52 protein-coding genes and 1 tRNA gene (2 of these 53 running past the window's edge) are annotated in these 57,671 nt (G+C 31.6%); 19 read left to right on the top strand and 34 right to left on the bottom strand.

Going from position 1 to position 57,671, the window contains the following annotated elements:
• The 3 genes from bioD to B3I31_RS02380 all read right to left on the bottom strand — a co-directional run.
• Positions 1-43 carry the 5' end (the start) of an ATP-dependent dethiobiotin synthetase BioD gene (gene bioD, locus B3I31_RS02370; RefSeq protein WP_291059946.1) on the bottom strand. The gene continues 377 nt to the left of window position 1, outside the view, so the window shows 43 of its 420 coding nt (coding positions 1-43); its start codon is at positions 41-43; its stop codon lies off the left edge, out of view.
• An 87-nt stretch (positions 44-130) separates the two neighbouring features.
• A complete protein-coding gene (locus B3I31_RS02375) occupies positions 131-1,144 on the bottom strand; it encodes an aminotransferase class I/II-fold pyridoxal phosphate-dependent enzyme (protein WP_312349535.1) in 1,014 nt (337 codons plus the stop codon).
• On the bottom strand, positions 1,128-1,745 hold the full coding sequence (locus B3I31_RS02380; RefSeq protein WP_286494872.1) for a hypothetical protein: 618 nt from the start codon (positions 1,743-1,745) through the stop codon (positions 1,128-1,130). Before B3I31_RS02380 ends, B3I31_RS02375 begins: the two co-directional genes overlap by 17 nt.
• A gap of 246 nt (positions 1,746-1,991) precedes the next feature.
• Between B3I31_RS02380 and B3I31_RS02385 the strand changes: the two genes are divergently transcribed.
• Positions 1,992-3,440: an FAD-dependent oxidoreductase gene (locus B3I31_RS02385; RefSeq protein WP_409410628.1), complete on the top strand. Its 1,449-nt coding sequence runs from the start codon at positions 1,992-1,994 to the stop codon at positions 3,438-3,440.
• A gap of 91 nt (positions 3,441-3,531) precedes the next feature.
• Here the strand turns inward: B3I31_RS02385 and B3I31_RS02390 are convergent, their stop codons facing one another.
• The 9 genes from B3I31_RS02390 to B3I31_RS02430 form a co-directional block, all read right to left on the bottom strand.
• Positions 3,532-6,639, bottom strand: coding sequence for an efflux RND transporter permease subunit (locus B3I31_RS02390; protein ID WP_291051693.1), 3,108 nt, complete (start codon positions 6,637-6,639; stop codon positions 3,532-3,534).
• Positions 6,640-6,642: 3 nt separating this feature from the next.
• Complete coding sequence (locus B3I31_RS02395) at positions 6,643-7,737, bottom strand: efflux RND transporter periplasmic adaptor subunit (protein ID WP_280035625.1); 1,095 nt, start codon at positions 7,735-7,737, stop codon at positions 6,643-6,645.
• 1 nt (position 7,738) lies between these two features.
• Positions 7,739-8,989: a TolC family protein gene (locus B3I31_RS02400; protein ID WP_291087445.1), complete on the bottom strand. Its 1,251-nt coding sequence runs from the start codon at positions 8,987-8,989 to the stop codon at positions 7,739-7,741.
• 72 nt (positions 8,990-9,061) lie between these two features.
• On the bottom strand, positions 9,062-10,399 hold the full coding sequence (locus tag B3I31_RS02405) for a sensor histidine kinase (RefSeq protein WP_291087448.1): 1,338 nt from the start codon (positions 10,397-10,399) through the stop codon (positions 9,062-9,064).
• A 3-nt stretch (positions 10,400-10,402) separates the two neighbouring features.
• Positions 10,403-11,080, bottom strand: coding sequence for a response regulator transcription factor (locus tag B3I31_RS02410; RefSeq protein WP_291087450.1), 678 nt, complete (start codon positions 11,078-11,080; stop codon positions 10,403-10,405).
• A gap of 148 nt (positions 11,081-11,228) precedes the next feature.
• The gene (locus B3I31_RS02415; RefSeq protein ID WP_125349493.1) at positions 11,229-12,365 is read right to left on the bottom strand and encodes an efflux RND transporter periplasmic adaptor subunit; all 1,137 of its coding nucleotides are present in this window, start codon (positions 12,363-12,365) and stop codon (positions 11,229-11,231) included.
• A gap of 1 nt (position 12,366) precedes the next feature.
• Entirely contained in the window at positions 12,367-16,695 is a 4,329-nt protein-coding gene (locus B3I31_RS02420) for a CusA/CzcA family heavy metal efflux RND transporter (RefSeq protein WP_291059950.1), read from the bottom strand.
• Between the two features lie 98 nt (positions 16,696-16,793).
• A complete protein-coding gene (locus B3I31_RS02425; RefSeq protein ID WP_152606051.1) occupies positions 16,794-17,099 on the bottom strand; it encodes a hypothetical protein in 306 nt (101 codons plus the stop codon).
• Between the two features lie 139 nt (positions 17,100-17,238).
• On the bottom strand, positions 17,239-17,631 hold the full coding sequence (locus tag B3I31_RS02430) for a hypothetical protein (RefSeq protein WP_125349490.1): 393 nt from the start codon (positions 17,629-17,631) through the stop codon (positions 17,239-17,241).
• An 89-nt stretch (positions 17,632-17,720) separates the two neighbouring features.
• Here B3I31_RS02430 and B3I31_RS02435 point away from each other — a divergent pair, with 89 nt between their 5' ends.
• The 4 genes from B3I31_RS02435 to B3I31_RS02450 all read left to right on the top strand — a co-directional run bounded on the left by B3I31_RS02435 (position 17,721) and on the right by B3I31_RS02450 (position 20,806).
• Complete coding sequence (locus B3I31_RS02435; protein ID WP_125349489.1) at positions 17,721-18,254, top strand: methyltransferase; 534 nt, start codon at positions 17,721-17,723, stop codon at positions 18,252-18,254.
• Entirely contained in the window at positions 18,214-19,101 is an 888-nt protein-coding gene (locus B3I31_RS02440; protein WP_286494880.1) for a glycosyltransferase, read from the top strand. Before B3I31_RS02435 ends, B3I31_RS02440 begins: the two co-directional genes overlap by 41 nt.
• A 7-nt stretch (positions 19,102-19,108) precedes the next feature.
• A complete protein-coding gene (locus B3I31_RS02445; RefSeq protein WP_280035617.1) occupies positions 19,109-19,873 on the top strand; it encodes a hypothetical protein in 765 nt (254 codons plus the stop codon).
• 138 nt (positions 19,874-20,011) lie between these two features.
• Positions 20,012-20,806, top strand: coding sequence for a hypothetical protein (locus B3I31_RS02450; protein ID WP_260392525.1), 795 nt, complete (start codon positions 20,012-20,014; stop codon positions 20,804-20,806).
• A 53-nt stretch (positions 20,807-20,859) separates the two neighbouring features.
• Here B3I31_RS02450 and B3I31_RS02455 read toward each other — a convergent pair whose 3' ends face one another.
• From B3I31_RS02455 to B3I31_RS02465, 3 genes are read right to left on the bottom strand one after another with little or no spacing between them, the layout of a single operon-like run.
• Positions 20,860-22,179: an ABC transporter permease gene (locus B3I31_RS02455; protein WP_291059952.1), complete on the bottom strand. Its 1,320-nt coding sequence runs from the start codon at positions 22,177-22,179 to the stop codon at positions 20,860-20,862.
• Positions 22,180-22,191: 12 nt separating this feature from the next.
• Entirely contained in the window at positions 22,192-23,124 is a 933-nt protein-coding gene (locus tag B3I31_RS02460; protein ID WP_280035614.1) for an ABC transporter ATP-binding protein, read from the bottom strand.
• Positions 23,125-23,182: 58 nt separating this feature from the next.
• Positions 23,183-23,515 carry an MGMT family protein gene (locus B3I31_RS02465; RefSeq protein ID WP_115000393.1) on the bottom strand — a complete coding sequence of 111 codons (333 nt, stop codon included), beginning with the start codon at positions 23,513-23,515 and terminating at the stop codon, positions 23,183-23,185.
• A 41-nt stretch (positions 23,516-23,556) separates the two neighbouring features.
• Between B3I31_RS02465 and B3I31_RS02470 the strand changes: the two genes are divergently transcribed.
• Entirely contained in the window at positions 23,557-24,102 is a 546-nt protein-coding gene (locus B3I31_RS02470) for a hypothetical protein (protein WP_221855222.1), read from the top strand.
• A gap of 54 nt (positions 24,103-24,156) precedes the next feature.
• Here the strand turns inward: B3I31_RS02470 and B3I31_RS02475 are convergent, their stop codons facing one another.
• A complete protein-coding gene (locus B3I31_RS02475) occupies positions 24,157-24,348 on the bottom strand; it encodes a cold-shock protein (protein WP_038330556.1) in 192 nt (63 codons plus the stop codon).
• A gap of 126 nt (positions 24,349-24,474) precedes the next feature.
• Here B3I31_RS02475 and hemW point away from each other — a divergent pair, with 126 nt between their 5' ends.
• The 5 genes from hemW to B3I31_RS02500 all read left to right on the top strand — a co-directional run bounded on the left by hemW (position 24,475) and on the right by B3I31_RS02500 (position 29,866).
• Positions 24,475-25,602, top strand: coding sequence for a radical SAM family heme chaperone HemW (hemW, locus tag B3I31_RS02480; RefSeq protein ID WP_115000397.1), 1,128 nt, complete (start codon positions 24,475-24,477; stop codon positions 25,600-25,602).
• A gap of 17 nt (positions 25,603-25,619) precedes the next feature.
• A complete protein-coding gene (murI, locus tag B3I31_RS02485; RefSeq protein ID WP_125349482.1) occupies positions 25,620-26,429 on the top strand; it encodes a glutamate racemase in 810 nt (269 codons plus the stop codon).
• 63 nt (positions 26,430-26,492) lie between these two features.
• Entirely contained in the window at positions 26,493-27,725 is a 1,233-nt protein-coding gene (rocD, locus tag B3I31_RS02490) for an ornithine--oxo-acid transaminase (RefSeq protein ID WP_115000400.1), read from the top strand.
• Between the two features lie 77 nt (positions 27,726-27,802).
• On the top strand, positions 27,803-28,708 hold the full coding sequence (locus B3I31_RS02495) for a M48 family metallopeptidase (protein WP_291059955.1): 906 nt from the start codon (positions 27,803-27,805) through the stop codon (positions 28,706-28,708).
• 18 nt (positions 28,709-28,726) lie between these two features.
• Positions 28,727-29,866 (top strand): hypothetical protein, encoded by a 1,140-nt coding sequence (locus B3I31_RS02500; RefSeq protein ID WP_291059958.1) that lies wholly within the window; start codon positions 28,727-28,729, stop codon positions 29,864-29,866.
• Between the two features lie 22 nt (positions 29,867-29,888).
• Here the strand turns inward: B3I31_RS02500 and pdxH are convergent, their stop codons facing one another.
• Positions 29,889-30,536, bottom strand: coding sequence for a pyridoxamine 5'-phosphate oxidase (gene pdxH, locus B3I31_RS02505; protein ID WP_221855228.1), 648 nt, complete (start codon positions 30,534-30,536; stop codon positions 29,889-29,891).
• Positions 30,537-30,611: 75 nt separating this feature from the next.
• Between pdxH and B3I31_RS02510 the strand changes: the two genes are divergently transcribed.
• Positions 30,612-31,163: a YqgE/AlgH family protein gene (locus tag B3I31_RS02510; protein WP_291048426.1), complete on the top strand. Its 552-nt coding sequence runs from the start codon at positions 30,612-30,614 to the stop codon at positions 31,161-31,163.
• Between the two features lie 4 nt (positions 31,164-31,167).
• Here the strand turns inward: B3I31_RS02510 and B3I31_RS02515 are convergent, their stop codons facing one another.
• Both B3I31_RS02515 and B3I31_RS02520 read right to left on the bottom strand, forming a co-directional pair.
• Positions 31,168-31,977 (bottom strand): aminotransferase class IV, encoded by an 810-nt coding sequence (locus B3I31_RS02515; RefSeq protein ID WP_221855234.1) that lies wholly within the window; start codon positions 31,975-31,977, stop codon positions 31,168-31,170.
• A gap of 11 nt (positions 31,978-31,988) precedes the next feature.
• On the bottom strand, positions 31,989-32,372 hold the full coding sequence (locus tag B3I31_RS02520; RefSeq protein WP_038330532.1) for an START-like domain-containing protein: 384 nt from the start codon (positions 32,370-32,372) through the stop codon (positions 31,989-31,991).
• A 115-nt stretch (positions 32,373-32,487) separates the two neighbouring features.
• Between B3I31_RS02520 and B3I31_RS02525 the strand changes: the two genes are divergently transcribed.
• Positions 32,488-32,561: transfer RNA gene (locus tag B3I31_RS02525), tRNA-Met, on the top strand.
• A gap of 60 nt (positions 32,562-32,621) precedes the next feature.
• On the opposite strand, the gene B3I31_RS02530 is transcribed toward B3I31_RS02525, so the two are convergent.
• On the bottom strand, positions 32,622-33,479 hold the full coding sequence (locus B3I31_RS02530; protein WP_125349476.1) for a DUF6515 family protein: 858 nt from the start codon (positions 33,477-33,479) through the stop codon (positions 32,622-32,624).
• A 231-nt stretch (positions 33,480-33,710) separates the two neighbouring features.
• Between B3I31_RS02530 and B3I31_RS02535 the strand changes: the two genes are divergently transcribed.
• Complete coding sequence (locus B3I31_RS02535; RefSeq protein WP_038330727.1) at positions 33,711-34,760, top strand: nucleoid-associated protein; 1,050 nt, start codon at positions 33,711-33,713, stop codon at positions 34,758-34,760.
• Between the two features lie 36 nt (positions 34,761-34,796).
• On the opposite strand, the gene B3I31_RS02540 is transcribed toward B3I31_RS02535, so the two are convergent.
• From B3I31_RS02540 to B3I31_RS02560, 5 genes are all read right to left on the bottom strand, one after another.
• Positions 34,797-35,255, bottom strand: coding sequence for a GNAT family N-acetyltransferase (locus tag B3I31_RS02540; protein WP_038330524.1), 459 nt, complete (start codon positions 35,253-35,255; stop codon positions 34,797-34,799).
• Positions 35,256-35,307: 52 nt separating this feature from the next.
• On the bottom strand, positions 35,308-35,826 hold the full coding sequence (locus tag B3I31_RS02545; protein ID WP_038330521.1) for a hypothetical protein: 519 nt from the start codon (positions 35,824-35,826) through the stop codon (positions 35,308-35,310).
• Positions 35,823-36,251, bottom strand: coding sequence for a hypothetical protein (locus B3I31_RS02550; RefSeq protein ID WP_038330520.1), 429 nt, complete (start codon positions 36,249-36,251; stop codon positions 35,823-35,825). Before B3I31_RS02550 ends, B3I31_RS02545 begins: the two co-directional genes overlap by 4 nt.
• Before the next feature lie 10 nt (positions 36,252-36,261).
• Positions 36,262-37,431 carry a sigma-54-dependent transcriptional regulator gene (locus B3I31_RS02555; protein ID WP_125349474.1) on the bottom strand — a complete coding sequence of 390 codons (1,170 nt, stop codon included), beginning with the start codon at positions 37,429-37,431 and terminating at the stop codon, positions 36,262-36,264.
• A 98-nt stretch (positions 37,432-37,529) separates the two neighbouring features.
• A complete protein-coding gene (locus B3I31_RS02560) occupies positions 37,530-39,170 on the bottom strand; it encodes an AMP-binding protein (RefSeq protein ID WP_038330517.1) in 1,641 nt (546 codons plus the stop codon).
• Positions 39,171-39,388: 218 nt separating this feature from the next.
• On the opposite strand from B3I31_RS02560, the gene B3I31_RS02565 reads away from it, so the two are divergent.
• The gene (locus tag B3I31_RS02565; RefSeq protein WP_291059960.1) at positions 39,389-39,880 is read left to right on the top strand and encodes a DinB family protein; all 492 of its coding nucleotides are present in this window, start codon (positions 39,389-39,391) and stop codon (positions 39,878-39,880) included.
• A 30-nt stretch (positions 39,881-39,910) separates the two neighbouring features.
• Here B3I31_RS02565 and B3I31_RS02570 read toward each other — a convergent pair whose 3' ends face one another.
• Entirely contained in the window at positions 39,911-41,440 is a 1,530-nt protein-coding gene (locus B3I31_RS02570) for a SulP family inorganic anion transporter (RefSeq protein WP_291087453.1), read from the bottom strand.
• Positions 41,441-41,622: 182 nt separating this feature from the next.
• Between B3I31_RS02570 and B3I31_RS02575 the strand changes: the two genes are divergently transcribed.
• The 3 genes from B3I31_RS02575 to B3I31_RS02585 all read left to right on the top strand — a co-directional run bounded on the left by B3I31_RS02575 (position 41,623) and on the right by B3I31_RS02585 (position 46,580).
• Positions 41,623-44,421, top strand: a complete 2,799-nt coding sequence (locus B3I31_RS02575; protein WP_291087456.1) for a TonB-dependent receptor — start codon at positions 41,623-41,625, stop codon at positions 44,419-44,421.
• A gap of 6 nt (positions 44,422-44,427) precedes the next feature.
• Positions 44,428-45,477, top strand: coding sequence for a phytase (locus B3I31_RS02580; RefSeq protein ID WP_286494891.1), 1,050 nt, complete (start codon positions 44,428-44,430; stop codon positions 45,475-45,477).
• Between the two features lie 461 nt (positions 45,478-45,938).
• Positions 45,939-46,580 (top strand): DUF6266 family protein, encoded by a 642-nt coding sequence (locus B3I31_RS02585; protein ID WP_125349470.1) that lies wholly within the window; start codon positions 45,939-45,941, stop codon positions 46,578-46,580.
• Positions 46,581-46,659: 79 nt separating this feature from the next.
• Here B3I31_RS02585 and B3I31_RS02590 read toward each other — a convergent pair whose 3' ends face one another.
• The 5 genes from B3I31_RS02590 to B3I31_RS02610 all read right to left on the bottom strand — a co-directional run bounded on the left by B3I31_RS02590 (position 46,660) and on the right by B3I31_RS02610 (position 53,670).
• On the bottom strand, positions 46,660-46,920 hold the full coding sequence (locus tag B3I31_RS02590; protein WP_125349469.1) for a helix-turn-helix domain-containing protein: 261 nt from the start codon (positions 46,918-46,920) through the stop codon (positions 46,660-46,662).
• A 294-nt stretch (positions 46,921-47,214) separates the two neighbouring features.
• Positions 47,215-48,075 carry a glycerophosphodiester phosphodiesterase family protein gene (locus tag B3I31_RS02595; RefSeq protein WP_291048451.1) on the bottom strand — a complete coding sequence of 287 codons (861 nt, stop codon included), beginning with the start codon at positions 48,073-48,075 and terminating at the stop codon, positions 47,215-47,217.
• An 11-nt stretch (positions 48,076-48,086) separates the two neighbouring features.
• Positions 48,087-51,242 carry a TonB-dependent receptor gene (locus B3I31_RS02600; RefSeq protein ID WP_291087459.1) on the bottom strand — a complete coding sequence of 1,052 codons (3,156 nt, stop codon included), beginning with the start codon at positions 51,240-51,242 and terminating at the stop codon, positions 48,087-48,089.
• Between the two features lie 211 nt (positions 51,243-51,453).
• Positions 51,454-52,668 (bottom strand): MFS transporter, encoded by a 1,215-nt coding sequence (locus B3I31_RS02605; RefSeq protein WP_291048458.1) that lies wholly within the window; start codon positions 52,666-52,668, stop codon positions 51,454-51,456.
• 87 nt (positions 52,669-52,755) lie between these two features.
• Positions 52,756-53,670 carry a helix-turn-helix domain-containing protein gene (locus B3I31_RS02610; protein WP_125349466.1) on the bottom strand — a complete coding sequence of 305 codons (915 nt, stop codon included), beginning with the start codon at positions 53,668-53,670 and terminating at the stop codon, positions 52,756-52,758.
• A 256-nt stretch (positions 53,671-53,926) separates the two neighbouring features.
• On the opposite strand from B3I31_RS02610, the gene B3I31_RS02615 reads away from it, so the two are divergent.
• On the top strand, positions 53,927-54,694 hold the full coding sequence (locus B3I31_RS02615; protein WP_291048463.1) for a methyltransferase domain-containing protein: 768 nt from the start codon (positions 53,927-53,929) through the stop codon (positions 54,692-54,694).
• Positions 54,695-54,739: 45 nt separating this feature from the next.
• Here B3I31_RS02615 and B3I31_RS02620 read toward each other — a convergent pair whose 3' ends face one another.
• The 3 genes in view from B3I31_RS02620 to B3I31_RS02630 are tightly spaced (at most 39 nt apart) and all read right to left on the bottom strand, a layout consistent with a single transcriptional unit that may run on beyond the window.
• The gene (locus B3I31_RS02620) at positions 54,740-55,927 is read right to left on the bottom strand and encodes an aspartate aminotransferase family protein (RefSeq protein ID WP_221856827.1); all 1,188 of its coding nucleotides are present in this window, start codon (positions 55,925-55,927) and stop codon (positions 54,740-54,742) included.
• Position 55,928: 1 nt separating this feature from the next.
• On the bottom strand, positions 55,929-56,480 hold the full coding sequence (locus B3I31_RS02625; RefSeq protein WP_291048466.1) for a hypothetical protein: 552 nt from the start codon (positions 56,478-56,480) through the stop codon (positions 55,929-55,931).
• A 39-nt stretch (positions 56,481-56,519) separates the two neighbouring features.
• Positions 56,520-57,671, bottom strand: the 3' portion of a protein-coding gene (locus tag B3I31_RS02630) for an OstA-like protein (RefSeq protein ID WP_291048470.1). 522 nt of this gene lie beyond the right edge of the window; the window shows 1,152 of its 1,674 coding nt (coding positions 523-1,674); its start codon lies off the right edge, out of view; it ends in the stop codon at positions 56,520-56,522.

Raw genomic sequence — 57,671 nt, forward strand, 5'->3', positions numbered from 1 at the left:
CAGCTCCTGTCCCAATTCCTGTAACAAATAATTGTTTAGACATTTTCTTTTATCTTTTCCATTAATTGATTAATTTCTTCTTGTGTGTTAAAAGCATGCAAACAGATTCTTAAGCGCTCTTCTCCTTCTCCTACTGTAGGTTGAAAACCGCAAAAGTGTTTATTTCCACCAACTCCAATTGATTTTTGATTTTGGTTAATTGGTTTGTAGACTCAAACTTTAGAATTTGAATTGGACTATTTTTATTCGAAGAACTCGTGAAGCCACTATTTCTAAAATGTGATATATTATATTTTAAACTCTCTTGAAGCGATTTATTTTCTTTGATAAACTGATAACCTTTTCGTAAACCTGTCACATGAAAATCAGCAATAGCTGTGGTGTAAATAAAAGGTGAAGCATAATTAATGAGATAATCAATCACTAACTGATTAGCTAAAATCGTGGCACCGCTCATTCCCATCGCTTTTCCATAAGTTACAACCGTTGCAAACACTTTGCATTGTAAACCGAATTGATGAACCAATCCGTAACCAAAAACACCAAAAGCATGAGCTTCATCTACCACTAATGCTGCATTGTATTTATTGGCTAATTCAACCAGTTCAATTAATGGAGCACAATCACCATCCATCGAATACAAACTTTCTACCGCGATAAAACAACGCTCTTTTACTCTTTGCAATAGTTTCTCTAAATGATCTAAATCGTTATGTTTAAACTTTATTTTTTTTGCGTTGGATAATTTAATCCCGTCATGTACTGATCGATGTATATTTTCATCAACTAAAACAACATCATGTCGAGTTAAAAGTGCAGAAAAAAGTGCTAAATTGGCATTATATCCAGATGAAAAAAGTAATGCAGCTTCCACTTTATGTTCATTTGCTATCATCTCTTCCGTTTCACTTAGATAATCAGAATTCCCACTAATCAAACGTGCTCCAGTAGAACCATAAAGTAAAGATGGTTGCGCTATAAACTCATTTAAAATCTGCTGATGTAAGATTTCATTTTTAGCTAATCCTAAATAATCATTACTATAAAAATCAATTCCAGAAGAACGAACTTTTAATGTTCTTTTAATTCCTTTTTGTTCTCTTTCAAATAGAGATAGTCGCAATGAATTAAAAAATTTCGACATTATTCAGTTCATTTTCAATTGCAGAAATCCAATTCATAAATAACACTTCTTCTAGTTGTATCACTTGATTTGCATAGATTTTCCATTCTCTATGAAATTCTTTTAATTGTGAAATCATTTCTTCAAGATGACCTTCTTCTTCAACAATAATAGATTTTACCATCACTTTTTGTTGATGCGCCGTCAAAATATCTTGATATATTGGATACAATTCATCTGCCCTCACTTCTATAGCGTAAGTCACAAACAAATAAGCTGCGTATTTTAAATCTTCCCCATCAAGATTAAATTCTTTCTTCAACAAACGACAAACCTGAATATCTAATTGATGTAAATAATACATTGTTGCTTTTGGTGCTAAAAGATAAATAGGCTCATAATTGACACAAGCATCTGGAATTAATTTTATAATTTGCTTTTTCAAATAATAAGCATGGCGATGTTCCTCAGCTGCATGTTTCAATTGGATAAGATTCACAAAAGTTTTGTGCTCACATGCCGAAATCTTTCGTGCTCCTGCATTTTCCATAAACGAAAGTGTATTAAGCCACTTTACATGTAATTTTGGTTCTAAAACAATATGATTTAATAATTTTTTCAATTGATTTTATTTTTGACCAAAATTATAAGTCCAACGGATTGTATATACATTCCACTTTTATAATAAATGATAGTCCGGATATATTAAACCCATTCTAAAATCTCTGAAAAAGGTTGTAGAATCATCACTATAAAGAAGTTGAATAATGAAAACTATTATTACAGAAAAATTCATTATTCATGTATTAATTCTATCTTTTACGATTAGATTTTTCTAAATAGCTACTTTAATCTTATTTTTGCAAAAATTTTTAAATTGAGTACTCGAGAAAATTGGATAAGTTGCAAGAATTGTAATGGACTTGGAAAAAAAAGTCAAGGAGTTTCGAAAAGGAAACTATCGCGTTATGAATCAGCTGTTGCTCAATCTAAAAAGAATGAAAATTTTATTACTCCAAATAAACCAAAAAGTTCGATGCAGATCTGTACTGTCTGCTCAGGAACCGGTTTGACAACTACAAATGAACATCCATCACCCAACGAAAAAAAATATCCTCATGTTGCAATTGTCGGAGCTGGAATTGGTGGAATTGCATTAGCATTAGCGTGTTTACATCGTCAAATTCCTTTTACACTTTTTGAACGTGATCGAGCTTTCAACGATCGTTCCCAAGGTTATGGACTAACGTTACAGCAAGCTAGTAAAGAATTAAAAAAATTTGGAATCCAAACTTTAGAGGAAGGAATCGTTTCTACATTGCATTTAGCACATACTATAGAAGGAAATGTGATTGGCGAATGGGGAATAAGAAAATTGCAAGATAAAGAAGCGATTGAAGCTAAAAACAAAAATAAACATACCAATATTCACATTGCGAGACAATCTTTACGCTTAGCTTTTTTAAATCAATTAGGTGGCAATAATCAAGTTTTATGGAATCATCAATTAGTCGATTTTAATGTTGATGATAAAATAGAATTAACGTTTGATGTTGATGGAATTCAAAAACACTTTAAAGCTGATTTACTTGTTGGTGCTGATGGCATACGAAGTATAGTTCGTCGATTGATTATAAATGAGGAAAATACTCCATTACGTTATTTGGGGTGTATTGTTATTTTAGGTATTTGTAAACTGGATGCTTTAACTAATTTAGAAAATCATTTGTTGGATGGAGCAACGGTATTTCAAACAGCAAATGGAACTGAACGAATGTATATGATGCCTTATGACAAAGATTCGGTTATGTGGCAATTTAGTTTTCCAATGTTAGAAAATGAAGCGATAGCTTTGAGTAAAAAAGGTTCAGAGGCTTTAAAAATAGAAGTTGCTAAAAGAACGCATTGGCACTCTCCTATTCCTGAAATTATTGCAGCTACAGAACCCAAACAAATCACTGGATACCCCGTTTATGATCGAGATTTATTAATGTCAAATTTACTAGAAAATGCTGGCTCTGTCACTTTAATTGGCGATGCAGCTCATCCTATGAGTCCTTTTAAAGGACAAGGTGCAAATCAAGCTTTATTAGATGCTTTATTGTTAGCACAAAAAATAACATCAGCTTATAATAATATTCAAAATAAACAGATTAATTTACGTGAAGAAGTTTTACAACAATATGAAAAAGAGATGATGGAACGAAGTAGCGTTAAAGTGAAAAAGTCAGCAGATGCCGCAAAATTTTTACATTCAGATATTGTACTTCAAGAAGGTAACGTAACGTTTGGTTCTAAGTGGTCTTCTACTTTATAATTAATTATTCTAGATTTACTCATTCATAATCAATAAAAAAGGAGTTTTTACCTTTTGATAAAAACTCCTTTATATAAAACAACTACACAAATTATTTCAGGAATTTCTGTTGATATTCTTTTCTATATGCATAATAAAATACAACTGGAAGAATTGTAAAGGATAAGATTAAACAAATAATTAATCCTCCTACAATCATAATTGCCAAAGGCTTTTGAATTTCTGATCCCATTCCGGTAGAAAGTGCTGCTGGTAATAATCCCATCGATCCCATAAGCGCAATCATCACAACAGGGCGTATTCTACTTTTAACACCATTGACTATTGCTTCTTTTAATTGCATTTTATGCTTTAAATTATCTCGAATAACACCAATTAGAACAATTCCATCAATCGTTGCTACTCCAAAAAGAATAATAAAACCTATTCCCGCAGATATACCAAAAATGGTTCCTGTTACCCAAAGCGAAATAAATCCTCCAATAAAAGCAAAAGGCAGTGTTAATGCAGCTATCGCTGTGTCTTTTACATTTCCGAAATTGGTATACAATAATAATAAAATCAAAACTAACGAAATCGGAACGACCATTGCTAATTGTTTTGCTGCACGCTCTTTACTTTCGAATTCACCAGCCCATTCCATGTAATTTTCTTTCGGTAATTTAACTTCTTTCGCCACTACTTTCTTCGCTTCATCGATTGTACTTCCTAAATCACGACCTTCTATACTGAATCCTACACCGATATATCGACTATTTCCTTCTCGATAAATAAAAGCAGGTCCTGTTTGATAACCAATTGTAGCTATTTCCTGCAAAGGAACATTGTTCCCATTACTTGTTGGAATCAAAATATTTCCAATTTTCTCAGGAGTATCTCTATAAGCTTCCTGAAAACGAAGAATAACATCAAACTGTCGATCATTTTCATAAAACTTAGTAGCTGCTTGTCCACCAATTGTCATTTCAATTACTGCCTGAACATCCGCTGTACTAATACCATATTTCGCCATTTTTGAATCACTCAATTCTATTCTAAGTTCAGGTAAACCAATATTTTTATAAACATTGATATCCGTTATTCCATTTACTTTTTCGATAGAAGTAGCGACCTTGTTTGCATATTTTTCTAAATCATACAAATCATCACCAAAAATCTTAATAACTAATGAACTTTTTACACCAGCTACATATTCTTCGACATTATCTTGAATGGGTTGCGAAAATCCAAATACAATTCCTGGATAATGATTTAGTTTATCTCGCATCTCTTGAATAATCTCTTCTTTTGAAATCTTGCGCTTCCAATCTTTTTCATCTTTTAATTGAACATTAAACTCAATATTAAAGAATCCTGTTGGATCTGTTCCATCATTTGGACGACCTGTTTGTGTTAAAATAAAATCAATTTCATCACAATCTTTCTGCATCAACTCTTTCATCTCTTTTGTTAATCGAGTTGATTCTTGTAAATTGACACTATTTGGTAAAGTTGCACGAATGTAAATTGCTCCTTCATTCAGTTTTGGAAGAAATTCTGATCCATAATGCGAGAACTTAAACAAACAAAGAGCTAAAATTCCTAAAAAGATTCCTATTGTTGCCTTTTTATAACGAAATGCAGTTTCATATAATCCAAAAATAGTTTTCTGAAAAAATCGAGTAATAAAGTTCTCTTTCTCCTCCATATTTTTCTTAAAAAGCAACTTACACATTGCAGGAACATAAGTTAGACTTAATATTAAAGATCCTAATAATGCGTATCCTAATGTAAATGCTAAAGGAGAGAACATTTTACCTTCCACTTTTTGGAATGAAAATATCGGTAATAAAGCAACAATAAGAATAAGTAAGGCAAAGAAAATATAAGAAGCTACACTTCCTGCACTTTTCTTTATAACACCCATTTTACTCATTTTTGCGAAACGTTCTGCTCCTACTTTATGTTGCATTGTAGCTAAAGCAACAAAAACTGTTTCTACAATTACCAAAGTTCCTTCTAACAACAATCCAAAATCCAGTGACCCCATTGAAATTAAATTCGCTGGTAATCCTTGTATTTTCAACATGATAATTGCGAACAAAAATGAAAGCGGAATAACCGAAGCTACAATAAATGTTGATTTCCAATTATATAAAAAAACAAAAACAATTAATGATACCAATAAAATACCTTCAATAATATTTTTAGAAACCGTATGTACTGTATTATCCACCAATTTGGTACGATCTACAACTGTTTCAATTTTCACATTATCTGGTAAAGTTCTTGTATTCAATTCTTCAATCTTCGCTTTCAGATTTTCAATGACTTCGGATGGATTTTCACCACGCAACATCACAACAATTCCTTCTACCATATCATCATGCTTATTGTAACCAACTTGCCCCAAACGTGGTTTATTCGAAATGACAACATCTGCCACATTTTTGATCAAAATTGGTGTAGAACCATTTAGAGCGACAGTAATATTTCCGATATCCTCTATCTTATCTAGTAAACCAACACCACGAACTACATAAGCTTGATCTCCTTGCTGAATCACATCTCCACCAACATTTATATTTGATTTAGAAACTGCTTCATAAACATCTAAAGGCGATAAATTATAATTCTTTAATTCTGTTGGATTAATTTTAATTTCATACGTTTTTTCTTCTCCACCAAAACTTACAACATCTGCAACTCCTGATACAGAAAGCAATTCACGTTCTATTACCCAATCTTGTATCGCGGTAACTTCCTTGATCGGTAAATCACTTTTGATCACATAACGAAAAATCTCTCCTGTAGCACCAGAAGGCGGTTCAATATCTGCATCAGCTCCTTCTGGTAAATCAACTCCACTCAATTTATTCGATACATATTGTTGTGCATAAAAATCATCTACTCCATCTTCAAACTGAACCGTTACAACAGATAATCCGAAAAGAGAAATTGAACGAATATTAGATTTATGCGGAATACTATTCATTACTTTTGAAACTGGTAGAGTCACCAATTTTTCCATTTCCTCAGCACTTCTTCCTGGCCATTGTGTTATAATACGAGCTCTAGTATTTGTTACATCCGGAAATGCCTCTATTGGTGTATGTTTTAAAGAAAATATACCTGCAAAGAGTAATGCAAATACAGCAAATAAAACAAAGGTTGTATTTCGTAACGAAAAAGTTACGACTGATTGTACTAACTTTTTCATTTATTATTTATTTAATTCCTCAAATATCATTAGAGCGTTTCGAGAAATAACTTTCTCATTTGGAGCAAACTTTTCGCTAACAAATGTGAATTCTTCATTCTGACCAATCGTCGTAATTTTTCGAATATCCATTGTACAATCATTTTTATATACCACCACATATTCCTTGTTGTTCTCAAAAACTTTGGCTTTGTTTGGTATCGCAAATGCATTTCCTACAATATTTTGTTTATCGATAATAATATCTGCACTCAAACCTGGCATCAAGTTCAAATCTTGATTTTCTAACACAACACGCGCTTTCAAAACGTGTTCATTTTCATCAAACACATTGTATATTTTATCAATTTTTCCAACATAAATTCGATCAGGATACGCCATAGATTTCACTTTTACAGCATCTCCTTTTTTTACATATTGCAGATTATTGGCGTAAATATTTACCATTACCCAAACTTGTTTCAAATTAGAAATAGAAAATAAATTATCTTCTGAATCTGAAATAATAGATTGACCAACGCTCATGTTTTTCTGAACGATATAACCATTTTTAGGTGATAAAATCTGGAATTGACCATTGCCAACCGCACGATACATTCTCAAGGTTGCATTGATTTTATCAATTTCAATTTGCGTTGATTGTAATTCGTGTTCTGCCTCTGTAACTTCGGGTTGAGAAGCCATTCCATCATTCAACAATTCTTTTTTCGACTTGATTTGTTTTCGAATCAAATCCATTTGATTTTGATGATAACGCTTTTGCTGTACCAAATCCAACACTTCGTTCGATTTTACAACTGCCAAAACTTGACCTTGACGCACATAATCACCTAATTCAAAATTCACTTTATCTACCACTCCTTGCAGCAAACTTTTAAAACCAACCAAGTCATTTTCGTTGTATTCAATTTTTCCTGACAAGGTTAATTGTTCGTGAATCGGCTGCTCTAAAACAGCTACAATTTCAGTTGACTTTTTCAATTGTTCGTTCAAACAAAATTTGTCTTCTTTTACCGCTTCTTTCGGGGCTTCTTGCTTGTTACAACTACTTAAAACCAAAGTAAAAGCAGCTAAAAAATAAAAACTTTTTTTCATCATTTTATAAATCTTGTCCAACGATATAATTTAGTTCTTCGAATGTGTTTTGATAATTTTCCAATAAATCCAAATAAGCTTTTTGAGATTCGCGATAAGCCTGCGTAAAATCAATAAATTCTAATAAAGTGATTTGTTTATTTTGGAGATGTTTTTTGTAATTGTCAATCATGGTTAGTTGCTCTTGATTGTTCAATTTTTTCCACTGAATAAGAGCTTTATCCAATTGACTAATTTGATTTTGAAGTCGATCGATCGAAATATCTAACTCAGAATGTAGCGCATTTTTCGTAATTTGTTGTTGATTCAGTACAATTTCTGAAGCTTTGATGTTTCCTTTATTCGTATTGAAAATCGGTAAATCAATGCTTACACCTACACCTACAAAATCGCGCATAATATTTCCACCACGATCATAATTTACCTGAAAAGCCAAATCTGGTGTACGTTGCGCTTTTTCTAAAATCAATTGTTTTTCAGCTAAATTGATTTCATTTTCTTGTTTTTTTAACGCTATATTTTGCTCTTTTGCTAATTGTTTAGCATTGAATGGGATTGATTTGGAATGAGAATTGAATCTTGAAAAATCGATTTCATTTACATTTAAATCTGAGTTTTGCGTTAACAATCGAAGTTTATTAATGTATTCAATTTCTTGATTTTCTAGCTCAATTTGATCTTTTTGTAAACCGATTAATTCTGTTTGAAGTCTGTAAAAATCTGCTTTCGGAACATTTTTTAAATCTGCTTGTCGCTGATATTGCGTCATCATTTGTTCAAACAAATCAACACTATTTTGTAATTCTTTCTTTTCAGATTGAATACGCGCCAACGAAAAATATGTTTGTCTTAATTCCTTTTTCAGCTCACGCAACAATTCCTCATACTCAAAAAGTGCCGAATTCTTCTCTAATTCTTTAATTGCAACACGCTTTTTACGTTTACCTGCGGTTTCAATTAATTGCTCTAATTCGACAGAAATTTGTTGATTTTTCCCGTATTTACCGAATAAATAAGGCTGTTCTTCCACATGATATGTTTTCCAAAGATTAACCTCAGAAATACTCAACGTTGGATTTTGCCATAATTTCTCCTGAATAATTTCAGCATCAATTCTGTCTACATTGAATTTATTCGCAATAAGCGCATAATTTTTTTGTAAAAACGCGGCTTCTAGATTGTCCAACGTTATGTTTTGCGCCTGTGTTTGTATCGCAAGAACAATTGGAATTGCAGTATAATAGATCTTCTTCACTTCTACTCTTTTTGAAAATTCAAAAGTAAAAGCGTAAGATTAAGGTGAGTTTTAAGTTAGATTAAAAGTAGATTAGAAAATGAGTTTAACAATCGTTCCTTTAGGTTTATTCGGAACAATTTCGATATCAATTTGATGAAGTGTAAAAATAATATTCGCCATCGAAAGCCCAATACCTTTTCCTTGAAAATCTTGCGTGTTTTTTCCTCGAAAAAAGTTTTGTTTAATTTGTTTGATATCGGTTTCTAAAATACCAATTCCCAAATCGGAAATATGAATTTGCAAACGATGATTGATTTCCAAAAACTGTACTAAAATCGGTTGATTGTTCGAATATTTTATCGCGTTACTTACTAAATTATTCAGCGCAACTTCTAGTAATTTTTCGTTTCCTTGAATGGTTAACAATTGATTATTTACGACTTGTAAATCCACATTTATACGTGCTTGATGATACAAAATAGCATTTTCAATCACTTGCCAAACTACTTCATCAATTCGAATTTGACTAAATTCAAAACTCGTTTTTGCTCCCGAAAGTAACATCATTTGGTCTAACGTTTCTTGCAAATCATTGGTATATTGTTTCAATTGCACAATCACGTTTTCGTATTCTTCGAGCGTTCTTTTTTTATGATTCGTTACTTCTAAAGTTCCTAACAATGCAGTAATTGGCGTTCGTAACTCGTGCGAAACATAATCGATAAAATTCTTTTGCACATTAAACGTTTGCGCCATTCGATCAATAAAATGATTGTAGGTTTTGATTAAATCTTCAATCTCCGCATACGATTTATTAAGCTTTAAAGGTTCTGTAAAATTCTTCGCATCACGCTCTTTTATTTGATCTATAATTTTTGTAATCGGTTCATAAGCAATCACTCCTAAAAAATTAGAAAATAGATAAATAAAAATCAACCCAACCAATGAAACTGAAATCAGGATTTGAAGTAACGATTGCATTTGTTCGTTAAATTCTTGTTTAGATTCGCGCGTAATTACAACAAAATCTCCTTGGTTATCGTGATAAAAAATTCCGTTATAAAAGAAATCTTTACTCGCAAAAAAATCAGTTTTATTCGAACGAATATTCTCTATAAATTGCTGCGTTATTTCTTTATTATCAGCCATATTTCCATTGTATTTTTTATTGTTTTGATCAATAATTAAAATATTTTTTCTGGAAATCGTTTTTATCAATTGGCTTTGTACATTATTGTGTTCTAAAACGGGTAATTCGTCTTTTTCTAAGTAGTAAATAGAAGCCAAAAGTGTCTTATTTTGCAAAGATTTAAACTCTTTTTTCTCCATTTCGGTATAAAAAGAAAAATAAATAATTGTAGAAACAATCAGAATAATAATACTGAAAATAACGACTGAATAAAGCGCTAATCGGTGTTTTAATTTCATAATTTAGGCTTTAAACATATAACCAACACCTTTTACCGTGTGAATGTATTTTGTTCCATTTTTCTCGATTTTATTACGCAAATACGAAATGTAAACATCCACAACATTGGTGTGATTATCGAATGTTATGCCCCAAACAGCGTTTAAAATTTGGATACGAGTAACGGTTTTATCTATATTTTCGATTAAATAATTCAGCAACTTAAATTCACGAGGAGAAAGTTCTGTTTCTTCTTGATTGACAAAAACTTTATATTGATCCAAATCGATTTCTAAGGCATCAAAAATTAATTTATTTTCAGGAACTTCTTGCGAACGAAACTGATTTCGGCGCGTTAAAGCTTTGATTCGCGATAATAATTCGTCGAAATGAAATGGTTTTGTAATGTAATCATCTGCACCATAATCCAAAGCCGAAACCTTATCTTGAACCGTGTTCAATGCACTTAACATCAATATTGGAGTGAATATTTTCTTGTAACGAAGTGTTTGCACAAGCTGAATCCCATCCATTTTAGGCAACATAATGTCACAAATAATCAAATCAAACTGAATCGTAAGAAATTCATCTAAAACAGTTTCGGCATCTTTACAAAGCGTGACCAAATGCCCATTTTCTTCTAATCCTTTGATTAAAAAATCGCTAATTCGCTTATCATCTTCGATTACTAAAATTTGCATACACTTTCCATTTTTCCAAAATTAATGAATTTGAATAAGATGAGATGAATGTAAAAAGTTTTCTAATTGGATTTTAATTTAAAAAGAACAAAATTCAATAAAAAACGAGCAATAAATTGCTCGTTTTTTATATTCAATAATTCGAAGTCTAATCTCCTTCTCCACTATTTTTCATCGCAGTCAAAAGATTATATGCTCCTTTCGAAACATAGACTTTTCCTGAATTTTGAGGAGATTTTATTTCAATCATTTTATTCGCAGAACCTCCTATTTCTACAAGAACTAATCGAAACTGATTTTTAGTTTGTCTTTCGAACACATAGTCTTTTCCTTCAAACTGAATTACAGCTTCTTCTGGTAAAACATTCGCGTCAAGCGAATTCACTTGCAATTCGATATTGAAATACATATTCGCTGTTAATCGCGTACCATTCGCATTCGTAATTCGTGCAAAAACATCAACCGTTCCATCTTCATTCACTTGATTTGAAATTGAGGTGATTTGCGCATCTAACTTTTGATCTGGTTTTGCATTGGTATAAGCTTTCAAAAATTGACCAATCTGAATGTTACTCAGATCCTTTTCAAATACTTTTACATTCAACAAAGAACGATCTGGATTAATAATTTCTAACATCGCATCTGCTGGCGAAATATATTGTCCTGTATTCGCAAAAACCTGACTCACCATTCCGCTAATCGGTGCATAAACATTGATGGTACGTCGGATATTACTCAACGAAACTGAGGAAGGATTGATATTCATTAATCTTAGTTTCTGTTCCAAGGAACTTTTCTTTACCATCAACGATTGACGTGTTGCTTTCGCTTGTTGCATCACTTTGTCACTTGCTGCTTGCTCTGCATTCAAATCCTTTTGACGAACATAATCTGCACTAGCCTGCTCTAACAAAGCTTTTGTTGTGAGATAATCTTCTTGCATTTGGATATACTGCGGATCTTCTAAAACCACCAAAACTTGTCCTTTATTGACATAATTTCCTGGAATTAGTGCAATTCGTTTCACATAACCACCAAAGGCATTGGTGATAGAAATAGTATTTTCTGGGGTTACTGCCGTCTTTGCATTTAGCCGAATAGTTGTAGGTAAATTCTGATGACGTAAAGAGGTTGTATCAATTTCAAAATTCTTTAATTGAGCATCTGTCAACTTTAAAATTGAAGTAGAAATAGTTGCTTTTTGCTCTACTTCAGGTTTTGTTTCTTCTTTGTTACAACTCATCACAACAAAAGATGTACAAAGCATTAAGATATATTTTTTCATATTATTGTGCAGTATAAAAAGTCATTGCGGCATAAGCCTGATTACGTAGATTCTTTGCTTCTAGAAACTTTGTTTTCACTTCGATGATTTGATTATTCAGAATCACCCAATCCAAAAAATTAATCTCTCCTTCTAGTAATTGACGATTAATTGTTTTTTGTAAATCATTCGCAGCAGGAAGTTGAGTTTGCTCAAAATCTCCTACTATTTCTTCGTAAGAGTTTACTTTATTTTTTAAAACATCAAAATCTTGTTGCAACTTCGATTGTTGTAAAGTATACGCTTGTTTTGCAAGATCAGTTTTAACTTTTGAGGCTTCAATTGACGAATTAATTCCTCTATTAAATAAAGGTAAGCCAACTCCTACTTGAAAAGAATTGTATCGATTTTGATCCAAATCAGAAAAGCTTTGATTTGAATATCCAACTGTTAAAACTGGAATTTTCTTTGATTTTTCTATTTCAGTTTCTAAAGTAGAAGTCTGAATATTTTCTTCAGCTAATTTTAACATTGGGTGTGTACCTGAAACAGATAATCCTGCAATTTCATTCCAATTTACACCATCTTTTGTTGGATAAATTTTGAATGATGAATTGGTTAAAAATTGAATTTGTCTTGATTCATTTTCTAATTCATTCTCAACTAATCTCAATTGATTTTGAATCGATTTCAATTGAATAATAGCTGTAGAAACCTCACTTCGGTTTGATTCACCTTTCTTCAAACGTAAATTTGCTTTCTTCAAAAACTCTTGGTAAATCAATTCATTTTCTTTCAATAAATCTTGTTGATATTCTGTATTTTGCATATTGACATACAGATTAGCTAATCGTTGTTTAATTTCAACTTTCGTCAATTGTTCATTTGCTTTAGAAGTACTGATCATTTGTTCGTTCAAAGCTTTTTGACGTTTAAAAACCACAGGAAATTGAAACGATTGCGAAATAGTAAACTTGTTATCAAATTCACCTGAATTCACTTGTCCAAATTCCGCAGCTATATCTAAAGGTGAAAGCGAACGATTGGCAAATACATTTTTCTCGTGATAAACAGTTGTCAATTCTGCTTGTTTAATTTCGAGGTTATTCGCGTCAGCTAACTTGACAACTTCATCAAAACTCATACGTTCTTGCGCATTAGCAGTTGTTCCAAACAAAACTAAAACTAATAAAATAGCTGTAGGAATTGATTTATGACGAGTTGATTTCTTTTTAAAATGAATATTTTCGAACATAACATATAAAATTGGTAAAACAAAAAGGGTAAGAAAAGTTGCACCCATTAATCCTCCGATAACAACAGTTGCTAATGGACGTTGAACTTCTGCACCCGAACCATTACTAAGAGCCATTGGTAAGAAACCTAAAGAAGCTACAGCAGCTGTCATTAGGACAGGACGAAGACGAGTTCGTGTTCCAATAATAACAATTCGAGTTGTATTTTTAATTCCGTTATCACGTAGACGATTGTATTCTGAGATTAATACAATTCCGTTTAGAACAGCAATTCCAAAAAGGGCGATAAATCCAACTCCAGCACTAATACTGAAAGGCATATCTCGCGCAGCTAAGAATAGTATTCCACCGATTGAAGAAAGCGGAATGGCTGTATAAATTAATAAACTTTCTTTGATTGATTTGAATGCAAAGAATAACAACACAAAAATCAAAACCAAGGCGACTGGAACAGCAATACCTAAGCGAGCTTTTGCATGATTCAAATTTTCGAAAGCTCCACCATAAGTCGCATAATATCCTGTAGGAAGTTTGACTTGAGCATCAACCTTTTGTTGCAACTCTTGCACAACACTCTCTATATCGCGTCCTTTTACATTAAATCCAACAACAATTCTACGTTTTGCATCTTCGCGCTGAATTTGATTTGGCGTATTTTTATAATCTACTTTTGCTAGTTGATTCAATGGAATCTGAATTCCAGAAGCAGTAGGAATCAATAAATTTCGAATATCTTCGATATTTTCGCGTTTATCTTCTGCTAAACGAACCACCATATCAAAACGTTTTTCACCTTCGAAAACCATTCCAGTAGATTGTCCTGCAAAAGCCATATTAATAATACGATTTGCTTCTCCAATACTCAATCCATATTGCGCTAATAAAGCGCGATCAAACTCAATCACAACTTGCGGAATTCCATTAATTGGTTCAATATATAAGTCTTGCGCTCCTTTTACAGTATTGATTATTTTTCCTAATTTATCTGCATTATTGGCTAAACTATCTAAATTTTCACCAAATATTTTCACCACCACATCTTGTCGTGCTCCTGTCATTAATTCGTTAAAACGCATCTGAACAGGAAATTGAAATCCCGTTGAAAGTCCTGGAACATCTTCCAAAGCTTTACTCATTTTATCCGATAATTCTGGAAAAGTTGTGGCAGAAGTCCATTCTTTTTTAGGTTTCAATACAATAATCATATCTCCTGTATCCATTGGCATTGGGTCAGTAGGAATCTCTCCACTCCCAATTTTTGTCACAACCATTTCAACTTCAGGAAATTCATCTTTTAAGATTTTTGCAGCTTTGGTCGTATATTCTTTCGTTGTCGTAATATTACTTCCTAGTAAAATACGTGCTTCTACAGCAAAATCGCCTTCTTCTAAAGCTGGAATAAATTCACCTCCTAAACGAGACATCACAAAAACAGCAATAGCAAATAGAGAAAGCACAATTGCTAAAATAATAGTACGAACTTTTAAGGCTTTGATTAAATATTTCTGATGGAAAATCTCAATTTTAGCCATTACACGATCCGATAAATTTGGTTTCACTTTCTTCTTTTTACTTAAAAATAAGCTGGTCATCATCGGAACATAAGTCAACGAAAGAATAAATGCACCAATCAATGCAAAAGCAACTGTTTGCGCCATTGGTTTGAACATTTTCCCTTCTATTCCTTGTAAAGTAAAAATTGGTAAATAAACAATTAGAATAATAATTTGACCAAAAACAGCCGAATTCACCATTTTTTTAGCTGAAGAACCAACTGTTTGATCCATTTCTGTTTGTGTTAATTTGTTCTTCAACCCAAACTTTTTGTTGTGTGCTAACTGATGCATCGCCGCTTCTACAATAATCACAGCTCCGTCAACAATTAATCCGAAATCTAATGCGCCTAGACTCATCAAGTTTCCACCTACACCAAAAATATTCATCATAATAATCGCGAATAATAAGGCTAGAGGAATGACAGAAGCTACAATAAAACCAGCACGTAAATTTCCTAAGAAAAGCACTAAAATAAAGACAACGATTAAGGCTCCTTCAAGTAAATTCGTTTCAACCGTATGAATCGTATTGTCAACCATTTTTTTACGGTCTAAGAAAGGTTCAATAACAACTCCTTCAGGTAACGTCTTTTTGATCTCTTCGATACGTTGTTGTACATTCTTCACCACTTCGTTACTATTAGCTCCTTTCAACATCATAACAATTGCACCAGAAACCTCACCTGTATCGTTATATGTCATTGCACCATAGCGTGTAGCAAAACCAGTTTTTACATCTGCAACATCTCTCAATAAAATAGGTGTTCCGCTTTGCGAGCGTTTGACCAAAATATTTTCGATATCTTCTATTTTACCAATTAAACCTTCAGAGCGAATGAATAAAGAAGTAGGACCTTTTTCGATATAAGCTCCACCTGTATTTTGATTATTCTCGCTCAGTGCATCAAATAAATCATTAATTGTCAGATTAAAAGATTGTAAACGTTGCGGATCAATCGCTATTTCGTATTGTTTCAATTTTCCACCGAAACTACTCACATCCGCTACTCCAGGAACGCCCAAAAGTTGACGACGAACAATCCAGTCTTGAATAGTTCTTAATTCAGTTTCATCATATTGATCTTCGTAACCTTCGGCAGGACGAACAACGTATTGATAGATTTCCCCCAAACCTGTCGAAATTGGACCAAGTTGTGGTTCACCAATACCTTCTGGAATCTCATTTTGAACCTGAATCAAGCGTTCACTTACTTGTTGTCGCGCCCAATAAACATCTGTATTGTCATCAAAAACAATGGTTACCAATGACAATCCAAAACGAGAAAAACTACGAATTTCGGTAATTCCACCAATATTAGAATTAGCTTGTTCGATAGGAAAAGTCACCAAGCGTTCTATATCTTCTGCACTAAAAGAAGGCGCTACAGTGATAATTTGAACCTGATTAGATGTAATATCAGGTTGTGCATCAATGGGTAATTTTGTTGCATCGTAGATACCAAATACCAACAAAGCCAACGTAAACAAACCCACGATAAATTTATTCTTGATTGAAAAATCAATAATTTTATTTAACATCGTAAAATTGTATAGATTAAAAATGTGCTAAATACAAGTTGTAAATAGCTGAAATTGGATAAATTGAAAGAATCAATCTATCGTAAAATCTAAAAAAATTACGCTTGTTTTGGCGGTTGCCAAATAGAATCTAAATAATGAGTATATAAGAAATCTTCATCAAATGTTTTGATTGAAGTCGTAGAAATTTCTTTATCTAAGTGTAAAACATCAAAGAGTTTTATGGGAGAGAAAAAAAAGTCGATGTGAACAAACTCAACTTTCATGAAAGGTAATTTTTGGTCAGTTTCCCAATCCGCATCAACCTCATGTCCACCATAATGATGAACTAAAAAAGTTTTCATTTCATCCAAAAAATCTCCTCCTTTATCATGTTCAATAAAATGAGAAATAAACACAGGCAATTTATATAACTGACACAATTGAGTTGAAGTTGTTATATATAAAAAAATTAAAATTTTAGTTGCCCATAGTTTCACGACCCAAATGTACAGTCAATTTTGCTTTCTTTCAAATTTAATTAATGGAAAAATCTCGTTAAACTTACTTAGAAACCTCTTTCTTCGTAAATAAATGAGAAATTACTTCGAGTTTATCATGATCGAATAAACACAAACCTTCAACATAGAAAGGTGTAAAATGAAAACTTTGTTGATCTACGATTCCAAATTCTTTCAGTTTTGGTTCGTAAACGACAAAACCTGTACGCAAGAATGGTTTTTTAGAGACTTTATACAACACAATATCATTGGTAAATAATCGTCGATTTCGTTTATCCAATATATCTATTCCAATATCTATGGTATCAAATTGTAAAGCATTTTCGTGCCAAGAAAACTCGTTATAACCTTTAAAATAGGTCACTCCATCTATCTCCTTCGCAAAACCTTCTACTTTATTTTTGTTTCGTAATCGATAATATCCAATCGTTTTCATCTGGCAAATTTGCAATAAAAAAATTTAAAATAGAAACGAGCAATATTAAAATAGATGATTAAATTTATCATCCGAAAACAACTAACACAATGTACAAAATATATCCACAAAAAAGATACAATGAAACCTTAGCTTTGCTGAAACAATTTGCTCAACCTACTGATAAAATTCTTGATTTAGGAATCAAAAATCCTTTTACAGATGTGATGTTGGAAAATGGTTTTGATGTAAAAAATACAAATGGCGACGATTTGGACTATTATTATAAGGATTTGCAAAATTATGATGCTAACTTTGTAACGGCTTTAGAAATTTTAGAACATTTGGTAAATCCAATGGAAGTGCTAAGAAATTTGCCTGGAGATAAATTATTAGCTTCAATTCCGATGCGTTTGTGGTTTTCGCCTGCTTATCGTAATCAAAATGATGCGCGAGATGTACATTATCACGAATTTGAAGATTGGCAATTTGACATGTTAATGGAAAAAGCTGGATGGAATGTAATACATCGTCACAAATGGACGCATCCATCAAACAAACTGGGAATAAGACCCTTATTAAGAAGAATTACACCAAGATATTATGCTGTCTACGCAGAACGAAAAAAAGACTTTACTTACTAAATACTCTATTGTTATACCTGCACATAACGAAGAAGATTTTATTGCGATTACGCTAAATTCTCTCGTTAATCAAACTGTTTTACCATATGAAGTGATTGTTGTAAATGATCATTCAACCGATAAAACACAACAAATTGTAGAAGAATTTACAGCTAAATATCCGTTCATCAAATTAAGAAATATCTTATCAAAAGGTGAACATCAGCCAGGAAGCAAAGTGATACAAGCTTTCTTGAAAGGTTACGAAATCATTGATCCTAATTATGATATTATTGTTAAATTGGATGCTGATTTAGATATTCCTTTCAATTATTTTGAGACTATTTTAACTCATTTTAATCATGAGGAAGATATTGCAATGGTTGGTGGTTTTGCGTATATTGATAAGGACGGAAAATGGATTCTTGAAAATCTGACAGATAAAGACCATATTCGTGGCGCATTTAAGGCGTATAGAAAAAATTGTTACGAAAAAATTGGTGGATTACGCGCACATATGGGTTGGGATACAGTAGACGAATTGTTGTGTAAATATTATGGTTGGAAAGTTGTTACAGACGAATCTTTACACATCAAACATCTAAAACCAACTGGCGCGAGTTACAATAAATCGGCGCTTTACAAACAAGGTGCGGCTTATTATGCATTAGGTTATGGATTTTGGATTACATTAATTGCTGGCACAAAATTGGCTTTACGTAAAAAGAAACCCACATATATTTTGTATTATTTGAAAGGTTTTTTTGAAGCTAAAATTAATGGTACAAAAAAAATGGTAAATCGAGATCAAGAAAAATTCATCCGAAATTATCGTTGGTCGAAAATGAAACAAAAAATAAAAGGTTAAATCTAACATGCGATATTGGTTAACATACACACTATTTATATTTCCATTCATCAGCTTTGCACAAAATAAGTTGATTACTGGTTCTGTGGTTGTAGACGAAGGAAACGATTATATTTCCTCAGTTTCTGGTGCTCGTATAGAAAATCTGACGTCAGAAAGTAAGACATGTACAAGCTCTTCGGGTTATTATTCTATCCAAGCAAATGTTGGCGATACAATTTTGTTTGAAGCAGATTTTTTGATTCCAAGAAAAATTGTAGTCAATCAAAATATTTACAACAAAGGTTTTTTACAAGCACATTTGGATATTGAAACAATTGAATTGAGTGGTGCTACAATTGGTAAAGGCCCTTTACAACCTAAATATCACAAGGATAATAAAACAGATTTGTACGATAAAATGGGACTTGATCAACGTTTACGAGATTTAGAACCTAAAAGAGATATTGCAAAATTCAAGCCAATGGATGTTTTAAATCCTGTTCGATTGATTGGTCATATGAATGGATTTTATCGTGAGCAACGTCGTGTACGTAATTACGAAACAAAACTTTCTCTCGTTCAAGAAGTTAAACATTATTATCCTACAGATTTTTATACAAATCAATTACAAATTCCTGAATATAAAATAGAAGAATTTTTATATTATGTTAATGCGCGTTATCCGCTTCAAGAAAAAGTTTTGAGCAGACAATTTGGTACGATAATGATTGATTTAGAATCTTATGCGAAAGATTATTTGAATGAATTAAATCAAAACAAAAATCAATAATTCTTAATAGATTTTTAAAATTTAGCCAATAAACGTTAACAAAATTGATGCTAATTTATTAAGACTTATCTTCGTACAAATAATTAAACGTATAATCACGAACAATTGAAATCACTATTTACCATTCTAATATTGCTGTTGTCGAATTTTATTTTCGCACAAGAAAAATGGATTCAGGGAAACATTATCATTGATGATTCTGACGATACAGCAGAAGGAGTTTACGTTACAAATCTGAGAACAAATCATACAACAATTTCTAATTTTACAGGAACTTTTCTTATTCAAGCAAAAGTAAATGACACGCTAAAAATACAATCTGATTGGTACGAAAATCGACTAATTATCTTAAGACCAAATTTGTTCAATAAACAAACAATTGTAGTGCATTTAGCTGTACAGACAATTCAATTGAATACCGCATATATTGGTCAAAAATTGACAGGAATTCTTGAAAAAGATGTCAAAAATGGAAAAAAAGCTGATGTTGTAACAAAACTTTATAAAAGTCTTGGTGTTAATCCTGATATCAAACCTATAAAAGACACATCTTCGTTGAAAGCTGGATTTTTGAGTGGAGATATTACGTTGACGAGATTGGATATTGGGCGTATTTATGATGTTTTTTCTGGTAAAGCCAAACAACGAAAAGCATTGCTTGATTATGAAGATAAATACGATAAAATTACAAAAATTAAGAATTATTTTGGTGAAGATTATTTCACAAATGATTTAAAAATTCCGAAATTCAAAATCAGAGATTTCATTGAAAATGCATTAACAAATACCGAATCTAAAATAGAATTGAATGATGTAAATTATTTCAAATTACTTCAATTATTTAATTCTTACAGTAAAATATACCTCGACTTTTTATACGGAAAAGTACCAAATAATACGAAAATCATCAAAAAAGATACGATAGACGATTAAAAAAAGAGCTTGATAAATCAAGCTCTTTTTTTAGTTTTATAAGTTGTGTAAAATTAGTTTTTATAAGAAACCCATTTTATCATTTCTTTCACAGTTGGTTTTTTACCATAAATTAAAATCCCAATCCTATAGATTTTTCCAGCAATATAAACCATAAATATTGTACTGATTAACAGCAAAAATAAGGATAAAGCTAATTGCCAAATCGGAACATCGAACGGAATTCGAGTAATCATTGAGATGGGAGAAGTCAATGGAATCATTGATAACCAAAAAGCAACTGGACCATCAGGATTTTCGAAAGTTGTCATACTTCCGTAAAGTCCAATCATCATCGGAACTAAAGGAAAATATGTAAATTGTTGCGTATCTGTATCATTGTCAACCGCAGAACCAATTGCCGCAAAAACAGAGCTGTAGAACAAATATCCTAAGATAAAATAAGCAATAAAAGCAAAAATGATTAACGGATAATTAAACGTTAACAATACTTCGCTAATTTCTGTTACTTTTTGCATCATATCTGGATTAGTCTCAGCTAATTGTGCTTGATTCATCATTTGTTGCGACATATCCATTCTTGAAGCAGCAATTGTTGGAAATAAAATCAATAACCCCATTGTCATTCCAATCCATATAGCAAATTGCGTGACTGCAACCATTGTCGTTCCTAAGATTTTACCCATCATTAATTCGAAAGGTTTTACAGAAGAAATGATAATTTCTACAACGCGATTATTTTTTTCTTCAACCACAGAACGCATTACTTTTACACCATAAATCATCACAAACATGAAAATAATGTAAGTTAAAAACATCGATAATCCGATTTTTAACTCCATTCCTTTATCTTCTTTTCCGTCTGTAACGTTAAAAACATTCAGGTTAACACGTGCCTTAGAAGCTTCTAAAGCCGCTTTGTCAATACCAGATTTTGCCTGTTTTTCTTTTTCTATTTTATCACTAATCGTTCTCGAAAGTTTTTCTCGATCAGTAATTCCAAGATTTCCATTTGTGATTAATTCAGTATTTTTCTCGATATTTTCATAATTTCCATCTGTATTTTTCGGAATATGAAGAATCGCATTCAAATATTCGCTTCCTTTCAAAGTATCTTTGATAGATTTCAACTCTTGAGGCGTGTAAATACTGAACATCATTTGTTTAGTCGATTTAAACGAGGTTACAAATTCTGTACTTTCATCTACAATTGCAATGTTTTTCACTTCAGAATTATTCGCAGAACTCAAAAAGAAAATCACCGCTCCTGCCCCAACAATCAACAAAGGCGAAAGAAAAGTCATAACAATAAACGCTTTGTTTTTTACTTGAGAAAAGAACTCGCGTTGTGCAACTAAAAATATATTTTTCATTTGAAAATTAGCTTAAAGATTAGGAATTGAACTTTGTTTAACAGCTTCCAAAAACACATCATTCATCGAAGGAATAATTTCTTTGAATTGATGAACTTGCCCCACTTGCATCAATTTATCTAAAATCACATTAGTTGGTGTTTCTTTATTGTACAACAAATTAAATTCAGTTCGTTGATTAACGTTTCGAACATCCGAAATTTCAAATTCATTCGCTAAATTTTGAAGAGAATCAGCGGGAATTTCATTCAATTGAATCGAAAATTTCCCAGTTTTAAATTGATTTCTAACTTCTTCAATTGTTCCATCTAATACTTTATTCGATTGATTAATCAAAGCAACATGATCACACATTTCCTCTACAGATTCCATACGATGCGTCGAAAAAATAATTGTCGTTCCTTTATCTCTTAATTCAAGAATTTCATTCGCAATAATTTGTGCATTTACAGGATCAAAACCACTAAAAGGTTCATCGAAAATCAGCAAAGAAGGATTGTGAATAACTGTAATCACAAACTGAACTTTTTGTCCCATTCCTTTCGACAACTCGCTCAATTTCTTGTTCCACCAAGACATCATATCAAGTTTCTCGAACCAATATTCGGTACGTTTTTTAGCTTCCGCAGAAGAAAGACCTTTCAGTTTTGCAAAATACAGTGCCTGTTCTCCAACCTTCATATTCTTGTACAAACCACGTTCTTCTGGCATATAACCAACTTGACCGATTGATTTTTTCGTCAAAGGTTCTCCATTTAGTAAAATCGTTCCACTATCTGGCGCCGTAATTTGATTAACAATACGAATAAAAGTCGTTTTTCCAGCACCATTTGGTCCCAAAAGTCCATAAATAGAACCTTGTGGAATATTGATACTAAAATTATTAAGCGCAACTTTATCTTTATATTTTCTTGTTAAGCCTTGAGCTTGCAATAAAAATTCCATTTTCTATATCATTTGATTTGTAAAATTAGTAAGAAGAAAATAAATTTTGTTACAGATTTTAATGAGATTCATTCGGATCCCATACAATTTCTTTAAAATTAATCACTTTATCATTTATAATCTCCACACCTTCATTCTCTAACAATTGCTGCATCAAACTCGAAGGATTAAAATGATGTTTTCCAGTTAACAAACCATTTCTGTTTACAACACGATGCGCAGGAACATCTTCTCGATTATGTGCATGATTCATTGCATAACCAACCACGCGAGCCGAAAATTTTTCTCCTATATATTTTGCAATCAATCCATAAGTAGAAACACGTCCTTCGGGAATTTGACGAACTATTTCATAAATTTTCTCATAAGTATCAGAAATGATTTTTGTCATAATCTAAACATTTATTGTAAATTTAAAGAAAGTAATAGAATATGAGCCAAAAAGTTCCAATTAAATCTCTTTTAAGCCGACCACGTTTTAAGGTTTTTACGCATTTATCAAAACAAGAATTTATTGATTTAATCAAAAAACACCTTGAAACAAATTCGACTGAATACGGAGGTTATGCCAATCAGGAAGTTGCGATGATTCGTGTCCGCAAAGACAAAGATAAATATTGGCACCCGCAATTACAAATCAGAATTGAAGATGACGATGATCATCCTGACTATTTGGTTGTAAGAGGAATTATTGGTCCCCCTTCTAATGTTTGGACATTTTTCGCATTTTTGTATGGTTTGAGCGGAGCTATTTTTATCACCTTAGGCTCTTATGCGGTTTCCGAATATATTGTACAAGGAAATAGTGTATGGATTTGGAGTATTCCTATTGCATTATTGATTACTTTAGGAACCTATTTAGCGAGTTTATATGGTCATTATTTGGCAAAATATCAGCTAGGAAGATTGTATCATTTCGTGAATGAATTGCTTCGTGATGCAGAGTTTTATCAAAATAGCGACGAAATCAAAGAATAAAAAAAGCGACCTAAATAGGTCGCTTACAAGAAATATGTTGAGATAATATATTAATTAGATTACTTTCACATTAACGGCGTTGATGCCTTTTTTTCCTTGTTCTAAGTCAAAAGATACTTTATCGTTTTGAGCTACTTTGTCTGTTAAACCAGAAACGTGTACGAAGTACTCTTTTCCTGATTCGTCATCTTTAATAAATCCGTATCCTTTTTCTTCATTAAAGAATTTTACAGTTCCTTTATTCATAGTATTTTATTTTCGTTGATAAAGATATAAGATTTATTTACAAAACCAATATTAATTTTTAGTTTTTTTTATAACAATTTTTTTAGCCTATAATTTCATTATAATTTTGTCTCAAATCATAATATTTTGGCAGGAATTTATATTCATATCCCGTTTTGTAAACAAAAATGCAGCTATTGCGACTTTCATTTTTCGACAAATCTTCAACATAAATCAAATTTAATTCAAGCAATTAATAAAGAACTTGAGATCAGAAAAGATGAAATTTCAACACCTTTAGAAACAATTTATTTTGGAGGAGGAACACCTTCTATCCTATCCGAAATTGAATTAGAAAGTATTTTCGAAACGATTTATAAAAATTATTCAACCAAAAATTTAAAGGAAATTACACTCGAAGCGAATCCTGATGATTTGAATAAAGAAAAACTTAATTTCTTAAAATCAACTCCGATTAATCGTTTTTCGATTGGTGTTCAATCATTTTTTGAAGAAGATTTGAAATTAATGAATCGAGCACATAATGCACAAGAAGCTGAGACTTCGATAAAATTGGCGCAAGATTTTGGTTTCGAAAATATCACTATTGATTTGATTTATGGTTCTACGACCACAACCAACGAAATGTGGAAGCAAAATTTGCAAAAAGCAATTGAGCTGAATGTTCCACATATTTCTTCTTATGCGTTAACAGTCGAAGAAAAAACAATTTTAGATCATCAAATCAAAAAAGGAATCACAAAACCGGTTGATGAAGATCGTCAAAACGAACAATTTCAACTTTTAGTTGACACTTTAACTTCGAATGATTTTATTCAATATGAAATCTCCAATTTCGGAAAAGAAGAGTATTTTTCTTTACACAATTCTAATTATTGGAAAGGAATTCATTATTTAGGAATTGGACCTTCTGCGCATTCTTATAACGGAAAAACTCGTGCTTGGAACATTGCAAATAATTCTAAATACATACAAGCTATCAACGAAAATAATCTACCTCAAGAAATTGAAGTTTTAAATGAAGTAGAAAAATTTAATGAAATGATAATGATAGGATTGAGAACAATTTATGGAATAGATTTAAATCGAATTAATTCAGAATTTTCTCAACCTTTAGTTAATTCTTTTCATCAAGAACTCAATCAATTAATCAACGAAAATTTAGTCGAAAAGAAAGAAAATAAAATTATTTTGAAACCCGAAGCAAAATTTTTCGCAGACGGAATTGCTTCTAGATTATTTTACATCAATTAATTTGTTAAATTTGCGATATGAATGATAACAGACCAATTGGTGTTTTCGACTCTGGAGTTGGTGGTTTGACGTTTGCAAAAGAAATAAAACGTCTGCTACCAAACGAAAGTTTGATCTATTTTGGCGATACTCAAAATTTGCCTTATGGAGAAAAATCGAAAGAAGCGATTACACAATTTTCGGTAGACATTACTAATTTTTTAATAGACAATAATTGTAAAGCGATTTTAGTTGCATGTAATTCTGCAACCGCTAATTCGTTGAAAGAAATTAGAGAAGCTGCAGGAAAAGATGTTCCTGTTATCGATGTTATTTCGCCTGTTGCGGAGAAAGTTTCGTTCGAATTAAGAGAAAAGATAGGTGTTATTGCAACAAAAGCAACTGTAAATTCGGGCGCGTACAAGAAAGCAATTCGTCGTCGAAATAAACATATTACGGTTATTGAAATGGCTACTCCTCTCTTAGTACCTGTTATCGAAGAGGGTTTTACAAATTCTACGATTTCTAAAGCAGTTTTAGAAACGTATTTATTGAACAAAAAATTAGAAGGAATTGATTCGATTATTTTAGGATGTACGCATTATACACATCTGGAAAAAGAAATCAATCAAGTATTTGAAGGAAAAGTTGATATCGTAAATTCACCTTTAATTGTCGTGAATCAAGTAATTTATCAATTGGCAAAAGAAGGAAAATTGGCTGCGAAAGATACTGTTGCAAACTATACATTTTATATTTCTGACAATACAGATAATATTATAAAAGTGGCAAAAAAATTCTTTGGAAAAGATATTCAATTAATTGAGAAAAATTTAGAAACGAAATAGAACCGACCATTATTTGTCGGTTTTTTTATAAAATATTACGAACAAACAATAACAAATCATTACATGGAAAAATCAGCAGAATTAATTGCATTAGAAGAAAAATACGGAGCGCATAACTATCACCCACTTCCAGTTGTATTGGAAAAAGGTGAAGGTGTTTACGTTTGGGATGTTGATGGAAAAAAATATTTCGACTTTTTATCAGCTTATTCAGCTGTTAATCAAGGTCACTGTCATCCTAGAATTATTAAAGCGTTGAAAGATCAAGCCGAAAAATTAACGTTAACTTCTCGTGCTTTTTATAATGCGGAATTAGGAAAATACGAAAAATTTATCACAGAATTATTCGGTTTCGATAAAGTATTGCCAATGAATACGGGTGCAGAAGCTGTAGAAACAGCGCTAAAAATTGCTCGTAAATGGGGTTACGAAAAGAAAGGAATTCCAACTGGTGAAGCGATTATTGTAGTATGTAAAGACAATTTCCATGGTCGTACAACTACTATTATTTCTTTCTCGAATGATGAAGATGCACGTAAAAATTTCAATCCTTACACAAGTGGTTTCGAAGCTGTAGAATACAATGATGTTGAAGCTTTGAAACAAATTTTAGAAGAAAAAGCAGATAAAATTTGTGGATTCTTAGTAGAACCAATTCAAGGAGAAGCTGGTGTTAATGTACCTTCTGAAGGATATTTGAAAGCTTGTGAAGAATTATGTAAACAACATAATGTTTTATTTATCGCGGACGAAATTCAAACAGGAATCGCACGTACAGGAAAAATGTTAGCAATCGATCACGAAAATATTGATGCTGATGTTTTAATCTTAGGTAAAGCCGTTTCAGGTGGAGCTTATCCAGTATCTGCAGTTTTAGCAAATGATGAAATAATGAATGTCATCAAACCAGGACAACACGGTTCTACTTATGGAGGTAATCCATTAGCTGCGGCTGTTGCTACAGAAGCTTTGCAAGTTGTTTTGGACGAAAAATTAGCTGAAAATTCTGAAAAATTAGGACAAATTTTTAGAACAGAAATCACGAAAATGGCTGAAGAATTTCCATTATTCAAATCAGTTCGTGGAAAAGGTTTATTAAATGCAATTTTAATCAACGATACACCAGAATCTGAAACAGCATGGAATTTCTGTGTTGCAATGAAAGACAACGGATTATTAGCCAAACCTACACACGGAAACATCATTCGTTTCGCTCCTCCTTTAGTGATGAACGAAGAACAATTACACGAATGTTTAGCGATTATTCGTAAAACTGCACAAGAGTTTAATAAATAATCAACAATAAAATGATATAGAAAAAACCTGATGAAATTTCATCAGGTTTTTTTATATTCGAAACTTTAATTAACACTATGAATTCTTTTAAAATAAACGTTTCCGAAACGTACAAAAAGGCGCAAAAAAAATCGGCAGTATGGATTGCTCTTTTCTTGATTACTCTCTTCTTTTCTACAATTTTGAGCATCATCATTTTCATAATTTGTGTTTGTGGAGGAATCGCTATCGTCATTGCTAAACCAATGTGGATTACCATTTTTTTAGGTTTGGGACTGTTGGCTTTAGGAGGTTTAATCGTTTACTATAATATTAAATTTATTCTAAATATTTTCAAAAAAACAGCTACAAATGGAATTGAAATTTTTGAAACGGATCAACCAGAATTATTCAAATTAATAAAAGCAACCGCAGATAAAGTTGGCACAAAACATCCCAAAAAAGTATTTATTATTGATGATGTAAATGCATATGTTTCCTATTCGAACAATTTGCAAAGTTTAGTTTTTCCAACAAGAAAAAACTTATCCATTGGCGTTGGTTTGCTTCATGGTATTTCTCAAAATGAGTTAAAAGGAATTATTGCGCACGAATTTGGGCATTTTTCTCAAAAATCAATGACAATTGGTAGCCATGTTGGAAATGCGACCAAAATTATGGAAGATATTTTATACAGTAATCAAACCTTAAAATTTGATGTTGATAATTTAGGCCAAATTAATGGAATTGTTGGTTTTATTTCAATGGGCGCTGTTGCTTACAATAAAATGATTGAATCTATTTTGAAAATAATTCACAAAAAATTAGAATTCAATTATCTAAAATTAAGTCGAGAAATGGAATTTCATGCTGATCAAATTGCAACAAATGTTGTGGGAATTGAGACGATGAGCAAACCATTATTGAGAATAGAATTGTATCAATTTGTTTACCAAGAATTAGCTAATTTTTATACAAATTTACAAGATGATAAAAAGTTTTAGACTAATATTTATCAAAACATGAATCAATTAGTTGACTTTTATATCGATGATTACGAACTTTTTTTAGAAAATAATTTAGCTATTGTTGGAATTAATGAATTTAATCAAAATCATTCTTTACTACAATTTGAAGATTTATGGTCGACACATCCAGAAATGGACAAACGTTTGGCAAATATAGCGTCTACAAATCATCATTCTGAAATAGATAAATCTCCAAAAGCAATTACATTACTTCAAAAAAATAATGAATTTGAAGAAGAATTTACATTCAATTTTTTCTTTCAATTAAATTTATACCGTGTTAATGAAATAAATAATTCAGAATTTATTGAAACGTTTAAAACCATTTATAATAAATACAATTACCCTAAAGTTTACAATCATTTTTTTACAAATTATGATTTACCTTTTGATCGAATTAAAGAAGTTGATTTAACGAATAAACAACAAAATATTCCTACGAATGAATTGTTTTCGGATGAAAATATTTTAGTTGCAAAACAATATTTAGCTTTACAAATTGATTTACTTCAATTAGATTTTTTTACTGGTCAAAAAAAGCCGCAACCATTCAAATACAACAATGTTGTTTACAATAAAAAACAAGATGTACTGAAAGTTAAAGAAGAATTAGAGCAAATAAATAAGGAAAAAGAAGCTGAGTTCTCAGAATATTTAGACAATATCAAAATATTTTTCAAATCTAATTTAGATGAACAAAAAACTATTTTGTTAGAAGATTGCATCAAAGTTGAAGCAGATTTATCAGCAAATATTCAATTGGTAAATGAAATTAGAACTCATATTAATTTTGCAACAAAACCCATTCATGAAAAGCTAAGAATCGAAGCTTTAACAGTTTTGAATAATCAAATAGAGCAACTTAAAAATGTAACAAAAGATATTCTACAAAGTGAAATCGCAAAGGAAAAAATAACTATTCGAGAAATTGAAAATGCACAATATTTTATAGATGAAGATTGGATTTTCTTTTTTGACTCTACAGGTTATAACAACAATGCTTTTGAAAATTTAATCGAAAATTTATACTTTGTAGATCAAGTTTCAAATAACTTATTGTTTCAAAAAAAAGCTGCTTTCCTAAAAGAATACGAACCATTATTAGACTATACATCAAAAACAAAAGCCTCTTAATTAGAGGCTTTTGTTTTATATCTTAAGGTGCTAAACGCTCTTTTTTCCAATCAAAATCGTCTTGTAAAACATAACGAACTCTATCGTGTAAACGACTTGGACGTCCTTGCCAAAACTCTATCTCAGTTGGACGAATCAAGAAACCTCCCCAATGTGCTGGACGAGGAATTTCTTTTCCTTCGTATTTTTTTTCTAATTCCAATTCCTCTGTCGCTAAATCTTCGTGCTCATCAATCACAGAACTTTGCGCCGAAATCCAAGCGCCTAACTGGCTACTTCTTGGACGTGTTTCGAAATATCCATCCGAATTATTATCCGAAGTTTTTTCAGCCACACCTTTTATAATAATCTGTCTTTCTAGAAATGGCCAAAAAAATGACAAACAAACTTTCGGATTTTCTAATAAAGCTTTTCCTTTCTGACTGTTGTAATTCGTATAAAAAATAAAACCTTCGTCCGTATATCTTTTCAATAAAACAACACGCGTTCTCGGAAATCCATCTTCACCAATCGTTGCAACAGACATCGCATTTGCTTCATCCACTCCATCCGATTCTTCAGCTTGCAGAAACCAATCACGAAATTGTTCGATCGGATTTTCTCTTAACGAATCAAAATTCATCGACTGTTTTTCGTAAACTTTTCTTTTATAACTTAAATCTTGTTTCATTAATGATTATTTTATATTTTTAAACAGCTAATTGTATATTTCGTTAAGATTTCACGTAACAAAACCGAAACAAAAATGTCTATCAAAAGTATAAAAAAAGGAGTTATTTTGGTCGCAAAACCAACATTAAGTAACGATATTTTTCAGAGAAGTGTAATTTTAATTACAGAACACTTAGAATCTGGAAGTATTGGTTTTATTCTTAATCATTCTTCTCATATTCCGATTAGTATTTTTGTATCTGAAATGGAGTCTGCATCTATTGTTTTTGAAGGTGGACCTGTCGATAAAGAAAACATCTATTATATTCACAAACGACCTGATTTAATCAGAAATAGTGAAAAAATTACTAAAAATTTATATTGGTCTGGCGTATATGAAGATGTGCGTGATGCAGTAAATCAGAATTTGATTAGTCAAGATGAAATCAAGTTTTTTATTGGATATTGTGGTTGGGCACCAAAGCAAATCAAAGATGAATTAAACAATAATTCGTGGGCTGTAACGGATTTGGATTTTGATATTTTTGAGCGTTGGGATGCTGATTTGTGGAAAAAATTGATGAAACAGCTTGGAGGTGAGAACTTAATTTGGCTAAACACCCCCGCTGATCCTTCTATGAATTAATCAATTATAAATACTTAAAAATCGATTTTGTTTTGTCTAAAGTGTATTCTTTTTTACGATTTTTGGTAATTGGTAAAATTCCAATTCCATCAATCAAAATGAAAACTTCTTCTGCCTTCTGAATTTCAAATGGAAAAATTTCGACTTCTTCTACTTTAAATTCTTCGGCTTTATTAATTTTTGTAATGAAATTATTTCTCAAAACACTAGTAATAACACCTTCTTCTTTTTTCGGTGTACGAATCGTTTCTCCATTCACAACAAAAATATTTCCTCGTAAAGAACGCGCCATTTTTTTGTTTGCATTTAGCAAAATAATATCAGCATAATCATTCTCTAAACGATAGATTTCTGCAATATTTTCTTCTGGACGATACGTATTCACAAGTGAATAAAATGCAGTATTGATCGCATAATCTTTGTAAACATCAATTTCGTTTTCAGCTTGTAAAAACTCCCAATCATTTTCACTATTTTCAATGGAAATCAAATAATTGATGGATGCTTTTAGATAATCTTCCTCATCATTTCTGAACGCAAAAAATTCTACTTTCCCTGATTTGGTCTGATTTGCTTCTGCTAATAAATTGATTTGTTCTTGAAAAAATTCTGGTGTAAAATCTAACGGAATATTCATGCGGTAAATACGCATAGAAGCCATTAAATTGAAATAATGATCTTCCCAATCAATAATTTCACCATTTACAAATCGCAAAATTTCTTTTACAGCATCACCATTACGAAAAGCTCTGTTCTGAATTCCTATTTCTGCATTTGCTTTTTCGACAATAACGCCACCTAAGTTAATTTTCAAAATAATAGATTTTAAACAGATCCTAAGATTTTTTTTAGATCTTCAATTTGACTTTCCCACAATTGTTTTGATTCTTCTACTTCGTCTTCATCAGCAAAATCTGTAATAACTAATGATACATCGTTCGTTAAATCGTCTTCTACAATTGTTAATTCGAAGAAATATTTTGTATCTTCATCATATTCCCATTGAAAGCGCACGTATCCATCTTGCTTAGATTTCATCAAAAATGCAGATTCTTCGTGTCCATCCCAAATAAAAGTATATTTTTCTCCACGAGAATTTACGTTATCTGCAAACCATTCTGATAAACCAGAAGGGTTTGAAATATAGTTATATAGCAAAGACGGTGAAGACTTGATTGAAAATTCTACTTGATATTTCTTTTTTGGCATAATTCTATTTTATTGAAGTCGCAAGATATAAAATGAATTGTATCTACCAAAGAAAATCAAAATAAGTTTTGTTATAAAATCAAAAAAAAATTACCTTTGCAAAAATTAAAATTTAGGCGAGGTAGCTCAGATGGTTAGAGCGCAGGATTCATAACCCTGAGGTCGGCAGTTCGATTCTGCTCTTCGCTACAAATAAAAAGCCCAAACAGACAATCTGTTTGGGCTTTTACTTAACTACTAAAACCTATACTAATCTAAATAACCTACTACTTGATAAGCTCTTGTTCCTCTATTGTAAATTTTTTGGTACAAAACACCTCCAAATTCATACAGATATTCTCCTCCATAATCTACTCTTTCATATCCTGCTGGTAACGCATATACGATAGCACCTAGTGGAGCTTGAACTACTTCATAATAATTTCTATTTGGGCTGTAATAAACACCTTCGTAGAAATAATATGGATTTCTATTACCAATATTAATTGTTACATAACCTACTGGTAAAATATTAATTCTAAATCCTACATATGGCATATATCTCACATATCCATTGTTATAAGGACGATAGTAAATACCATTGTTTCCGTAGAAGTTATAACTGTTATACGAATACTTGTTATAGTTTCTTACATTCACATTAGAAACTGGTCGGTTTCCTCTGTTGTATGAGCTAGAATTTATACGAACTGGATTGTTGTAGAAATCTCTGTTTTTTAAACTCTCAGATCTATTGCCTTGATTTCCTTGGCTATTTCTACTATTATTCCAATCTTTATTAGAACTTGGTCTGCTACCTACAATAGCAGTATTATTTCTATCTATACGTGTACTAGTTTCACGTTCTGTTCTATTTGTAGAATTTTTCCAAGATTCATTCGTAGAATTTCCACGACCTATTCTTTCTGTTCTATTTCCTTCAATACGGCTAGTTCTATTTTCTGTTCTAGCCATTTCAGAGCGTCCATTCCCTTGACTTCTTGAAGTTGCTTCTCTTGAAGAAGAACTTCTCTCACCACCTCTTTGACCTCTATCTTGAGCATTTACACCAACAGCTAACATGGCTGTAAAAGCTACTCCTAAAAGTGTAAATTTAATTTTTTTCATCACCCAACTTTTTAATAAATTAAGACATTTCTCCTAATACTATTTCCGTGCCATAATTATAAGTTTAAACCATAGAAAATGTTATAACAATCAAAATAATTTATAAGCCATTCAAATTCAATGAATTGCATTAACAATTTTGTTTGACAATTTTGTTAAATATTTTTATTCCTGACATCGTTTGTATTGATTTCTGAATTGATTACTTTTGTTTTTAAGAAATTATATAAAATGATTGACGTTAAAAATGCTTACATCGCCTTTATTAGTTTACAAAAAGTTGGACATAAAGTTCGAGAAGAAGCTAACATTTTTGCCGATAAAACACTAGAATACGATGAATCTAAGGAAGAACAATTGGTACCTTTCTTATTAAGTCCTTTCAAAAAAACACTCGAAATTAATCGTTTCACGCATTATACAGAAAAGTTAGAATTTAATGTTTTGTATAATCAATGCAAGCAAATGTTTGATGAAGAAATAGATTTTATCGATTTTTCGCAAGAAGTTTTAAGTCATTTATACGAGAAATCATTACATCCGCAGATCAAAAGTGGTGAAGTTTTTATTGCCCTTTTCGAAAATATGATGTTCGACGGAATTCCTTGCCGTGGAATTGGAATTTATAAATTAGAGAATAAGAAGAAATTCTTGCGTTTTGACGAATCACGTGGTTTAGATTACAACATTTGGAAAGGTTATAAGCTAGAAGGAATCGACAAAGCCTGTCTTATTCTTGATGCTTATCGCGACGAAGGTTTCCGCGTCTACTCTATCGATGATAAAAATGTGGAGTCAGAATATTGGAAGAAAAATTTCTTGGAAATTGATTTGATTAAGGATAACAATTACCATACGAAGAAATATATGGAGTTGATTACAGATTTCTCGAATGATTTTCTTTTGGATAAAACAGACAAAAAACAACAAGCAGAATTTATCTCAAATTCGATAAATGTGTTGAATTCGAATGAAGTTGTAACGAATGAAATTTTTGAAGATCAAGTTTTGAAACCTTTCGAAATTATTGATGAATTCAAAGAATATAAGAAAGATTATAGCGAAAATAATCGTGTTGAATTTGTGGAAGCTTTCGAAGTTTCAGTTCCAACTTTGATGAAAGAATCTAAGAAAATTAAAAGTGAAATTAAATTAGATACAAAGATTAACATCAAATTAGATTTGACAAATCCTGATGCAGCTGAAGAATATTTGGAGCGTGGTTTTGACGAAGAAAAGAAAATGTATTATTATAAAGTCTATTTCAATTCTGAACAATAAATTAAAGGCTCCTATTTTGGAGCTTTTTTTTTGATATTAATTCAATTTCAAAATACATTGATGATTCAAAATCTCAAAACCATTTTTCAGCCAAAAACCTTTTGCAAATTGATTTTCAGCTGTAAATTCTAATTCAATATATGCTTGATCGTTCAAGAAATTTATCGCTTCTTTAACCAATTTAGAAGCGATGTTTTGATTGCGATAATTTGCATCAACATACAACGAATCTATTCTTCCTTTTGATTTAATCACAAAATATTTCGGACGAAGATGTTTCGAACAAATAATATATCCCGTCAACTGATTTTCTATTTCGGCTACAAATATTTTTATATTCTGTTGATGTAAAATTCCCTTGAAAAAATCATCAATATCATGTTTGTAGGTCAAATCTATTTGATACAATGCATTAAACTCTTGATGATGTTGTAACAATTTTATCATCATTCTTTTCAGTTCAGGAATATCATTTTCTACGGCAATTCTTATCATATCTAAAAATAAAAAAATCCAGTTAAAAAACTCTAACTGGATTTACTAAAAACTATTGTTTATCTAGTTTTATTTTGTCTTGACCTTGTTGCAATTGATACAACTCTATAATATCCTCAATTGGATAATTAAACCAATCAACTTGTTTTTTGATTTTCGAATTTTGATCTAAATACAAATATGTCGTGAATTTCATCGCTGGAAACTTCATTCCATTATAGGTATAAGGCGAAAATTCTCCGTTTGCAATAATCATCGAATCGTTAGAAAATAATTCATTTACTTTCAATAATTTATTATTTTCATATTGCATCGTTTGATCACTCCAACGAATAATATCATTCAATAAATAACGCGGATCTACCGTAGAACCTCCCGAATATTGTGCTACATTTTCATATACCAAACTATCATTGTAAAAAGACAACATTTTCTTGTAATCTTTTCGAGATGAATAATTTTCGAAAAAACGTTTTCCTAATTCATCATTTTTACTGGCTGAAGAAGAATTACAACTTACTAAAAAAGTAATTGCAATAAGACTTAAAATCCATGTAAATTTTATTTTCATTTGTCTGAAATTCTTGTTAAATAATTTTCACCATTATCATCAGCCATTCCATCTTCATTGAGAATCATAATCTCCGAATTGTCCGACCAACGTAAAAATTGAAAAGGTAATTTTTTCTTTTTTGAATCAATCTCCATCAACGATCCATCATCTTTTTTGAATAATTCTCCGTTATAAGATTGACCTTTGTATTCAGCAGTAAATTTATCATCTGCTAATTTCAAAACAATTTTATCCCCAAAATATTTTCCTTCAAAAACACCCTTATAAACAAGCGTTTCATTTGTAAAAACAGAATTTTTTTCTAAAGACAATACATCTTCATGCGATAAGCTATCTGAACTTTTATCCACTTCTACATTGTCCTTTTTACAAGAAAATAAAAAGAGTTGACTGATAAATAGCAAAAAGAAAATCTTTTTCATCTGAGATGAATTATTTTTTCACGAATTGTTCAACATCTTTTCTCGAAATTGGATCATCACCCAAAATCAATAAACGTTCAACAACATTTCTTAACTCACGAATATTTCCTGACCAATCTAATTCTTTCAAAGCATCATACGCTGAATTATCAAAAGATTTTTGACTTGTTGTATCAGTAATAAAATGTTCAACCAAAGCAGGAATATCATCTTTACGATCATTAAGTGCTGGAACATTAATGATAATTACCGCTAAACGATGGTATAAATCCTCGCGAAAACGACCTTCCTCAATCTCTTTTCGTAAGTCTTTATTTGTTGCAGCAATTACACGAACATTTACATTAATCTCTTTCTCAGAACCAACTGGCGAAACTTTTCCTTCTTGTAGCGCACGCAAAACTTTTGCTTGAGCAGAAAGACTCATATCCCCTATTTCATCTAAAAAAATTGTTCCTCCATTTGCCAATTCAAACTTACCTTGCTTGTCTTTAACAGCTCCAGTAAACGATCCTTTCACATGACCAAACAATTCACTTTCGATTAATTCAGCTGGAATTGCCGCACAATTCACTTCAACCAAAGGTTTTACATTACGATTACTTTTCTCGTGTAAATGATGAGCAACCAACTCTTTACCTGTTCCATTTGGACCAAGAATCAATACACGAGCGTCTGTAGCAGCCACTTTATCTATAATTTGTTTTACTTCTGCAATTGCAGGAGCATCACCAATCATTTCATATTTTTTAGCAACTTTTTTCTTTAAAGCTTTATTTTCTTTCTTCAATTCTTTATTCGAAGACAGCAACGATTTACGGTCTAAAGCATTACGAACAGTCGTCAATAATTTATTAAGATCTGGTGGTTTTGAAATAAAATCGTACGCACCTTTTTTGATCGCATCTACAGCCAAATCAACATCTCCGTGCCCCGTTATCATCACCATTGTTAAATCAGGATTGTATTCCATCGCTTCCGATAAAACTTCCATCCCATCTTTCAACGGCATTTTTATATCACTTATAATTAAGTCGTATTCTTTTTCTTTTATTTTTTCAAGCCCTATAGCTCCGTTTTCAGCTTCATCCACATTCCATTTTGGATTTTCGTCCATTAAAATGCTTTTCAAAACGTTGCGAATTGCCTGTTCATCTTCGATTAATAAGATATTTGACATCGTTTAGATCGTTTATTTTTGTAAAATTAAAATAGACTCAAAGATAATTGAAATTATTATTTTTGAGTCTACTTTTGATATAGATTTTAATACTTTTTTTAAGATGTTTTCACTTTTCGTGCATTTTCTAAACCTAATTCTTTTATAGAAACTTCTCTCATTTCTATTTTTCGAATTTTCCCTGAGATAGTCATAGGGAATTCTTGTACAAACTTCCAATATTTAGGACGTTTGAAATGAGCAATGGATAAACAATAAGCCTTCAATTCGTCTTCTGTTACACTAATACCATCTTTCACTTTCACCCAAGCCATTACTTCTTCTCCATATTTGATACTTGGAACGCCAATAATTTGAACATCAGAAATTGATTCATGTTCGTACAAAAAATCTTCAATCTCTTTTGGTGAAATATTTTCTCCTCCTCTGATAATAATATCTTTAATTCGTCCAGTAATATTAATATAACCATCAACATCCATAGTCGCTAAATCACCAGTATGCAACCAATTATTTTCGTCAATAACTTGCGCAGTTGCTTCCGGATTGTTCCAATATTTTTGCATGACGGAATAACCTCTTGTACAAAATTCACCAGCAATTCCACGAGGTAAAATATCTCCTGTTTGCGGATCAATAATCTTAATTTCTAAATGATCTTGAACTGTTCCAACCGTCGAAACTTGCTTTTCTAAAGGTGTTCCGATAATAGTTTGTGTAGAAACTGGCGAAGTTTCTGTCATCCCATAACAAATCGAAACTTCTTTCATATTCATTTTAGCTTGCACTTTCTTCATAATTTCAATCGGACAAGGCGAACCAGCCATTACACCAGTTCTCAAAGATGTTAAATCGAAACGATCAAAATTTGGTAATTCTAATTCCGCAATAAACATCGTCGGAACTCCATAAAGTGATGTACACTTTTCCATTTCGACTGCATTTAAAGTCTTTGCAGGATCAAAACTATCCGAAGGAATTACCATACAAGCGCCATGCGAAGTACACGCCATATTACCAATTACCATTCCGAAACAATGATAAAATGGAACAGGAATACAAACACGATCACGATGCGTATAATTTAATCGAACACCAATAAAAAAACCATTGTTCAATAAATTATGATGCGTTAAAGTTACTCCTTTTGGAAAGCCTGTTGTTCCAGATGTATATTGAATATTTACAGCATCATCAAACTGAACAGATTGCTCTATTTGATGCACTTCTGAAGTCGAAATTTCTTCTCCTTTAATCAAAAAATCATCCCAATTTTCTTCAAAAATAATGATATGTTTTAGTAATTTCGCATTCTCTTTTACATTATTCAACATCACTTTATACTCACTTGTTTTGAAGCTTAAAGAAGCAAAAACTGCAGAAATTTCAGCTTGATTTAATACAAATTCGAGTTCATTTTCACGATAAGCAGGATTCAAATTAACCAAAATCATTCCCACACGGGCCGTTGCATATTGTAACAATGTCCATTCCGCACGATTTGGCGCCCAAATACCTACGCGATCTCCTTTTTGCAAACCAATTGCAATCAATGATTTTGCTATTTGTTCGGTTTGTGAATAAAATTCTGTATACGTCGCTCTATAATTTTGATCTACGCAAACCAAAGCCTCTTGTTGCGGATATTTTGCAACTGTATTTCGTAAATTTTCGCCAATTGTTTCTCCTAAAAGAGGATATTGTGATGCACCACTTGAGTATGATAAGTTAGAAATCATGCGCTTATATTCTATGTTTTTAAAATTACTTTCCAACTCAAACTTAACAACGATTTTCAGGAAAATAAATTTATCAAATACAAGATTTATGATTTCTAAAAGAATCGTATTTTTTTATTAAAATCAAAAATGAATTCAAAAAAATGAAGGTTTATTTTTAACAAATACTTAAAATAACTCCATCAAATTATCCTTAAATTGTAAAAAATTACTGAAAAATGAATACAATAAACCACGACAATTATACTTCTATTTACGATGGAATAGAAGTTGTAGATGCTTTACAGACACGTATTGCTGACATCAAGAAAACATTAATAATTGTAACAGAATTAGATAAATGGGATTATGCATATGCAGAAGGTAAATGGACTATCAAAGAAATGATACAACATTGTATAGATTGTGAACGTATTTTTTCTTATCGTGCGCAACATATTGCGAGAGAAGATTCTCAAACGTTGAATTTCTTTGATGAAAATGCCTATGTGTTGAATTCGAACGCAAATGAAAGAAAGCCTGAAGAATTAATAAAAGAATGGACTAATTTGATGAAAGCAACTTACTTTCAGTTTGAATCTTTTAATGATCAAACTTTAAACAAAATAGGAAAAGTTGGTAATCGAGAGTATTCTGTTGAGAAAATCGGTTATGTAATGGCTGGTCATTCCATCCATCATATGAATGTAATTAATGAACGATATTTATAAAAAAAGTCAGCTTCTAAAAAGCTGACTTTTTTATTTCGGCATCACATTATAAGTTGGATCTTCTTCGATATTTACCTCAATAACGCTTTTTGCATTTTCTAATAATCGAATAGAATCTTTACTCAAATGTCGCAAAATTACAATTTTATCTTGTTGAGCATATTTAGATGTAATAATATTTAAAGCTTCAATTGCACTCATATCAACTATTCTACTCTCTTTCAAATCTATAATAATTTCTTTTGGGTCAGAATTAATTTCAAATTTCTCTAAAAAAGTAGAAGTTGAACCAAAGAAAAGAGGTCCATAAATCTCATATATTTTTCGTCCATTTTCATCAATAGATTTTCGTGCTCGAATACGTTTTGCATTATCCCAAGCAAAAACCAAAGCTGAAACGATAACACCAACAAAAACAGCTAAAGCAAGATTATGTAACACAATCGTGATAATCGCCACCAAAATACTCACAAACACATCTGATTTTGGCATTTTTGTTATTAATTTAAAAAATCCCCATTTAAAAGTCGAGATTGCAACCATCATCATTACACCTACAAGTGCTGCCATTGGGATTTTCTCAATCACTGGAGCGCCAATTAGAATAATAATCAAAATAGTAATAGCTCCAATTGCTGGTCCTAATCTCGAGCGAGATCCTGCATCTAAATTAACAAACGTCTGAGCAATCATAGCACAACCTCCCATTCCACCGAAAAAACCGTTTGTAATATTTGCAGCACCTTGCGCCAAACATTCTTTATTCGACGAACCTTTCGTCTCAGTCACCTCATCCACCAATGTAAGCGTTAGCAAAGTTTCGATTAATCCAACCGACCCCATAATAATCGAATAAGGCAAAATAATTTTCAAGGTTTCTAACGTAAATGGAACACTCGGAATATGAAAACTTGGCAATTCTCCTTTGATACTCGCAATATCACCTACAGTCTTTGTATCAATATTAAACCCGATAACCAATAAAAAAGTCACAAGAATTGCAACCAAAGAAGCTGGAATAATTTTCGTTAATTTCGGAAAGAAATAAACTATCAGAACTGTAATTAGCGTCAATCCAGCCATCGTATAAAAAGGTGTACCACTCAACCAACTCGTTATTCCATTCGTAGTTGATTTGAATTGTTCTATTTGTGACATAAAAATAACAACCGCCAAACCATTTAGAAAGCCATACATAACAGGTTGAGGAATTAAACGAACAAATCTTCCTAATTTGAAAACACCAACTACTATCTGGAAAACTCCTGCTAAAGCAACCGCAGCAAAAATATATTGCTCACCATACGTAGCATTCAACGCGATTAAAGTGATAACGGTAGCACCTGCTCCACCCGCAACCATCGCTGGTCTTCCTCCAAAAACCGCCGTTACAATTCCCATGATAAATGCACCATATAAACCTATTAAAGGTGATAAACCAGCTAAAATTGCAAACGAAAGCGATTCAGGAATCATTGTCATAGCAACAGTTAAGCCGGCTAATATTTCGTTTTTATAATTTATTTTTTGATTGAATTTTAAATATTCAGCAATCGACATCAGAAGTTTTATTTCATGCAAAAGTAACAATTACTACGCATCTAAAATTAGTAAAAAGCTAGATTAAATATCAAATTACATACTAATCATTGAAGTAATTTTATAATTGTTAAATATTTCTTAATAAATATTTAACAATTAAGATATATAGCAAGTGTATTTTTGACGAAATTTAATTTCTAATGAAACATCTTTTAAAACTCTCCTTATTCATTCTAGGTCCATTCGTTTTGGCTCAAAGCGGTGTTATCTCAGGAAAAGTTGTAGATTCTAACGATCAATTTTCGTTACCAGGAGCTACAATTCGCATCGAGAATTCCAATAAATATACTGTATCTGACCAAAATGGTAATTATCAATTTCTAAATCTTACGCCTGGTATTTATACCATTTATATTGATTATTTGGGATACGAAACCATTTCAAAACAAATAGAAGTTACCGAAAATAAAACAGCCGTTATTGATTTTTCTCTAAACGCAGGTTACAATGAACTAAATGAAGTTGTTGTGGTTGGTGATTATTTAAAAGGGCAAGCAAAAGCATTGAATCAACAAAAAAATAACGGAAATATTACCAATATTATTTCTTCAGATCAAGTTGGTCGTTTTCCAGATTCTAACATCGGAGATGCGTTAAAACGTGTGACTGGAGTTACAATGCAAAACGATCAAGGTGAAGCCAGAAACATTATCATTAGAGGTTTATCGCCTGAATTAAATTCGGTCATGTTAAATGGAGATCGTATTCCATCTGCCGAAGGTGATAACCGAAATGTACAAATGGATTTGATTCCTGCGGAAATGATTTCATCTATCGAAGTGAACAAAACTTTGACACCAGATATGGATGCAGACGCAATTGGTGGAGCTGTAAATTTGATTACGCGTGCTGTTCCAAACAAAGAGCGTATTTCTATAACGGCTTCTGGTGGTTATGCACCAATTCGCGAAAAAGGCTTGTACAATTCAGCTTTTTTATATGGAAATAGATTCTTTGACAAGAAATTAGGTGTGGTTGTTTCAGGAAGTTATCAGGTTCAAAATTTTGGTTCGGATAATATCGAAGCAGTTTGGGACAAAGATGAAAATAAAACCTATTTGTCACAATTTCAGATTCGTAAATATGACATTCAACGCGTAAGAAGAAGTGCGTCTTTTTCGGCAGATTATAAGTTTAATGAAAACAATAGAATTGATCTTTCTGCTATTTACAATTGGCGTGACGACCGAGAAAATCGTTATAGAGTAACTTATCGCGATTTAGAATTTGATGAAAAAACAGGAACTTACACAGGAAATATACGTCGCGAAACAAAAGGTGGAATTAATAATAACCGCAATAAAAATGCACGTTTAGAAGATCAACGTGTTTACAATATATCGTTACGAGGAGAGCATTTATTATCTCCAAAAATCGATATGGATTGGGCTGTTTCTTATTCAAAAGCAAGCGAAGACAGACCAAATGAGCGCTACATCGATTATCGTGCAAAAGGTGTTACCTTTAATGAAGATTTATCTGATGCAAAATATCCAAATGTAACAACAACTTCTACAGAAGATTTGACCAAATTCAAAGTTGGTTCATTATCAGAACAACACGATTATACAGATGAAACAGAATTTGGTGCAAAGCTTAATTTCAGAGTTCCCTTAAGTCTTATTCCAAATCAGAAAGGACGCTTACGCTTTGGTGGTCGCCTTCGATTGAAAGACAAAGAGCGCGAAAATATTTTCTATTCATACGAAAGCATAGATGGAATGGGAAATTTGAGTACTCAAAATCCTGTAAATTGGTCAAGCAATCGTTTCAATGCTGGTAAAAAATACCAAGCTGGATATTTCTATTCAAATCATCAATTAGGAAATTTAGATTTAAACAATACAAATCTATTCAAATCTAACTTAGAACCTTCTGAATATCTAGCCTCTAACTATAAAGCGAAAGAATATATTTCGGCAGGATACATTCGTTGGGATCAAGATTTATCATCTAAAACATCTTTGATCGTTGGTGTTCGTATCGAAAATACTTCAATAGATTATACAGGGAATTATGTACAAGATGAAGAAGATTTAATTGGAGAAATCAAGCACAAAAACGATTATACCAATGTTTTACCAAGTCTTTCTTTGAAACATAAATTTACAAATGATTTTATTCTAAGAGCAGCGTTCACAACAAGTATTGCACGACCAAATTATTACAGTTTAGCTCCTTTTGTAAGTGTTTTAAAAGAAGATACAGAGCTTTTTGCAGGTAACCCAAATCTAAAAGCAACCTATGCCATAAACTATGATTTAATGGCTGAAAACTATTTCGAAAATATCGGAATTGTTTCAGGAGGATTTTTCTACAAAAAATTAAACGATTTCATCTATACCTACAAAAACAATACATTTACAACAAATGATTTCCAAACACTTTTTCCTGACGTAGCAAACCCAGTTCCTGCTGGAGAAAACTGGAAAATGACACAAGCTAGAAATGGAGATCACGTGAATGTTTTTGGGTTTGAGGTAGCATTTCAGCGTCAATTAGATTTCATTCCAGGCGAATTTTTCAAACATTTAGGAATTTACCTTAACTATACATACACCGATTCGAAAGCGAAAGGAATTACCAATGAAGATGGTGATTTGAGAGAAGATCTTGATTTACCTAAAACAGCTCCACACATGTTCAATGGTTCGTTAGCATTCGAGAACAAAAAGTTCTCTGCGCGTATTTCGGTTAATTATACCGCCGCTTATTTAGACGAAATTGGAGGAAATGCTTTCGAGGATAGTTACTATGACAAACAATTATTTTTAGATGCAAATGCGTCGTATAAATTCTCAAATCAATTACGAATTTTTGCAGAAGCAAACAATTTAACAAATCAACCTTTACGTTATTACCAAGGAGTTTCGAGTCAAACAATGCAACTCGAATATTATCAACCACGTTTTACTTTAGGTCTAAAATTTGATTTCTAAACAATTATGAAAAAAATATTCATCACATTATCACTCTTCACTATTCTATTTTCTTGTGAATCCTCTAAACTGGCTCCAATTCCTACAAATGCAGTAAAACCAACTGTTACAACACAGCAAACACCAAATGATACTGATGATCCTGCAATTTGGATCAATTATCAGAATCCAGAAAAATCACTTATTATTGGAACAGACAAACAAGAAGAGACGGGCGGTTTATATGCCTATGATTTGAATGGTAAAATCGTAAACCAAATCGTTCCACTTAATCGTCCAAATAATGTAGATGTGATGTACGGTTTTCCTCTGAATGGAAAAAACATTGACATTGCAGTGCTTACCGAACGTGCAAACAATAAAATTAGAATTGTTTCGCTTCCAGATTTTAAATTGATTGACAATGGCGGAGTCGAAGTTTTCAAAGACGAAACATTACGAGACCCAATGGGAATTGCGCTCTACAAAAGCAAAAACAACAAGTTTTATGCAATCGTTGGTCGTAAAGACGGTGTAAGTGGCGAATACCTACATCAATATGCATTAGAAAACAAGAACGGAAAAATAGAAGCAACTTTAGTACGCAAATTTGGAAATTATTCGGGTAATAAAGAGATTGAAGCCATTGCAGTTGACGAAGAATTAGGCTTTATTTATTATGCTGACGAAACAGCAGGAATTAGAAAATATTATGCTGATCCAGAAAAAGGAAACGAAGAAATTGCATTTTTTGGGCAAAAAGATTTTAAACGCGACCACGAAGGAATTGCAATTTATAAAACCAATGCAACAGATGGCTATATCTTAATTTCGGATCAACAAGCAAATTATTTTAATGTATACAAACGACAAGGTGAAGCTTCAAATCCGAATGAACACAAATTGATTGCTAAAATCCCAGTTTCTACTATCGAATGTGACGGAGCTGATGCTATAAACTTCAATTTTGGAACTAAATTCCCAAAAGGTTTCTTTGTTGCTATGAGCAATGGAAAAACATTCCAAATCTATGATTGGCAAATAATTCAAAACGAAATTGATAAACAAGCAAAATAATTATACATTCACACATAAAAAATCCGAGCTCATAGCTCGGATTTTTTAGTTATATAGCAACACCTTTTTTGTCAATATAACATCATTTGCACTTATATTTTTTTGTAAACAAAGCCAATCAAAACAAACTTTATGAAAATTTTCTACATATTTTCTACATAAAAACTTCTACTCCACTTCATCGAACAAACATCGAACAAACATCGAAGAACAAATATAGAATAGATATAAAACCATCGAAGAACTATCGAAGAATCATCGAAAAAACAAACACATAAAAACAGTACATAACTTATAATCAATTGATAATCAATTAATAGAAAAGACAAAAACAGATAACCAAGGAAAAAGAAAGAAAAATAAGGAAAAAACCTGACAATTAGAGAAATTTTAAGAAAATAGAATTTTTGTCAATATATATTGCTGAACTTTAGCATAATAACCCCTAAAAAAATAAAACAATGGGAAAAATTTATGATTCACTTTTAGCAGGCTCTTCAGGACGCACAGGGCGTATAGTTGTAGCAAATGTAAATGGTCACGAGATTTCAAGAATCAGACCTAAAAAAAGAACCAAAGCACCATCAGAAAAACAATTACTCGTTCAGCAAAGAATGAAACTTGCCATAGACTTTATGACCTCATACAGAGCCTATGCTTGCAAACACTATGGTTATCGTACAGGCATGCGATCTTCTTACAATCAAGCGTTTACCAACATCACAACAAACCTTGTAATAGACTATTCAACAGCCACTATAACACCAAATTACCAAAATATTTGTTTCTCCAAAGGTGCATTATTAGCCGCCATTCCATTATCTATTACTTTAGTATCAGCCGCAATGGTCGAGATAAACTGGCAGAACAATGCTTCACCCACATCAGACACAGCTACAGATATGTTGCAAATATTAGTAGCAGTAGAAAACGAAAACAATACATTTTTTATTGAAAATGCAACAGAACGAATGAACGAAACTTACACTTTAAGCCTATCCAACTTTCAAATAGGTAAAACCCTACACTTTTGGATTGCCTTCCGTTCACAAACAGAAGACCAAGTGTCAAACTCAGTTTATTTAGGTGCCATTAGTACTTAAAAACATATTCCTAAGGCTAAAATAATCTAATCATATTTAGCCTTAGGAATATTAAAGTTAAATGACCCACATAAAATTGTCAATCATTATACCTCTTCAAAATATCCAAAAACAATAAACTCCTCAAATAGTAGTTCTTAGAACCTAATCTAAAAAACTTAATCTCACCTTTTTTGCGACACCTATCCAGAGTCTTTTCAGATATACCAAACAATTCAGCAACCTCTTGATCCGTCATCAACTCATCTTTAGTCAATTTAAAATCCTTTGTACTATAACGTTCTACAAACTCCGCATAGATTTGCTGAAGTTCCAAAAATGTAAATTCTGTTTCCTTCATACTACAGCTTTTATAAAAACAATACACATTGGTAATTATTTAATAATGACTAATTTACAAATAAATAAAATATAATACCATATATTAAGCATTTAACTCACAAAGCTTGTTGTATAAATGAAGAAAATAGCCTCTCAAGAAGATAATAAGGCTGTAATCATCCAAGACTCTAAAATCACAAAATGAAAAGAATCTTTTTACATGAAGAATGCACAACTGAAATAAATTTAGTTAACCAAAAAAAAATCCTATTCGAAACAAATAGGATGTATTCTGCTAAATATTTTAATAAAATTACTTGTAGTTAATGAATTGCGAAGGATAATCTGTTTCAATAATATCTGGTCGAGAAATTAAATGCTGAATATAACCCCTTGCCCTTTCTATATCGGTTGGCAATTTATCCGTAGAAGGCGCAATGGCAATCATCACCATAACACCTTTTTTACGCAAATAAGCTATCATTTCTTTTTGTTCTTCTTTCACTTCCAAACCAATCCAAGCAATCATTCTATCATACGAAACATTTAGTTTCTCAAAACTTTCAACATCTTTCATCGAATGAAAAGGTTTCATAAACATTACATACTCAAGATGTTTTGCATAATAAGCAACCTCATCATCTTTTCGCAAACCTAAAACTACATTAGGATAAGGATTTTCTTTCAGAAATTTCACATAAGTTGCATACGGAACACCTTTATTATCCAATTGAAAAATAGTTTTTCCTTGACTCCAATCCAAAGCTTCTTTTAGTGTCGGAATTTTAAAATCAGTCAACTTTCCTTCCCTATCTTTTAATTTCGCATGTTTTATTTCAGCATAGGTATAATCTTTTACCTTTCCTTGCATATTTGTCGTACGATTCAAGGTATCATCGTGCATCAAAATAAGAACAGAATCTTTTGTAAGTTGAGGATCTATCTCAAAAAAAGAAGGCATAATAGACAAGGTTTTCTCAAAAGCCTCAATACTATTTTCAGGATAACCAGGCATCATACCTCCTCTATGTCCCGAAATAATAACAGGTTTATTTTCATCTTGTTCAAAATATGATTTCAACTCATCAAAACTCTTAATATCAACCGTATGCAACTGAGCATTAGCCACAGCAACTGTGGCTAAAACACTCAATAAACTAATTATTCTTTTCATAAAAATGATAATTAAAAACTATATCTAAATCCTATCTGAATTTGATAAGGACTAAACGCATAACTTGTTTTTCCTGTATTAGTATTTACATTATATACAAAATGCTTCTCTGTCGCATCAAAACTTTTAATTGAATAAATATTTTGCTTTCCAATACGAGGACCAACACCCCAATCTTTACTCAATAAATTCGCTACATTGAAAATATCAAAACCAACTTCAAATTTATGCTTCTCAATAATATTGAACTTCTTTGTTAAACGCAAATCAAACGTTCCAGCAAACCCATTAATACCTCCATTTCTTTCTGCTATTTTTCCAAAACTTTTGCGGATATAATCTTTTGTATGTTTTTCTACTTCTGGATTATCTAAAATTGCCTGAATTCCTTTCTTTAAATAATCTGGTGTTGATGCACTATTTGGATCATAGATATAAGCCAAATCATTCGAATTCACAAAATCTCCATTCATGTTACCATTCACTGCCAACGAATAACGAGTTCCTCCTATTCCACTAAAACGAATACCAGCAGTCATTCCCCAAAAAGTTGGTGATTGTCCATACACAACCAGTTTATGACGGAAATGTGTATCAGAATAATTCATTTTACTTAAATTTCGAGGATCTTCAGCAACCATCAAACTCAACGTCGCTGTATTCGCAACATTACCATTATAAGAAGTATTATCTTTCGAATCATTCCAAGTATATGAAACAGAAATCTGTCCATCCTTGAAATAACGATACATACCATCTAACACAAATGCATATTGATCTTTTTTACCATCACTAATTAATTCTAAAACGCGACCTAAATCTTTCGTTTTTCTACCATTTACCCAGTTTGCTGCTCCATTTTTTGTATTAATAGACGCTGCAGGCACATAAACACCACGATTCGCTTCTTCCGCAATTCTAAAAAAAGGTTCGTCAACCATATTACGATCCACATACATGTAGTTATTACGCGCCCAGTTTGCATAAGCACTAATTCCGACACGCAAACGATCACTAAAGAAATGGTTATAAGAAGCATTTAATTTATACACAGTTGGCACTTTCGCATCTTTACTATTCGCATTTATTGTGATTAATTTCTCAATGTTAGGATTATTGAACAAATCTTTTCCTGGAGCAGTATCAGGATTTTGTCTATAACCGATAAAATCTGGCGTTGGCACTAAAGCTCCTTCAATATCTACAGCAGCAACCTTTGTTCCATCAAATAACATATTATTAATCATAGAATAAGGATTAAGTGAAGAACCAAAAATTCCTCCTCCAAATTTCACGAAATCTTTTCTATTTTGATTAACATCCCACGTCAATTGAAAACGAGGTTGTATTTGCCACGTATTGATTTTATTATCTGTTCTAACACCCAATTGTTTATCAGCAACTTCATTATAGTTTGCGCCATTCAAGTATTGCATATTCTCTACACGCAAACCAGCCATCAAATCTAAACCTGGAGAAATTTCTGTTTCCATTTGTCCATAAACAGCAGAACTTAGTTGATTAATAACTGTAGATGGATCGTCCGTTAATCTAATCTCTCTTGCATAACGATAGGGCGTCATGTTCTTGAAATTGTCCATACCAGTAAAATAAAAACGTCCGTTCATTTCACTACCATACACATTTACCATTCTGTAATACGAGAAATCTCCACCAAAAGTATATTTGATATTATTTCGATTGATGTAAATATTATTCACCAATTGCACCACATCCCCTTTAAACCATTCTGGTGAAAAGCGTTGTCCACCTAACTGAATATTTGTAAACTGATTTTTACCATTAATCGTAGAACTAATTCCTTCTACAATCGCACGCGGAATAGATGCAGTTGGTAATTCCTTTGATGCTAATACAGATTGGTTCTCTAAAAAATACTGAACTTTTAATTCATTTGTAATATCATCATTAATATCAGTTCTCAACGATAACATCAAACTATTATCAGTTTTCTTACGATCAATATACGATTCGTACATATTGATTCTTGTATTATCACCTTCTGATAATAAATCTTTTTCGTGTACAAAATTATTACGAAGCGTTAATAAATTTCTTGCATTAATCTGCCAATCTAAACGTAAAAATGCAGCATTTGTATCTTTATTCTTGTTAAATGATCCAAATTGAGGATTATTTGAAACGCCATATTTTTCACGCGCAATGCTCAAAAATTGATCTAAAGTAGATTGCGTTACATTAAATAAAGCTTCATCACTTTCATTATTAATATTTGCAATGAATAATGGACGTTTATCAACTTGTCTATCCCAAGCAACAAAAAAGTGCGCTTTATCTTTCTTAATTGGTCCTCCCAAAGAAAAACCATATTGATAAGTAGAGAACTCATTATCTCGTTTATTTCCACGAATATCATACGGACTCGAAAGCCAATCTGTACGACCATACAAAAATGCACTTCCTTGCATTTTATTCGTCCCAGACTTTGTAACAGTACTAATTGTTCCACCACCAGCACGCCCGTTTGTTACATCATATTCATTTGTTACCACTTTAAACTCACGAATCGCTTCCATCGAAATAGAATAAGAAGACGAAGTAGAACCTCCTGCAATAGTACCTCTATTAGACATTCCATCTATCGTATAATCAACAGACGAAGATAATTGACCACCAATACTTGTTCCATTGCTCAACGGAGATAAATCTATTAAAGAAGTGAAATTTCGTCCATTTACAGGTAAAGTTTGTAAATCTTTTGCCGATACAGAAGTAGACGCACCAACTTGTTTAATAGAACTTTTTAAAGTTTGCCCACTTACCATCACTTCATTCAATTCAGTCGTTCCATTTGTAAATTTGAACGGAACCCAAATTAAATCTCCTTGATTCAAACTATATCCTTCTAAGATCTCCTCACCATGTTCTTCCGAAATAATAGTAACTGTATAAGGAGAACCTAATGGCAACTGCTTTAAGTTATACTCTCCTTTTTCATTCGTTTTCGTAGAAGCTGTAAATCCTGTCGATTCATTTTTCACAACAATGGTTACATTGTGCAAATCGAATCCATTAACATCAGTAATTTTTCCCGATATACCTGCTAAATCTCCCTGTGCATAAACTGCAGTAGTTGCTCCCATCACAAAAACAACTGCTGATAGTTGAAATAAATTAAGTTTCATGTATATGTTTTATTTGAAACCCAAAATTATTTTTTACCTCACAATATGGTGTTACTTAATAATTAAGAAAGCTTTAACTAAAAGTCATAAAAAAGTTAACAGTTACAAGAAATTTAAACGTTTAATAAACCTTAAGAATTTGGTTTTAAGATTTAAAAGAGTATTTAAAGAAAATAATATGTTAAAAATCCGAGCATTCGCTCGGATTTAATTATACGATTATAGCTTTTTTTCGTGTAGATTTCTTCATTCTATACATAACGTAAATAATTACAGATAATAGAAATGAAAAAATAAAGTATCGGATTGCTAACCCATTTTGAGTATCAACTTTACCAGTACTTGAGATAATAAAACTTGTAAGCGAAGTAATAATATACGTCATTCCTCCCATCAAACCACCAGCAACACCAGCATTTTTAGGAAAAGCCATCATATTTGAAGTAAAGAATGATGTGAATAAAATTCCCGAACAAATATGAATGAAAAACGCAAAGAATAATAAAACAAATAGATTTTGAACAAAGAAACCTGCGATAATCAAAAGAGAAATCAAAACTAATTGTACAATAATAGGTAAAGCTATACTTTCTTTAAAGTCAAGATGCATTCTTTTCTTTCCTACAAATCCGCCAATCATCCACGAAAAACCTAAAATTAAAGTTGAATAACCAATCACTACAGAATTAAAATGATAGGTATTTTCAATTAAAAACGGACCAATAATATTGAAAATCATTACAATAGAATAAGCAACAGCCTGTATCATAATTCCAACTATAAATAATTGATTGCTAAGCATCATTCTATAAGTATCAATAACGTTTTTCAAATTCAATTTAGTCTTTTCAACAATACTTTCCCCACTAAAAATCAATTCAAAAATTAAAATTAAAGCAGCGTAAATAGCTAAAAAATAAAAATTCGCATGCCAATTGAACAACTTTTCTAAATATCCACCTAAAAATGGAGCCAAAATAGGTCCGCATGACCAAACAATCGTGAAATAACCTAAATAATGTTTCGCCTTTTCTGGTGTATGAATATCAATAAAAAGTGCTCGAGTTGCAATAACAATAATCGCAACTGAAATTCCTTGAATAATTCGAAGAAAACAAATCAACAAAATGCTATCTGTACTCGCGATAACTAAACTTGTGATTAATACGACAAATAATGCTACAATTTTTGGATAATATCGTCCAATTGCATCCAAAATACTTCCAATAAACAATTGAGATAAACCATAACTCAATAAAAAACAAGTCAGAGTTAATTGAATACTACTTTCTGGAACTATCAACGATTTTGCCATCGACGGAAATGACGGCAAATAGATATCTGTTACAAATCCCGAAATTGGAATCGAAAAGAAACCAAGTATACTTATAATTTTTTTCCTTTTTTCTGATGCTTCTCTCAACATAAATCATTTTTTACTATGCAAAAGTAAAATGAATGTGAAATTGAGGAATTAAAAAAGACAAATAAAAAATTACAAAAATCAAATAAATTAATTTTCTTGTTTAAATTTTAATGGAGAAGTTAAAGTATGTTTTTTAAAAAAATTATTAAAATGAGCAGGTTCCTCAAAACCTAATGTATAACCAACTTGCGCAATATCCCAATCAGTATACAACAACAGGTTTTTAGCTTCTTCAACTATTTTCTGTTTAATAATTTGTGTCGTTGTTTGTTTTGTTACAGATTTCACAGATGAGTTGAGATGATTTACATGAATATTTAATTTCGTTGCAAAATCAGCGGGTGTTTTCAAAATAAGTGGATGAGCAGGTGAATCTAGTGGAAATTGTTTATTTAATAATTCATCAAACTTCTTATACAATCTCACATTTGATGGCAATTCAACCGCATGTATTTCATCAACTTTTTGTTCTAAAACATAATGAAAAATAGCAGATAAATGATTACGAATACTAAAATATCTCAATTGATAATTGGATTGATTAAGACGATACATTTCCTGAAAATAAGACAAAATCAAAGGCAATTGTTCATCAGAAATCTCAATAAAAGGAGAACTCCAATCTTTAAACAAAGATGTTTTTTTGAAGACATCAAACTCTTTATTTTCAGAAAAAAATTGTTGATTGAATAAACAAAAATAACCTTCTTGCAAACTCGATTTACATTCCCAAGTATAAGAAATATGCGGAGATGGAAGAAATAAAACCGGTTTAGAAATATATCTTTCATTATTTCCATATTTAAAAATTCCTTCACCAATCAACAAACTGATTTTGTAATAATCTCGCCGACTATATGGACTTTTAAAACTACAATATTTACGCAAAGAAATATTAAAATGCGCTTTATCGTGTTCAAAGTTAGCAGAATTCATCAATTCGGCTTGTTCTAAACTAATTTTATTATAATAATCTGCAATAGTTTCTAATTCTTGACTCATCTTTATTCTTACAAAATTCAAATAAACGACATTTTAGAATAATTATATGTTAAAAACTACATTAATCATAATATTACCTATTGTGCATTTTGATAATTTTAGCAATTAAACCGTCAATTCGAGTAAAATTCTTTTAGAATTTTTATTCATTTCATTTCTTCAAATCACTCGAACTGACAAATTTTTATTCAAAATACACAGTGGATTAAGTATTATAAAATTTCATTAACTTTAATCACATTCAAAACTCAATAAAATGCCTTGGAATCCCGAAAGATATAATCAATTCAAAAATATTCGTTATCAACCTTTTTATGATTTAGCGGATTTAATTTCTACTAATAATTTGAAAAATTGCATAGATGTAGGTTGTGGAACTGGCGAACAAACAGCAATTCTCGCTAATAAATTTGAACATGCTAATTTTTTAGGAATTGATTCTTCTAAGGAAATGCTCGAAAAGTCAAAAGAATTTGATTTAGCCAATCTTACATTTCAACAACAAACGATTGAAAATTTTGCAAATTCAGATACAACTTGGGATTTAATTTTTAGTAATGCAGCGTTACAATGGTCGGATAATCATGAAGAATTGTTTCCTAAATTAATCTCAAAACTGAATGTTAATGGACAATTTGCAGTGCAAATGCCTTGTCAAAAAGATAATGTATTGAATGTTATTTTGAGTGATTTAGCACGAGAAAAACCTTTTGCGGATTATTTGAATAATTTTCATCGAGATTCTCCTTTGTTAACGATAGATGATTATGCGAAAATCATATTTGATAATGGATTGAAGGATTTGAACATAAACATGAAAGTTTATCCAATTTACGGAAATGACGAAACAGAATTTTATAATTTCATTTCTGGTTCTGCTTTGATTCCTTATATGGAGCGTTTAACGACTAAACATCAAGAATTATTTACGACAGAATTTAAAACGAGAATTAAGAAATATTATAAGACTTTTCCTGCAATTTATTCCTTTAAGAGAATATTGTTGTATGGAAGAAAGAGTTAAACAAAAAGAGAATCAATTATGATTCTCTTTTTTGTTTATTAAAATTTAATCTAAATCGTCTAATACAGATTTTAAGATATCACAACCTTTTATAATATCTTCATCCGAAATATTAATTGGCGGTGTAATTCGTAAATTCTCGATGCTATACATTAAAAAGAAAAGAATCAAGCCTCTATTCATACATTCTTGCTGAACGCGCAACGTATATTCTGGCGATGATAACTCAGGAGCTAACATCAAACCTTTTCCGTGAATTTTCTTAATTTTTGGATGCTGAAGATTTTCTCTGAATAATTGTTCTTTACGATCAATATCATCCATTAATTTCTCTTCTTCTATAACATTTAGTAATTCTAAAGCTGCAGCTGCAATCACAGGATTTCCTCCGAAAGTCGTAATATGTCCCAATTGAGGATTTTGCTTAAGAGAACTCATAATTTTATCAGAAGTCATAAACGCACCAACAGGTAAACCACTTGCCATACCTTTTCCCATTGCCACAATATCTGGCACAACACCAAAATGCTCGAAACCAAACAATTTCCCTGTACGTCCAAATCCTGGCTGAATTTCGTCCATAATCAATAATGCACCAACTTCTTCGCAACGCTTTTTCAACTTGATAAAGAAATCATTTTCTGGTAATCTAAAACCAGAAGCACCACGAATACTTTCTACAATAACACCAGCCGTTTCTTTGGTAATTTTTTGTAAATCTTCTTCGTTATTAAAATCGATGAAATAAACTTCTGGTAACAATGGTCGGAAAGCAGCTTTCTTACGTTCATCACCCGAAACACTTAATGAACCATGTGTATTCCCATGATAGGCATTACGAAAAGAAATCAATTGACGACGACCTGTAAAACGTTTCGCTAATTTAAGCGAAGCTTCAATCGCTTCTGTTCCAGAATTCACCAAATAAACTTGATCCAATCCTTCTGGTGTTAAATCAACCAATCGCTTGCATAATTCGACTGGTTTTTCTTGCGCATATTCACCATAAACAGCGACATGCATATATTTGTTTACCTGATCTATAATCGCTTGATTGATACGCGGATGGCTATGTCCAAGTGTATTCACCGAAACGCCAGCCACAAAATCAAGATAGGCTCTTCCATCCTTTCCATAGATATAAGAGCCCTTTGCGTAATCGACTTCAAAACCAGATGCAAAATTTGTTGTTTGCGCCTGATATTTGAAAAATCCTTCTTTTAATGTTCCCATTTTATTTTAATAAAAAAAGCACAGCTGCACCGCCCATTGCATACGCTGCAACAGTAAGAGCATCTGATTTACCTTTCGAAAATTTTCTTATTTTGAACGATGAAATATCATTTTTATGAAACTTCAATTCTTTTTCTGTTCCTTTTACAACAGCATATAAGGTATCAGCTTTCCATTGCTTTGCCTCTATTGTATATTCTTTTCCTTGCGCATCTACTTTATAAAATTGATCGGGTTTGATAACATCCGAAATATTAATTGTAGAAGGATCTATCGCTACTTTCTCTTCTTTATTCTCTTGTTTTTTAGCTTTTAATGCAGCTAATTTTTCTTTACTTTCTGAAAGAGATGAACTAATTGCATTTTCATTAGGACTTTTGCGTTCTCTTCTCAATTCAGCAATATCAGCTCTGGAACGACTTCTTTCATTAGAGTTAGCCGTCTGATTATTGCCTTTAGACATTTCCAAAGCATATTCGTCAGGATCAAAAGCTTTGTAAGTATAACAACTTGATAATAATAGAATAGATAATATGATAGATGTAGTTTTCATTTATAGTTTTAGAAATTAAACGATTAATTTATGAAAAGATTATTTCGATTCGATAAAAATATCTCGCCAAGTGTTTAATCGTTCAGAAATTCGCCATTTAAAATCGGGTAAATAACGCATTTCTTCAGGAAATTTAGACAATGGATACATTTTTCCGTCCGATTTTATGCGACATGCAACCAATTCAACATCTTTTCCTACAACATCAACTTCTATAATTCCGCAATAAGAAATATTAACTCCATAACGTTCTTTCACTTTCGTTTTTTGATCCGTATCATCCATGTACGTCAACGCGACAGCATTTTCTTCTACATTTATAAAATCAATTTTATCATCCTGAAAAAGAACAGTTAAATATTTTCCTTTGATTTGATGATATTCATTTTCCACAAGCGAATCCACTTTAGCAATCACAAAAGCATTATTAAACACTTTCATCGAGTCTAATTTTTCTGTTTTCGCATTTGTATACGCTTCGATATAATCTCCTGTAACTTGGTTATCACCAGAAAATAAAATTGGATCTTTGTAAAATTGCATCAATCCTTTAGTTTGATTGTACACCAAAGAATCTGCTTTTCCGTTCGCATTCGATTTGTAAAAACGCGCTTTATGAAAAGCTTTCACCAATGAAGTCGAATCAACATCGTGACGTTTTACCGCCAACAACGTATCAGCACTTATGTAAAGCGAATCTTTATCAAACGCTTTCACAGCATACGCGTTCTTCGTTACAAAAGCCGAATCTAAGTATTTAAAAGCTTCTCCGTAATCACCTTTCAAAAATCTTTTTTCTAATGGATCATCCAAAAAAACATCGCCTTCACCTTTACCAAAACCTGTTTTATCGTTGAAATAAAGTTTTTTAGCCGTCAACGTTTTGTTTTGATAATAAACTTTTGAATTTCCTCTTAACCAAGCTTCACCTGTTTTTTTATTAAAATCTCCATCCGAAGTAATGATATATTGTGATGGATCATTTCGACGTGTAATTTTAGAATAATCGCGGAAAGTTGTAATTCCCGTAATATCATTCGTCGTCATTTTTCTCGAATAAATCGTATAATCTTTATTCGTAATAAAAACTTCTGAACCAAAATTTGCCGATTTAGACTTTACATTATACACAACATTTCGTCCTTCGACTAAAGTTCCATCAGAACCAATTGTTTTGTAAGTATCATTTAC

It is taken from the genome of Empedobacter sp. UBA3475 (assembly GCF_002378465.1).
Taxonomy (GTDB): domain Bacteria; phylum Bacteroidota; class Bacteroidia; order Flavobacteriales; family Weeksellaceae; genus Empedobacter; species Empedobacter falsenii_B.

Excerpts from the sequence above, each read along its gene's own strand:
- B3I31_RS02375 (WP_312349535.1), bottom strand. The coding sequence starts at position 1,144 with ATGTCGAAATTTTTTAATTCATTGCGACTATCTCTATTTGAAAGAGAA.
- B3I31_RS02510 (WP_291048426.1), top strand. The coding sequence starts at position 30,612 with ATGTCTATCAAAAGTATAAAAAAAGGAGTTATTTTGGTCGCAAAACCA.
- B3I31_RS02430 (WP_125349490.1), bottom strand. The coding sequence starts at position 17,631 with ATGAAAACGATTGGATATTATCGATTACGAAACAAAAATAAAGTAGAA.
- B3I31_RS02540 (WP_038330524.1), bottom strand. The coding sequence starts at position 35,255 with ATGATAAGAATTGCCGTAGAAAATGATATTCCTGAACTGAAAAGAATG.
- B3I31_RS02530 (WP_125349476.1), bottom strand. The coding sequence starts at position 33,479 with ATGAAAAAAATTAAATTTACACTTTTAGGAGTAGCTTTTACAGCCATG.
- B3I31_RS02615 (WP_291048463.1), top strand. The coding sequence starts at position 53,927 with ATGCCTTGGAATCCCGAAAGATATAATCAATTCAAAAATATTCGTTAT.
- B3I31_RS02395 (WP_280035625.1), bottom strand. The coding sequence starts at position 7,737 with ATGATGAAAAAAAGTTTTTATTTTTTAGCTGCTTTTACTTTGGTTTTA.
- B3I31_RS02555 (WP_125349474.1), bottom strand. The coding sequence starts at position 37,431 with ATGTCAAATATCTTATTAATCGAAGATGAACAGGCAATTCGCAACGTT.
- B3I31_RS02545 (WP_038330521.1), bottom strand. The coding sequence starts at position 35,826 with ATGAAAATAAAATTTACATGGATTTTAAGTCTTATTGCAATTACTTTT.
- B3I31_RS02560 (WP_038330517.1), bottom strand. The coding sequence starts at position 39,170 with ATGATTTCTAACTTATCATACTCAAGTGGTGCATCACAATATCCTCTT.
- B3I31_RS02440 (WP_286494880.1), top strand. The coding sequence starts at position 18,214 with ATGCTGTCTACGCAGAACGAAAAAAAGACTTTACTTACTAAATACTCT.
- B3I31_RS02470 (WP_221855222.1), top strand. The coding sequence starts at position 23,557 with ATGAGCCAAAAAGTTCCAATTAAATCTCTTTTAAGCCGACCACGTTTT.
- B3I31_RS02420 (WP_291059950.1), bottom strand. The coding sequence starts at position 16,695 with ATGTTAAATAAAATTATTGATTTTTCAATCAAGAATAAATTTATCGTG.
- B3I31_RS02600 (WP_291087459.1), bottom strand. The coding sequence starts at position 51,242 with ATGAAACTTAATTTATTTCAACTATCAGCAGTTGTTTTTGTGATGGGA.
- B3I31_RS02565 (WP_291059960.1), top strand. The coding sequence starts at position 39,389 with ATGAATACAATAAACCACGACAATTATACTTCTATTTACGATGGAATA.
- B3I31_RS02585 (WP_125349470.1), top strand. The coding sequence starts at position 45,939 with ATGGGAAAAATTTATGATTCACTTTTAGCAGGCTCTTCAGGACGCACA.
- B3I31_RS02405 (WP_291087448.1), bottom strand. The coding sequence starts at position 10,399 with ATGAAATTAAAACACCGATTAGCGCTTTATTCAGTCGTTATTTTCAGT.
- B3I31_RS02410 (WP_291087450.1), bottom strand. The coding sequence starts at position 11,080 with ATGCAAATTTTAGTAATCGAAGATGATAAGCGAATTAGCGATTTTTTA.
- B3I31_RS02625 (WP_291048466.1), bottom strand. The coding sequence starts at position 56,480 with ATGAAAACTACATCTATCATATTATCTATTCTATTATTATCAAGTTGT.
- B3I31_RS02500 (WP_291059958.1), top strand. The coding sequence starts at position 28,727 with ATGAATCAATTAGTTGACTTTTATATCGATGATTACGAACTTTTTTTA.
- B3I31_RS02465 (WP_115000393.1), bottom strand. The coding sequence starts at position 23,515 with ATGACAAAAATCATTTCTGATACTTATGAGAAAATTTATGAAATAGTT.
- B3I31_RS02575 (WP_291087456.1), top strand. The coding sequence starts at position 41,623 with ATGAAACATCTTTTAAAACTCTCCTTATTCATTCTAGGTCCATTCGTT.
- B3I31_RS02580 (WP_286494891.1), top strand. The coding sequence starts at position 44,428 with ATGAAAAAAATATTCATCACATTATCACTCTTCACTATTCTATTTTCT.
- B3I31_RS02605 (WP_291048458.1), bottom strand. The coding sequence starts at position 52,668 with ATGTTGAGAGAAGCATCAGAAAAAAGGAAAAAAATTATAAGTATACTT.
- B3I31_RS02475 (WP_038330556.1), bottom strand. The coding sequence starts at position 24,348 with ATGAATAAAGGAACTGTAAAATTCTTTAATGAAGAAAAAGGATACGGA.
- murI (WP_125349482.1), top strand. The coding sequence starts at position 25,620 with ATGAATGATAACAGACCAATTGGTGTTTTCGACTCTGGAGTTGGTGGT.
- B3I31_RS02535 (WP_038330727.1), top strand. The coding sequence starts at position 33,711 with ATGATTGACGTTAAAAATGCTTACATCGCCTTTATTAGTTTACAAAAA.
- rocD (WP_115000400.1), top strand. The coding sequence starts at position 26,493 with ATGGAAAAATCAGCAGAATTAATTGCATTAGAAGAAAAATACGGAGCG.
- B3I31_RS02520 (WP_038330532.1), bottom strand. The coding sequence starts at position 32,372 with ATGCCAAAAAAGAAATATCAAGTAGAATTTTCAATCAAGTCTTCACCG.
- B3I31_RS02460 (WP_280035614.1), bottom strand. The coding sequence starts at position 23,124 with ATGGAATTTTTATTGCAAGCTCAAGGCTTAACAAGAAAATATAAAGAT.
- B3I31_RS02595 (WP_291048451.1), bottom strand. The coding sequence starts at position 48,075 with ATGAAAAGAATAATTAGTTTATTGAGTGTTTTAGCCACAGTTGCTGTG.
- B3I31_RS02390 (WP_291051693.1), bottom strand. The coding sequence starts at position 6,639 with ATGAAAAAGTTAGTACAATCAGTCGTAACTTTTTCGTTACGAAATACA.
- B3I31_RS02570 (WP_291087453.1), bottom strand. The coding sequence starts at position 41,440 with ATGTCGATTGCTGAATATTTAAAATTCAATCAAAAAATAAATTATAAA.
- pdxH (WP_221855228.1), bottom strand. The coding sequence starts at position 30,536 with ATGAAACAAGATTTAAGTTATAAAAGAAAAGTTTACGAAAAACAGTCG.
- B3I31_RS02620 (WP_221856827.1), bottom strand. The coding sequence starts at position 55,927 with ATGGGAACATTAAAAGAAGGATTTTTCAAATATCAGGCGCAAACAACA.
- B3I31_RS02550 (WP_038330520.1), bottom strand. The coding sequence starts at position 36,251 with ATGAAAAAGATTTTCTTTTTGCTATTTATCAGTCAACTCTTTTTATTT.
- B3I31_RS02415 (WP_125349493.1), bottom strand. The coding sequence starts at position 12,365 with ATGAAAAAATATATCTTAATGCTTTGTACATCTTTTGTTGTGATGAGT.
- B3I31_RS02495 (WP_291059955.1), top strand. The coding sequence starts at position 27,803 with ATGAATTCTTTTAAAATAAACGTTTCCGAAACGTACAAAAAGGCGCAA.
- B3I31_RS02445 (WP_280035617.1), top strand. The coding sequence starts at position 19,109 with ATGCGATATTGGTTAACATACACACTATTTATATTTCCATTCATCAGC.
- B3I31_RS02590 (WP_125349469.1), bottom strand. The coding sequence starts at position 46,920 with ATGAAGGAAACAGAATTTACATTTTTGGAACTTCAGCAAATCTATGCG.
- B3I31_RS02455 (WP_291059952.1), bottom strand. The coding sequence starts at position 22,179 with ATGAAAAATATATTTTTAGTTGCACAACGCGAGTTCTTTTCTCAAGTA.
- B3I31_RS02435 (WP_125349489.1), top strand. The coding sequence starts at position 17,721 with ATGTACAAAATATATCCACAAAAAAGATACAATGAAACCTTAGCTTTG.
- B3I31_RS02610 (WP_125349466.1), bottom strand. The coding sequence starts at position 53,670 with ATGAGTCAAGAATTAGAAACTATTGCAGATTATTATAATAAAATTAGT.